The sequence below is a fragment of the Streptomyces sp. CC224B genome (assembly GCF_030010595.1).
Taxonomy (GTDB): domain Bacteria; phylum Actinomycetota; class Actinomycetes; order Streptomycetales; family Streptomycetaceae; genus Streptomyces; species Streptomyces longispororuber.
In genome coordinates this window covers 1-44,629 of sequence record NZ_JASCXL010000076.1, presented here as the reverse complement: position 1 = coordinate 44,629, position 44,629 = coordinate 1, and the positions used below count along the sequence as shown (strand labels likewise).

General features: G+C 73.6%; 39 protein-coding genes and 1 pseudogene. 22 read left to right on the top strand and 18 right to left on the bottom strand.

What is annotated here, in order from left to right:
• Positions 1–1,534: APC family permease (locus QK440_RS27365; RefSeq protein ID WP_282795896.1), on the bottom strand; the 1,534-nt coding region annotated here is incomplete at its 3' end.
• Between the two features lie 97 nt (positions 1,535–1,631).
• On the opposite strand from QK440_RS27365, the gene QK440_RS27360 reads away from it, so the two are divergent.
• On the top strand, positions 1,632–2,666 hold the full coding sequence (locus QK440_RS27360; RefSeq protein WP_282795895.1) for a 4-hydroxy-3-methylbut-2-enyl diphosphate reductase: 1,035 nt from the start codon (positions 1,632–1,634) through the stop codon (positions 2,664–2,666).
• A gap of 56 nt (positions 2,667–2,722) precedes the next feature.
• Positions 2,723–3,466 carry a polyphosphate--glucose phosphotransferase gene (gene ppgK, locus QK440_RS27355; RefSeq protein WP_190138465.1) on the top strand — a complete coding sequence of 248 codons (744 nt, stop codon included), beginning with the start codon at positions 2,723–2,725 and terminating at the stop codon, positions 3,464–3,466.
• Between the two features lie 124 nt (positions 3,467–3,590).
• Here the strand turns inward: ppgK and QK440_RS27350 are convergent, their stop codons facing one another.
• The gene (locus tag QK440_RS27350) at positions 3,591–4,130 is read right to left on the bottom strand and encodes a DUF6542 domain-containing protein (protein WP_282795900.1); all 540 of its coding nucleotides are present in this window, start codon (positions 4,128–4,130) and stop codon (positions 3,591–3,593) included.
• A 516-nt stretch (positions 4,131–4,646) separates the two neighbouring features.
• Here QK440_RS27350 and ychF point away from each other — a divergent pair.
• On the top strand, positions 4,647–5,735 hold the full coding sequence (gene ychF, locus QK440_RS27345) for a redox-regulated ATPase YchF (RefSeq protein WP_282795894.1): 1,089 nt from the start codon (positions 4,647–4,649) through the stop codon (positions 5,733–5,735).
• A gap of 349 nt (positions 5,736–6,084) precedes the next feature.
• Here the strand turns inward: ychF and QK440_RS27340 are convergent, their stop codons facing one another.
• The 4 genes and pseudogenes from QK440_RS27340 to QK440_RS27325 form a co-directional block, all read right to left on the bottom strand.
• The gene (locus tag QK440_RS27340) at positions 6,085–7,296 is read right to left on the bottom strand and encodes a hypothetical protein (RefSeq protein WP_282795893.1); all 1,212 of its coding nucleotides are present in this window, start codon (positions 7,294–7,296) and stop codon (positions 6,085–6,087) included.
• A gap of 137 nt (positions 7,297–7,433) precedes the next feature.
• On the bottom strand, positions 7,434–9,320 hold the full coding sequence (locus QK440_RS27335; protein ID WP_282795892.1) for a hypothetical protein: 1,887 nt from the start codon (positions 9,318–9,320) through the stop codon (positions 7,434–7,436).
• Positions 9,321–9,420: 100 nt separating this feature from the next.
• Positions 9,421–9,810 (bottom strand): annotated as a pseudogene (locus QK440_RS27330) (toll/interleukin-1 receptor domain-containing protein); the annotation flags it as partial.
• Between the two features lie 338 nt (positions 9,811–10,148).
• Complete coding sequence (locus tag QK440_RS27325) at positions 10,149–11,384, bottom strand: helix-turn-helix transcriptional regulator (RefSeq protein WP_282795891.1); 1,236 nt, start codon at positions 11,382–11,384, stop codon at positions 10,149–10,151.
• A 397-nt stretch (positions 11,385–11,781) separates the two neighbouring features.
• Here QK440_RS27325 and QK440_RS27320 point away from each other — a divergent pair, with 397 nt between their 5' ends.
• Positions 11,782–13,200 (top strand): amidase, encoded by a 1,419-nt coding sequence (locus QK440_RS27320; RefSeq protein WP_282795890.1) that lies wholly within the window; start codon positions 11,782–11,784, stop codon positions 13,198–13,200.
• Positions 13,201–13,353: 153 nt separating this feature from the next.
• On the opposite strand, the gene QK440_RS27315 is transcribed toward QK440_RS27320, so the two are convergent.
• Both QK440_RS27315 and QK440_RS27310 read right to left on the bottom strand, forming a co-directional pair.
• Entirely contained in the window at positions 13,354–14,658 is a 1,305-nt protein-coding gene (locus QK440_RS27315) for an MFS transporter (protein ID WP_282795889.1), read from the bottom strand.
• A 74-nt stretch (positions 14,659–14,732) separates the two neighbouring features.
• Complete coding sequence (locus QK440_RS27310; protein WP_282795899.1) at positions 14,733–15,137, bottom strand: nitroreductase family protein; 405 nt, start codon at positions 15,135–15,137, stop codon at positions 14,733–14,735.
• Between the two features lie 460 nt (positions 15,138–15,597).
• Between QK440_RS27310 and QK440_RS27305 the strand changes: the two genes are divergently transcribed.
• The gene (locus QK440_RS27305; RefSeq protein WP_282795888.1) at positions 15,598–16,104 is read left to right on the top strand and encodes a MarR family transcriptional regulator; all 507 of its coding nucleotides are present in this window, start codon (positions 15,598–15,600) and stop codon (positions 16,102–16,104) included.
• Between the two features lie 145 nt (positions 16,105–16,249).
• Here the strand turns inward: QK440_RS27305 and QK440_RS27300 are convergent, their stop codons facing one another.
• Positions 16,250–17,290 carry an SMP-30/gluconolactonase/LRE family protein gene (locus QK440_RS27300; RefSeq protein ID WP_282795887.1) on the bottom strand — a complete coding sequence of 347 codons (1,041 nt, stop codon included), beginning with the start codon at positions 17,288–17,290 and terminating at the stop codon, positions 16,250–16,252.
• 212 nt (positions 17,291–17,502) lie between these two features.
• On the opposite strand from QK440_RS27300, the gene QK440_RS27295 reads away from it, so the two are divergent.
• From QK440_RS27295 to QK440_RS27255, 9 genes are all read left to right on the top strand, one after another.
• Positions 17,503–17,955, top strand: coding sequence for a MarR family transcriptional regulator (locus QK440_RS27295; RefSeq protein WP_282795886.1), 453 nt, complete (start codon positions 17,503–17,505; stop codon positions 17,953–17,955).
• Between the two features lie 248 nt (positions 17,956–18,203).
• Entirely contained in the window at positions 18,204–19,787 is a 1,584-nt protein-coding gene (locus tag QK440_RS27290; RefSeq protein WP_282795885.1) for a S8 family peptidase, read from the top strand.
• Between the two features lie 279 nt (positions 19,788–20,066).
• Positions 20,067–20,819 carry a GntR family transcriptional regulator gene (locus QK440_RS27285; RefSeq protein ID WP_282795884.1) on the top strand — a complete coding sequence of 251 codons (753 nt, stop codon included), beginning with the start codon at positions 20,067–20,069 and terminating at the stop codon, positions 20,817–20,819.
• Between the two features lie 368 nt (positions 20,820–21,187).
• Positions 21,188–21,370 (top strand): SPOR domain-containing protein, encoded by a 183-nt coding sequence (locus QK440_RS27280; RefSeq protein ID WP_282795883.1) that lies wholly within the window; start codon positions 21,188–21,190, stop codon positions 21,368–21,370.
• 23 nt (positions 21,371–21,393) lie between these two features.
• Entirely contained in the window at positions 21,394–21,789 is a 396-nt protein-coding gene (locus QK440_RS27275; RefSeq protein ID WP_282795882.1) for a (deoxy)nucleoside triphosphate pyrophosphohydrolase, read from the top strand.
• A gap of 282 nt (positions 21,790–22,071) precedes the next feature.
• Positions 22,072–22,524, top strand: a complete 453-nt coding sequence (locus QK440_RS27270; protein ID WP_282795881.1) for an ATP-binding protein — start codon at positions 22,072–22,074, stop codon at positions 22,522–22,524.
• A gap of 340 nt (positions 22,525–22,864) precedes the next feature.
• Complete coding sequence (locus tag QK440_RS27265) at positions 22,865–24,031, top strand: hypothetical protein (protein WP_282795898.1); 1,167 nt, start codon at positions 22,865–22,867, stop codon at positions 24,029–24,031.
• A gap of 44 nt (positions 24,032–24,075) precedes the next feature.
• Positions 24,076–24,303: a hypothetical protein gene (locus QK440_RS27260; protein ID WP_282795880.1), complete on the top strand. Its 228-nt coding sequence runs from the start codon at positions 24,076–24,078 to the stop codon at positions 24,301–24,303.
• Between the two features lie 192 nt (positions 24,304–24,495).
• A complete protein-coding gene (locus QK440_RS27255) occupies positions 24,496–25,509 on the top strand; it encodes an alpha/beta hydrolase (RefSeq protein WP_282795897.1) in 1,014 nt (337 codons plus the stop codon).
• 33 nt (positions 25,510–25,542) lie between these two features.
• Here QK440_RS27255 and QK440_RS27250 read toward each other — a convergent pair whose 3' ends face one another.
• From QK440_RS27250 to QK440_RS27240, 3 genes are read right to left on the bottom strand one after another with little or no spacing between them, the layout of a single operon-like run.
• On the bottom strand, positions 25,543–26,490 hold the full coding sequence (locus QK440_RS27250) for a 3-oxoacyl-ACP reductase (protein ID WP_282795879.1): 948 nt from the start codon (positions 26,488–26,490) through the stop codon (positions 25,543–25,545).
• Between the two features lie 25 nt (positions 26,491–26,515).
• Positions 26,516–27,592, bottom strand: a complete 1,077-nt coding sequence (locus QK440_RS27245) for a Zn-dependent alcohol dehydrogenase (protein ID WP_282795878.1) — start codon at positions 27,590–27,592, stop codon at positions 26,516–26,518.
• Between the two features lie 53 nt (positions 27,593–27,645).
• Positions 27,646–28,524 (bottom strand): MaoC/PaaZ C-terminal domain-containing protein, encoded by an 879-nt coding sequence (locus tag QK440_RS27240; RefSeq protein ID WP_282795877.1) that lies wholly within the window; start codon positions 28,522–28,524, stop codon positions 27,646–27,648.
• A 360-nt stretch (positions 28,525–28,884) separates the two neighbouring features.
• On the opposite strand from QK440_RS27240, the gene QK440_RS27235 reads away from it, so the two are divergent.
• Together QK440_RS27235 and QK440_RS27230 are read left to right on the top strand one after the other, a co-directional pair.
• The gene (locus QK440_RS27235) at positions 28,885–30,144 is read left to right on the top strand and encodes a sensor histidine kinase (RefSeq protein ID WP_282795876.1); all 1,260 of its coding nucleotides are present in this window, start codon (positions 28,885–28,887) and stop codon (positions 30,142–30,144) included.
• Between the two features lie 132 nt (positions 30,145–30,276).
• Positions 30,277–30,882, top strand: coding sequence for a response regulator transcription factor (locus QK440_RS27230; RefSeq protein WP_282795875.1), 606 nt, complete (start codon positions 30,277–30,279; stop codon positions 30,880–30,882).
• Between the two features lie 28 nt (positions 30,883–30,910).
• Here the strand turns inward: QK440_RS27230 and QK440_RS27225 are convergent, their stop codons facing one another.
• Positions 30,911–32,329, bottom strand: coding sequence for an MFS transporter (locus QK440_RS27225; protein ID WP_282795874.1), 1,419 nt, complete (start codon positions 32,327–32,329; stop codon positions 30,911–30,913).
• 474 nt (positions 32,330–32,803) lie between these two features.
• Between QK440_RS27225 and QK440_RS27220 the strand changes: the two genes are divergently transcribed.
• The 5 genes from QK440_RS27220 to QK440_RS27200 all read left to right on the top strand — a co-directional run bounded on the left by QK440_RS27220 (position 32,804) and on the right by QK440_RS27200 (position 38,579).
• On the top strand, positions 32,804–34,549 hold the full coding sequence (locus QK440_RS27220; RefSeq protein ID WP_282795873.1) for an MFS transporter: 1,746 nt from the start codon (positions 32,804–32,806) through the stop codon (positions 34,547–34,549).
• Between the two features lie 124 nt (positions 34,550–34,673).
• Entirely contained in the window at positions 34,674–35,354 is a 681-nt protein-coding gene (locus tag QK440_RS27215; RefSeq protein WP_282795872.1) for a class I SAM-dependent methyltransferase, read from the top strand.
• A gap of 9 nt (positions 35,355–35,363) precedes the next feature.
• On the top strand, positions 35,364–36,380 hold the full coding sequence (locus tag QK440_RS27210) for an N-acetylmuramoyl-L-alanine amidase (RefSeq protein ID WP_282795871.1): 1,017 nt from the start codon (positions 35,364–35,366) through the stop codon (positions 36,378–36,380).
• Between the two features lie 224 nt (positions 36,381–36,604).
• Positions 36,605–37,453 carry a hypothetical protein gene (locus tag QK440_RS27205; protein ID WP_282795870.1) on the top strand — a complete coding sequence of 283 codons (849 nt, stop codon included), beginning with the start codon at positions 36,605–36,607 and terminating at the stop codon, positions 37,451–37,453.
• Positions 37,454–37,568: 115 nt separating this feature from the next.
• A complete protein-coding gene (locus QK440_RS27200) occupies positions 37,569–38,579 on the top strand; it encodes an LLM class F420-dependent oxidoreductase (protein ID WP_282795869.1) in 1,011 nt (336 codons plus the stop codon).
• Between the two features lie 14 nt (positions 38,580–38,593).
• Here QK440_RS27200 and QK440_RS27195 read toward each other — a convergent pair whose 3' ends face one another.
• Genes QK440_RS27195 through QK440_RS27185 form a run of 3 tightly spaced genes read right to left on the bottom strand, consistent with a single transcriptional unit; the run spans position 38,594 to position 42,163 of the window.
• Positions 38,594–39,373: a hypothetical protein gene (locus tag QK440_RS27195; protein ID WP_282795868.1), complete on the bottom strand. Its 780-nt coding sequence runs from the start codon at positions 39,371–39,373 to the stop codon at positions 38,594–38,596.
• Positions 39,360–40,904 (bottom strand): VWA domain-containing protein, encoded by a 1,545-nt coding sequence (locus tag QK440_RS27190; protein ID WP_282795867.1) that lies wholly within the window; start codon positions 40,902–40,904, stop codon positions 39,360–39,362. The genes QK440_RS27195 and QK440_RS27190 overlap by 14 nt, the downstream gene beginning before the upstream one ends.
• Positions 40,901–42,163: a hypothetical protein gene (locus QK440_RS27185; protein ID WP_282795866.1), complete on the bottom strand. Its 1,263-nt coding sequence runs from the start codon at positions 42,161–42,163 to the stop codon at positions 40,901–40,903. The genes QK440_RS27190 and QK440_RS27185 overlap by 4 nt, the downstream gene beginning before the upstream one ends.
• 210 nt (positions 42,164–42,373) lie before the next feature.
• Here QK440_RS27185 and QK440_RS27180 point away from each other — a divergent pair, with 210 nt between their 5' ends.
• Positions 42,374–42,667: a hypothetical protein gene (locus tag QK440_RS27180; protein WP_282795865.1), complete on the top strand. Its 294-nt coding sequence runs from the start codon at positions 42,374–42,376 to the stop codon at positions 42,665–42,667.
• Positions 42,668–42,680: 13 nt separating this feature from the next.
• On the opposite strand, the gene QK440_RS27175 is transcribed toward QK440_RS27180, so the two are convergent.
• On the bottom strand, positions 42,681–43,754 hold the full coding sequence (locus tag QK440_RS27175) for a prenyltransferase (protein WP_282795864.1): 1,074 nt from the start codon (positions 43,752–43,754) through the stop codon (positions 42,681–42,683).
• Positions 43,751–44,512 (bottom strand): class I SAM-dependent methyltransferase, encoded by a 762-nt coding sequence (locus QK440_RS27170; RefSeq protein WP_282795863.1) that lies wholly within the window; start codon positions 44,510–44,512, stop codon positions 43,751–43,753. The genes QK440_RS27175 and QK440_RS27170 overlap by 4 nt, the downstream gene beginning before the upstream one ends.
• Positions 44,513–44,629 lie beyond the last annotated feature (117 nt).

The window sequence follows — 44,629 nt, the reverse complement described above, 5'->3', positions numbered from 1 at the left end:
GGCTGAGGCCGGGACGAGAGCTGTTGGGGGGGGGGGGGGGGGGGGGGGGGGCGCGGCGGCGCGCCGCCCGCCCCCCCCCCCCCGCCGCGCACCACCACCACACCCCCCACCCCCCCCCCCCCCGAACACACACCCCCACCGCCCCCCGCCGAGCCCCCTGAACCCCCAGCACAAGCAACCCCACCGCCAGCCACACCGCCCCCACCACCTGCGCCGTCCCCGACGCCTCCACGATGACCGCGATCACGATGGCCGCGCCCAGGGCGGGGACCAGCAGGTGGCGCCACCAGCTCACCGGGCCGCCCCGGCGGCGGACCGCGAACCAGCCGACCACGCTCGCGTGCAGCAGCGCGAACGCCGTCAGCGCGCCGATGTCGACGACCGAGACGAGGTGGTCCATGCCGTCGTCGCGCCGCGCCGCCCACACCGCCGCCACCAGCGTCACCGTCGCCGCGCACAGCAGCGCGACCCGCGGCGTGCCCGACTCCGTACGGGCCAGCACCCGGGGCAGCCGCCGCCCGCGGGCCATCGCGAACAGCAGCCGGCCCGCCGCCGCCTGCCCGGCCAGCGCCGCGAACGCCGCGCCGATCGCCTTGCTCACCGCCACCAGGTCGTGCAGCCAGGCCCCGACGGACGCGTCCACGGCGGCGTAGAACGCGGACCCCTGGTTCCCGGGGTTCGCCGCCAGATCGGCGGAGGACACCGGGGTCAGCAGCGCCACCAGGTACGTCTGCGCCACGAACAGCACACCCGTCAGCGCCAGGCAGAACAGCACCGCCCGCGCCACCTTCGCCGAGCCCCCGGTGACCTCCTCCGCGAACGAGGCGATCGCGTCGAAGCCCAGGTAGGACAGGACGGCCACCGACACCGCGCCCAGCACGGCCGAGAGCGCGAACGCGCCCTGCGTACCGTCGCCCGACAGCGGCGACAGCCAGCCCCGCTCCGCGCCGTCACGGACCAGGACCACCACCGCTGACACCACGAACACCAGCAGCACCACGATCTCCAGGGCGAGCACCGCGAAGCCGACCCGCGCGGCGGGCCGTACGCCCCACAGGTTCAGGGCGGTCGTCACCACCACCGCGATCGCCGTCCACACCCACCGGGACACCTCCGGCACCAGCTCGTGCATGGCGATGCCGGAGAAGAGGTACGCGACGGCCGGGATCAGCAGGTAGTCGAGCATCGCCATCCAGCCCGCGACGAAACCCGCGCCGTTGCCCAGGCCCACGCGCGCGTACGCGAAGACCGAGCCCGCCTGCGGGACGACCCGCACCATCTGGGCGTAGCTGAAGGCGGTGAACGCCATGGCGACGGTCGCGACGACGTACACCAGCGCCACCGCCCCGTGCGACTTGGCGTCCAGCGTCCCGAAGACGCCGACCGGGGCCATGGGGGCGATGAAGAGGAGTCCGTAGACGACGAGGTCGCGGAAGCCGAGGCTGCGCCGCAGCCCCCGGCCCTCCGTCGCGGCCGCGGCGGGTCCCCCGCCCCCGTCGGACGGCGGGTGCGCGTTCGTGCTGTGGGCGGACATCGTGCCTCCGGGTGCCTGACGCTGGTCGCACACTGGGCTCCCAGTCTCCCCAAACGGGCGATCTTCGGCCTCTCGTACGCGGCCTTACGATGGGCCTATGACTGCAACGCCTGGCTCCCGCCGTGTCCTGCTCGCCGCTCCCCGTGGCTACTGCGCGGGCGTGGACCGTGCCGTGATCGCCGTCGAGAAGGCCCTGGAGCAGTACGGGGCCCCGATCTACGTCCGCCACGAGATCGTCCACAACAAGTACGTCGTACAGACCCTGGAGAAGAAGGGCGCGATCTTCGTCGAGGAGACGGCGGAGGTGCCCGAGGGGTCGATCGTCATGTTCTCCGCGCACGGCGTCGCGCCGACCGTGCACGAGGAGGCCGCCGAGCGGAAGCTCGCCACGATCGACGCGACGTGCCCGCTGGTCACGAAGGTCCACAAGGAAGCGGTCCGGTTCGCCAAGGAGGACTTCGACATCCTCCTGATCGGCCACGAGGGGCACGAGGAAGTCATCGGCACGTCGGGAGAGGCGCCGGACCACATCACGCTGGTCGACGGCCCGGACGACGTCGCGAACGTCGAGGTCCGCGACCCGGACCGGGTCGTCTGGCTCTCCCAGACCACGCTCTCCGTCGACGAGACGATGGAGACGGTCGACGCCCTGAAGAACAAGTTCCCGAACCTGCTCTCGCCGCCCAGCGACGACATCTGCTACGCCACGCAGAACCGTCAGCTCGCCGTGAAGCAGATGGGCGCCGAGGCCGACCTGGTGATCGTCGTCGGCTCCCGGAACTCCTCCAACTCGAAGCGCCTCGTCGAGGTTGCCAAGCTGGCCGGCGCCCGCGCGGCGTACCTGGTCGACTTCGCCTCCGAGATCGAGGAGGCCTGGCTGGAGGGCGTGACCACGGTCGGCGTGACCTCCGGCGCCTCGGTGCCCGAGGTGCTCGTCGAGGAGGTCCTGGAGTGGCTCACCCAGCGGGGCTACGAGGACGTGGAGATCGTCAAGGCCGCCGAGGAGTCGATCACGTTCTCGCTGCCCAAGGAGCTCCGCCGCGACCTGCGCGCGGAGGCCGCGGAGCTGGCGGCGAAGGCCGAGCAGGCGGCGAAGGCGGAGCGGGCCGCCGCCGCGGTCGCCGGGGAGTGACGGTCCGCCGCTGTCGCTGACGTTGTGCCCGGGCCGTTGCGGGCATGCTGGAGAGCATGCAGATCTTCGGTGTGGACATCGGCGGATCAGGGATCAAGGGCGCTCCCGTGGACCTGGACCGTGGAGACCTGGCACAAGAGCGGCACAAGGTGCTCACGCCGCACCCGGCGACGCCCGAGGGCGTGGTCGAGTGCGTGCGCGAGGTCGTTGAGCACTTCGGCTGGACGGGCCCCGTCGGCGCCACCTTCCCCGGCGTCATCACGGACGGTACGGCGCGGTCGGCGGCGAACGTCGACAAGAGCTGGATCGGCACGGACATCCGCCGGCTGGTCTCCGACCGGCTGGGCGGCGCCCCGGTGACCGTCCTGAACGACGCGGACGCGGCCGGCGTCGCCGAGATGCACTTCGGCGCGGGCCGGGGCCGCACCGGCACGGTCATCGTGCTCACCCTCGGCACCGGCATCGGCAGCGCCGTCTTCACCGACGGCCGCCTGGTGCCGAACACGGAGCTCGGCCACCTGGAGCTGGACGGCCACGAGGCGGAGAAGCGGGCCTCGTCCAAGATCCGCGAGGACGAGGACCTGAGCTGGGAGCAGTGGGCGCACCGCCTCCAGAAGTACCTCGCGCACCTGGAGATGCTCTTCACGCCCGAGCTCTTCGTCATCGGCGGCGGCGTCAGCCGCAAGGCCCACAAGTTCCTGCCCCTGATCGAAGGGGTCCGGGCCGAGCTGGTGCCGGCGGCGCTGCAGAACAACGCGGGGATCGTGGGGGCGGCCATGGCGGCGCGGGCCACTGCGTAGGGCGTGAGCGGGAGGAGCGCGCGGGGCACCGGCCCCGCGCGCCCCTGCCGACTCGCCCTCCGCGCTCGTGCCCACCGGCCGGACGGACTGAGACCTGAGACTGAGACGTCCGTCTCTTCGATCGCTACGAAGCGGGTACGCGATATCCCGGCGGCGGAGTGGGATCGTCGGGATGGGTACGGGGCCGCGGACGGGCAGGGGTCTGGGCCTGGGACTGGGCCTTGGCCTGGGACGGGGACCGGGGCCCGGCCGGGGACGGGCGCTGCAGGCGGCGGCGGGTCACCAGGCGCAGCTTGCGTACGGTCACGATCACCCCGGCGACCAGCGTGCCGGCGTACAGCCAGCCCGCGTGCAGGGCCAGGGACGTGAGCAGGCCCATGACGTACCCGCCGAAGCCGTCGGTGCCCTCGGCGATGGGCAGTACTCCGGCCGCGAAGGCGATCGGTACGGCGACGGGCGCCGTCACCAGGTCGGCGGGCCGCACCCACAGCGCGGCGAGCGCGCTCACCGGCAGGAACAGCACTCCGTACGCGACGAGTGAGCCGTCGAAGAGCAGCCGCAGCAGGCACGCGAGCAGGAACATGACGGCGGCCGCGAAGACGCCGCTGCCGAGCCCGGTCAGACGCGGGCCCGACATCCGGCGCAGCGCGCGGTACAGCGGCATCCGGTGCAGGGCGCGGTACGCCGCGGTGGTGCGCAGGGCGCGGGTCAGCGGGGTCGACGGGCCGGACGGCCGGGGCGCGGCACGGTAGACCGACTCCGTGGGGCTGCCCTGGCCGGGCAGGGGTGCGCCGGGGCGCACCCGGGCGCGCGGGGGACGGGTCCTGTGTTGCTCCACCGGTCCAACGTAGGACCGCGCGGGGGCGGAACGGGGGCTGGGACACGCCCTTTGGCCGAGTTGGTCAGATGATCGGCGCGGAGGCGGCACGCGCGCGGGGCCCGGGGCGCGGCACACCGTAGACTGGTGGATCGTGCCCCAGGCAGTGAGGGGCCGACGAGGGTCCCGGACGCCCCGGACGACGGGACGGCGAGCGCGTACAGCCGCACGGCGAACGAGTACCACCGCACGGTGAGCGCGTACGGCCGCCGACCTCCCGGGCCGCCCAGGCGGTCCTCGCGCAGCCCCATCCGCCCCACCCATCCCCGCCCCACTCAGCTCTCACGTACGGGAAGTCGCAACGTGTCGCTCACGATCGGAATCGTCGGTCTGCCCAATGTCGGCAAGTCGACCCTGTTCAACGCCCTGACCAAGAACGACGTCCTTGCGGCCAACTATCCGTTCGCGACGATCGAGCCGAACGTGGGCGTCGTCGGCGTGCCGGACACCCGTCTGGCCAAGCTCGCCGAGATCTTCGGCTCGCAGAAGGTCCTCCCGGCGACCGTGGACTTCGTCGACATCGCCGGCATCGTGCGCGGCGCAAGCGAGGGCGAGGGCCTGGGCAACAAGTTCCTGGCGAACATCCGCGAGTCCGACGCGATCTGCCAGGTCATCCGCGCCTTCAAGGACGAGAACGTCGTCCACGTCGACGGCAAGGTCTCGCCCAAGGACGACATCGAGACGATCAACACCGAGCTGATCCTCGCCGACCTCCAGACCATCGAGAAGGTCCTGCCCCGGCTCCAGAAGGAGTCGCGGATCAAGAAGGACATCGCCCCGAAGGTCGCGGCCGTCGAGGCGGCGAAGGAGATCCTGGAGGGCGGCACGACGCTCTTCGCGGCCGGGTACGCCCAGGGCACGGAGAAGACGGAGCTCCTGCACGACCTGCACCTGCTCACCACCAAGCCCTTCCTCTACGTCTTCAACGTCGACGAGGACGAGCTGACCGACGAGACCTTCAAGGACGAGCAGCGCGCCCTGGTCGCCCCCGCCGAGGCGATCTTCCTCAACGCCAAGCTGGAGGCCGAGCTCGCCGAGCTGGACGAGGACGACGCCCTGGAGCTCCTCCAGTCCGTCGGCGCCGAGGAGCCCGGCCTCGCCACCCTGGCCCGCGTCGGCTTCGACACCCTCGGCCTCCAGACCTACCTCACGGCAGGCCCCAAGGAGTCCCGCGCCTGGACCATCAAGAAGGGCGCCACGGCCCCCGAGGCGGCCGGTGTCATCCACACCGACTTCCAGAAGGGCTTCATCAAGGCCGAGATCATCTCCTTCGACGACCTGGTCGAAACGGGCTCGGTCGCCGAGGCCCGCGCGAAGGGCAAGGCCCGCATGGAGGGCAAGGACTATGTGATGCAGGACGGGGACGTGGTGGAGTTCCGGTTCAACGTGTGAGCGGATGACATGACACCACGTCACTGACTTGGCGAGCATTCAGGTCGGATGGGGCCGGCTTCTCCGGGAGCCGGCCCCTTTGCCGGTCCCGTGCTGGATCAGTGCGGGATCCCCTGACGCCAGTCAGCCGTGCTCGACTCTGTCGACGGAATCGCTGTGACGGAACCGGACGCTCAAGGCGCCTCGGAAGACGCCGGCGGGTGTCACTTGCGGAGCTTGACTGTGGGGTCGCCGTCATAGTCGGCCGTTGTCACCAGTAAGTCCGGCTCGGTCGGCTTCGCTGAGGAAGGGGCTCCCCGTCGCAACGCGTGTGGTGCAGGGAGCCCTGGAGCGGTGACCGCCTATTCGGTCAGCTTTCGTCCTCGTCGTCCCCGTTCCGGGCATGAGGCGTGGCGGGCCGGTGCGGGCTGTGCGAGGCATCCCAGTAGTACGGAGGCGTCGTATCGCTCTCACTCGTCTCCCACCAGCCCCGAGGCCGTTGGCCCGCGCCGCTCTCCGTATCCCCCGGTGTGAAGGTGCCCGCGTCGGCATCCGGGTCCGAGGCCCCGTCGGTGAACGGTGGGTCCTCGGTGGTTGGGGAACCCTGGGCACGGAGCCCCGCAGTGTCCCCCACATCCGCGGCCCCGCCCTCCGGCCCTTCTGCGCCGCCCTCGTCAGGCGCCGGGAGAAGGGTCCGCCGGATCTCCTCGGCGGCCTCAACCAGTCCGGCTGCTTCCAGACTCCGCACCACACGGTGCACGAACACCGTGTACTCGTCCATGTCCGGCTTCAGCCCCAGCGCCGCCAGCAACAGGAGGAGGCGATCCGAGACCCCTACTTCCTCCTCGCGGTCGGACATCCCTCCTTCCTGGCCGTCTCCGTCCCACAGCGGGTGCCCGACGGCCGCCTCGCTCTGCGCGCCCATAGGCGGGACGAGCAGGTGGCGGAAGAGCTCAGGCACCTCCTCGTCGTTGGCCGCCGCCGTGATCTGGGCGAGTGGACCGATCATGTCGACCGCCTTCTCGATCTCGTTCTCGTGACGGGCCAGCCACCACACCACAGCGCTGCCCGCACTTTTCAGCACGTCGTCACCGAGGTAGCGACGCTTGTTGCGCTCGTGCTGACGCTCGTACTCCCAGATCTCCTCGTCCTTGCGAAGGTCGTTCAGCTTCCGCAGACGCTCGCGGTCGGCAGGGGCGAGGGTCAGCGTCATGTCGGCTGCCAGGGCCTGTACCCGTCCCCTGCGGTCCGGGAGCGGTACGCCCAACTCCCCGTCCAGGAGATAACGCGCGAAGCCCGCCCGTCCGGGCTCCTCGAGACGGACGACTTCCGACGCCCGGCTGACGATCGAGGACACGGCGATGGCAGGGGAGGTGCCCTCGGAACGGTCGGTGTGGTCGGGGACCGGCCTCCACCACACGGCGGCGGAGAAGAGGAAGTCGTAACCATCCACCGCACTCGGCAGCGCCGCGTTGACCACCCGCGTCTCCTGGTACGGCTGCTCCACCGGCGCCGCAGGCGGCTGAGGCTCGCCCGGTTCGTACGGGCCAACTGACGCGCGGGCACCGCTGAGGACCGTCATCACGAGCAGCAGGGAGCCCGAGGCCGTGACCATGGACATGAAGCCCCACAGCCACGCCGACCAGTGCAGTAGGTTTCCGAGCACAGTTGGTGCGAGCACGCAGAGAGCGACGAACAACAGGCTGGGAAAACGATGCTTCATGGCGCCTCTTCCGTGGTCGGTGATCCGGAGCCCGCCTGTTCGGAACTCCCCGTGCGGGCGTACTGCGCGTGGTCTATGTGGTGCCAGAAGAGGGCGGCGACGGTTGTCCGGGAGGAGTGGCGCGCCGATACCGCCCAGTCGTAGGCGATGGCGTAGAGGCGGTGGAGAGCGGCCGTGCGGCCGTGTGTGGCCCTGACCATCACGTCCAGCGCCAGCTCCCGTGTCCTGTCGCTCGCCGCGGTGTTCAGCCAACTCCTCACCAGTGGGCTCCAGAGCTCCCTCGGTGGTTGGGAGAAAACTGCCTCACAACCCAGAAACAGATCCGGCCAGGGTGGCGGTTCCGGTGCCCGATCGCTCCGCAAAAGCTCCGTGAGCATGTCAAGGTGGCGCTCCGTCCCGCGCGGCTCCCGACGCGTCCGGCTCCGCAGACGGTCGATCAGCAGCCGGTAGAGCCGACGGTCGCGGCCGGCGAGGTCGAGAAGCGCCTCGCGGGCCTCGCGGGCCGCCTCCCCCTTCCGTACGGCGAGGTAGTGGAGCCGCACCAGTGCCTGATCCGGGTGCGTCGCGCCGAGGTTCTGGAGGCAGGCGGCGGTCAGGACACGGACGAGGCCGTCCGGCATGGGGCCGGACCGCACGCACTCGTACATCCGTCTGCGGAACCAGCCCCCGAACCTCTCATGGCGGAGTCCGAGCTCCAGAGCCGTCACGGACGGCGGGTCGCAGGACGTCCCAGTGGCACTACCCGCCCAGCGGACCACAAGGTCGAAGAGGTGGTCGGGTCGTCCGGCCTCCAGGGACCGCTCGCCGAACCGAACGACGACGTTCACCCGGTCGTCGGTGGTCAGGCCGCGAAGCCCCGCGGTGTGGCTGATCCAGTCCCGGAGGTGGTCGCGCATGCCGGGGAAGTTCGTCCAGAAGTACGTCCGTACCGCGTCGGCGTAGGCCAGCCGCTCGAAGCGGAGCCGTCCGTCCGGATCCCGCTCGATCCCGAGTGCTGCCAAACGCTCCCCGAAGTCCGCCCGCGCGAGCTCGGACGTTGTCTCTTGCTCATGCCTCACCGTCTTCATCAAGCCGTGCCAGGCCTCGTAGACGGTGTCGGCGCGAGCCTCCTCGAACACCGCCGTCGCAAGCAGCAGGGCGCGCTCCGGTGCGGTACGGACCGTGACCACCTGTCGGCCCACCTCACCAGCACGGTCGGTCACCGCGTGCATCGCCTGGTCGAGCCAGCCTGTGAAGTCGGTGCCGAATCGACCGCTGTCGCGAGCGGCCCTCACCAACCCCGCGAGCCGTGCCAGTTCGCGCATGGGAGAGCGGTTGCACAGACGACGGAGGTCGGCACTCCCCAGGTCCGCAGGCCGGAAGGTCATACGGTCCATGCGGAGGTACCGAGTGACGACGGCGATGCCCCGAGGGCGTCCCAGTCTCACCGTGTGGGGTTCGAGGTCCGGCGTGTGAGCGTGCTCCATGCCTGACGGCAGGACGACGACCATGTGGGCCCCCGTCTCCTTGACCTGCGAGCGGCGCACGGCCAGACGGCGTTGGGCCTTGTCGTACGCTTCCTCGTCGGCGATCCCGGAGAGGTCGAGAAGGAAGCGATCTCCCTCGCCGGGGGCGAGAGGGCCCTCGTCCTTGTCCGTAGTGGGAAGCTCCTCGAACCGGACCCCCTCCTCGTCGGCGCTTCCGCCCCCGCCGAGCCCGTGCAGCAGCATGACCGCTGCGGCACGGCGGCCGCTGCCGGGCGGAGCCTCCAGAAGCACCACCGACCCGGGCTTCTCCAAGCGATCGGCGGCGACGCGGTAACCCAAGGGCGGAACGAACCGGTCGGCCAGACGCATCCGGTCCTCGCGGACGATCCGGAGGGACTCGACTCCTTTGCGGGTCATCCAGTCCGCGCCGACCCCCCGCACCCAGCTCGGGCAGCAGCCGGGCGAGGGCGTCGCCGAGCGCCGTCAGGTCCGACTCGGCGTTGCGGTGGTCGAACCGCCTGTACTGGCAGTCCGCCAGCTCCTGCAGGCCCTCCGGGAGGACGGTGCGGTCGATCCGCGTGGTCTTTCCGACCAGTACGGGGATCACCAGGATTCCGCGGTCGAGCGCGGTCTGGATCTCACGCCGGGTCCAGTCCTGCTCGCTCTCAAGTGCGGGGCGGCCGCCGGCCCCCCGCACTTCCGTCCAGCGCGGGCCGATCACGGCGAGGAGCGCCTGACACTCCTCCACTGCCCTGACCAGTTCCGCCGGGAAGCGGTGTCCGGGCTCGATCGAGTTGCTGGCGAAGAAGATCCGCTCGTCGCCGAAGCGCCGCGCGAGCTCCCGAGCGACCATGGTCGCTGCGGATTCCTCGTCGCCTGTGCGGTAGTTGACGAAGACGTCGGGCATGGAGGTTCCCTTCGTGAGAGTAAGCGGAGGACTCAGGTGCATGGGGAGGAGCGAGGGTGCCGCGAACCGGGGGACGGAGGGCTCGGTCATCCCGGGCCATGACGTCTCGCTCAGGCGGCGGTAGGACGTGTCCAGAGGCGGTAGGGCGTGCCCAAGGAACAGCGCGCACAGACGGAGGTGCACAGCTCCGCGCGCGTCACTGACCGGAAGTACCCATGAAGACCGAAGGTGCGGTGCCACGCGTCGAGCCGAGGCCGGAGGAGTCCGTGCGTGCGGTTTATGGAAGCCGGAGCGTGGAGGGGACCGACGACCTGGCGAGCAGGTGGCTCGGACCGGTGTCAGCCGTGCCTGGGGGCGAGTGCCCGTGCCAGCGCCGGCTGCAGATCGCGGACGGCCTGGTTGCTCCGGAATCGGGAGAGTTCCTGCGCGAGACGCCGGATGTCACTGTTCACTGTCGCGGAGGGCACGGCGGGCAGCACACCCAGGAGCCCTCCGGCGATCGTGCACGCGTACTCGGCCCCTCCTGAGGCGGCGTGGGCCAAGGACCTGCGGAAGCCGTACCGGACACGGGTGCGCAGCGCGTGCGGCGGGAGGCGGTGGCACTCCCGGTCCAGGATCTCGGCGGCGGCCTTGGGACGGCCGAGGTCGTACAGGCACCAGCCGGTCGTCATTGCTGCCGGATCGCTCACGTGAGTGGTGCCGATCACAGGCTCGTCGCCGCTGGCGTCGTCGCTGGCCAGTAGTTCCCGCGCTTTGTCGAGGCTGTGGAGGCAGGCGCGCTCGTCGCCGGCCAGCGCGTGTCCCTGTGCTTCTCGCTGGGCCGCGAGGCCTCGGATGCGCGGCGGAAGTTCGCCGCTCTGGGCTCGCTGCGCCAACGCGACGGTGACCGTGGCATCCCCGCTGTAGAGCGTGACGAGAGCACGTCGTACAAGCGCGTAGGAACCGAGGTGTGGATCGCCACCGGCGCGCGCCAGTTCGGCGGCCTCGTCGGTCCAACCAAGCGCCGCGTCGCTGTTACCGCCCTCCTGAGCCATCCAGCCGGTGAATTCCGCGAACCGCGACGCGAGCAGGAGCGCGGAGGCCCGGGTGGCGGACGGGGCGTCGGCGGCCAGTTCGGTGACCATGCGCGTCTGCGTTTCCAGCAAAGGGAGCAAGACTTCAGGCGCGGTGGACTGACCGAGTTCCCGCAACTGGTCGAACTGCGTACGCAAAGAAGGAAGGAGAGGGCCGACGGCAGAGCAAGTCTGACCACCCGACTTCACACCGAGGTCGATCAGCGCCCCCGTGCCCGCCGCGAGGACCGTCCGGCGCCCCACGAGCCAACCGCTCAGGGCGGTGGAAGTCTTGGTGCGGTCCGCGTCGCTCTCGGGGTGGGACAGGCACTGCAGGTCGCCGTTCGCGCCGAGGAAGGCGTCACATCGCCGGGCCAGTTCGGGGGACGCGGAACGCTCCCCGCGCTCGACCTTGCTGAGGTGCCCCTTGTCGTAGTTGAGCGCCACGGAGAACTCGGTCAGAGTGAGCCCCGCTCTCTGTCGTAAACGGCGAAGTTCCGGGCCGAAACGGGAAGTGCCCATCATTACCCCCTTGAACAGCGACTGTGAGAGCCGAGCACCCACATGGGGCGCCGTGATTCGACATCACTGGCCGACACGAAGACCGGCGACGCATACGCGTTGTCACGGACTCGTCGCGTTTCGCATCCGAGAGTGAGTTTGGCATGCGGGGTGCTGCAACAAGCGAGGTTCGACTTGGTTGCCCGTTGCCTCTTCTGTTCTCCCCTTCGCGGAGGCGGGGAGCGTGCCCGACGGGCAGTGTGGTCATGCCTGCACGGCAGCGCCCCGAGCCTGGGTGCAGGAGTACAGCCACGGGAGCCGGTCAGCCAGTTGATGCCGTCGGGATCGGCTTCTCGCTCAGGGTGGTCGAGGCGGCGGTCGTGGACGGCTCAGCTCGTCACCTCCACCATGGCTGTCCATGGGCGACGACGATCTCTGTTTTCTCGGGGCCGGGGAGCTTGCGTGGATGGTGCGGGAGCGGGTGGTGTCCGTGCGGGAGGTGGTGGGGGCGTTTCTGGGGCGGGTTGAGCGGGTGAATCCGGTGGTCAATGCTCTTGTCACGGTGGATGGGGAGGGGGTGATGGGGGCGGCTGCTCGGGCCGATGAGCAGGTGGTGAGGGGGGAGGGGGTCGGGGTGTTGCGTGGGGTGCCTGTGGGGTTCAAGGACACGCATCTGACGCGGGGGATGCGGACCACCCGGGGGTCGCGGGTGTTCGCGGAGTGGGTGCCCGACGAGGACGAGCTGGTGGTGGCGCGGGTGCAGGGGGCGGGGGCGCTGCGGCTGGGGAAGACCAACGTGCCGGAGTTCGGGGCCGGGTCGCACACCTTCAACGCGGTGTTCGGCGCGACGCGGAACCCGTACGACACCGGGCGCTCCGCGGGTGGCAGCAGCGGGGGAGCGGCGGCTGCGCTGGCGGCGGGGCTGCTGCCCCTCGCGGACGGCAGCGACATGGGCGGCTCGCTGCGCAACCCGGCCTCCTTCTGCAACGTGGTGGGGCTGCGGCCGACCCCCGGGCGCGTGCCCTCGTACCCGGCGGTGAACGCCTGGGACACGTTGACCGTGCCGGGGCCCATGGCGCGCAGCGTCGGCGACGTGGCGCTGCTGCTGTCCGCGATGGCGGGGCCCGACCCGCGCTGCCCGCTGTCCCTGGAGACGCCGCCCGCCGCCTCCTTCCGGGCGCCCCTGGAGCGCGACACCCGCGGGCTGCGGGTCGCGTGGGCGCCGGACCTGGGCGGGCGGGTCCCGGTCGACCCGGACGTACGGGAGGTGCTGGCGCGGCAGGCGGCGGTGTTCGAGGCGCTGGGGTGGCGGGTCGAGGAGGCGTGCCCGGACCTGGACGGGGCGGACGCGGTGTTCCGCGTGGAGCGCGCGCACTCCTTCGCGCTGGCGCTCGGGGCCGTGCTCGACGACCACCGTGAGCTGCTCAAGCCGACCGTGGTGTGGAACATCGAGGAGGGGCGGAAGCTCACCGCGGCCGACCTCGCCGCCGCCACCGCCGAGCACACCCGGATGCTGCACGCCGCCGTGGCGTTCTTCGAGCGGTACGACGTGCTCGTCGCGCCGGTGAGCCAGGTCGCGCCCTTCGCCGTGGAGCGGGAGTACCCGGACGTCGTGGACGGCCGGGCGCAGGAGACGTACATCGACTGGATGCGGTCCGCGTTCTTCGTGTCGCTGCTCGGCGGGCCCGCCCTGGCCGTGCCCGCCGGGTTCACGGAGGCCGGGCTTCCGGTGGGCGTCCAGATCGTGGGGCCGCCGCGGGCCGAGCGGGCCGTCCTGGAGGCGGGGGCCGCCTTCGAGGCCGCCACCGGGTGGGGGCGCAGGCGGCCCGCGCTGTGAATGCTGATCGCGCCGGGCCGCCGGTGAGTGGCTCTGGGGTGGGCCTCCGGTGCGGACGCGGCGCGGCCCCCGCCCGGCCGAGGCGGGGGCTCGGGACCGGACGGCCGGGGCGGGGCCGCGCACCCGGGCGGCCAAGGCGAGCGTGTCCGTACGTCAGCCGAGGACGAGCAGGGTGGCGAGGCCGGGGCCGAAGGCGCCGCCGAGCTGGTAGCTGAGGGCGAACAGGCCGATCGCGGTGGGCCGTTGCGCGTCCGTACCGGCCGACGCGGCGTGCACGGAGAGCGTCGCGTTGGCACCCGTCGCCGTGAACGCCGCCGCGCCCGCCGCGAGCAGCAGCAGCGTCCCCGACGAGGCGAACGCCGCGGTGAGGGCCGCCGCCACTCCCACCGTGACCAGCACCGCGCGCACCGCCGTGCGCCCGAGACGCGCCGCGCCCGCCGCGAGCAGCCAGGACGCGGCCGACGCGGTCAGCAGCGTCACCAACTGCCCGGTGCCGATCACGCCGGTGGTCCAGCCAGCCCGGTCCGCGAGCAGCCGCGGCACCGTGAACAGCAGCGTGAAGTACGAGGTCGACAGCGTCGCGCCGAGCACCGCCGAGGTCACGAAGAGCGGGGAGCGCAGCAGCCGGGCCGGGACGAAGCCGTCGGGGCGGCGGCGGATGTGCGCGGCGAGCAGGACGGCGGCGACCAGGGCGCCGGCGAGCGCGGGCAGCGGGGCCGTCGGCAGCAGGATCAGTGCGGTGGCGAGCGCGATGAGGGCGGCGGCGCCCCGGGCGTCGAACCGGCTCGGGGCGGGCGGCGTCCGCGTCACGTGCCGCGCGACCCCGGGTACGGCGATGAGGGCGACGGCCGACACCGCGAGGGCCAGCCGCCACGACAGCGCCTCGGTGAGCGTCGCGCCGAGCAGCGGGCCCGCCGCGCCGAGCACGCCGAAGCCGGAGCTGATGACGCCCATGCGGCGGGTGCTCCCCGCGAGGTTCATCGCGAGGGCGACCAGGCCCGCGCCGCCCAGGGACTGCGCCGCGCGCCCGGCCAGGGCCACGGGCAGCCAAGGCGCGGCCGCCACGAGCGCGGTGCCGCCGACGACCAGGCCGGTGCTCAACCGCAGCACCGGGACCGGGCCGCGCCGCCGCAGCAGCCCGGCAAGGAGCGGGGTGCCCGCCACCATGGCCCAGGCGAAGGCCGTGACCAGCCAGGTGGCGGTGGCCGTGGACACGCCGAGGGAGCGCGCCATGTCCGGCAGGATCAGGACCGGAGCGTTGGCTCCGGCCGCGACGGGCGCGGCGAGCAGCGCAAGCCAGGCGATGGGGACGGGGCCGCGGTCGGGCCCGGGGCGGGTGGCTGGGGCGTCCCGCGTGAGGGCGCCGGCGCGTGAGCCCGCGGCGTCGGCGGTGGCCCGTACGCCTTGGGCGGCGGCGGGCCCGGCCCCGGTCGCGGTGGACGCGGACGTGGCAGACATGAAAACCCCCTGAAGCGAAGCAAGTGGTGTGTGGCGGTGACGGCCCGCCAGCGGACGGTGGTGGCGGCCCGCCGTCAGACGGTGGTGACGACGTCCCCGTACGGCAGCCGCGGCGAGCGCGGGAACCAGGCGTCGGGCCCGGGCCCGCAGACGTTCACGACCGTCAGCGGCTCGTGGTCGCCGTCCAGGAACTTCACCCGCAGCCCCGCCGCGTCGTACCCGGTCATGGGCCCCGCGGCGAGCCCGGCCGCGCGCACCCCGACGAGCGTGGCGGCCGCGGGCTTGGCGCGGTTGCCCTCGGCCACGCGCCGTACGAGGCCTTCGCGGGCCTCGGGGGTGCGGGCCAGGGTGACGCGCAGGGGTGACTGGTTGAAGGCGGTGGGGCTGCACTTGACGAGGTCGTGGATGGCCTGGACCTGCTCGTCGGTGACGGGGCCGCCGCTGAAGGAGTGGGCGGTACGGGCCTCGCGGAAGAGCAGGTCCTGGGCGTCGGGGGCGAGAACGAGCCCGTCGCCCGCCGCAGGGTCGCCCCCGGACGCGGCGGCGGCAGCGGCTGCGGAAGCGGAGACGGGGGCGGCAGCGAGAGCGGCAGCGGGAGCGGAGACGGAAGCGGCTGCGGAAGCGGTGACGGAAGCGGGAGCGGTGACGGAAGCGAAAGCGGAGGGGGCGGAGGCGAGAGCGGTGACGGAAGCGGCAGCGGCTGCGGAAGCGGTGGCGGCTGCGGTGACGGGGACGGTGACGGGGACGGTGACGGGGGCGGTGACCTGGGCGGACATGCCTGCTCCTTCTCCTTCTCTTCGCGTTCACTCTCTTCGCCCTCGTCTTCTGACAGCTGAGAGTCTTAACGTTGAGATAAAACCACCCGGACTCCTTCAGCGTCAAGTGTCTTAACATTGAGAAGATGTCCGTTGAGAAGCCGACTCAGGGAGAGTGGCGCGCATGAGCGACGCCGTGGACGCCATCGTCGAGCAGTGGGAGAAGGAGCGGCCCGAACTCACCGAGTCCCTGTGGCCGGTGCAGCTCCTGGCCCGCGTGCAGCGCATGCACCGGGTCATGGAGCGCGAGGCGAAGGCGTTCGGCGCGCGCCACGGCGTGGAGAACGGCGAGTTCGACGTCCTCACCACGCTGCGCCGCTCCGGCCCGCCGTACGCCCTGACCGCGGGTGCCTTCCTGAAGGCCGCCATGGTCACCTCGGGCGCGATCACCAACCGGATCGACCGCATGGAGGCCAAGGGCCTGGTCGAGCGCGTCCGGGACACCGCCGACCGGCGCACCGTCAAGATCCGCCTCACCGACCACGGCAAGGAGCTCACGGACAAGCTGATGGTCGAGCACCTGCGCAACTACGACCGGCTCCTCGACGGCCTCGACCGCGAGGAGGTCGAACGCGCCGCCGAGCTGCTCCGCAAGTTCCTGGAGCTGCACGGCGACACATCGATCAAGTAGTCGCGGGGGCACACCGCGACGCGCCCTCCGGCCACCGGGGCGCCCCGGCCCTGCCCCTGCCCCTGGCTCCCGACCCCGGCCCCGGCCGCGACGCCCGGCCGAGGGGAGCAGTCGGTGCCAGGCCGGGCCCGGCGCCGGCCGCGCCTCAGATCCCGTCCACCGCCGCCACCGTGAACGGCCCCGCCGGCGTCCCCGGCCCCATCGGCCCACCCTTGTCGAACTGCGAGCGCACCACGAGCAGTCGGCCCCGCTCGCGCACGAGCGTGGTCGGGAGCTGGAGCGCGGGGTCGCCCACGCGGCGCTCCAGCCGCGCCGCCGTGCCCGTGCCGTTCAGGCGCCACCGGCTGATCTGGTACGAGGCGTTGTGCGCGACCCACAGCCGCCCGCCGCGCAGCTCCAGGCCGTCGCCGTGCGCCATGTCGCCGCCGCGCAGGGCGACTTCGCGTACGCCGCCGGTGGCGGTGGAGACGCGGTAGAGGCGGCCGTCGGCCATGTCGACGGTGAGCAGGTAGCGGCCCGCGTCGTCGGCGGCGATGCCGTTGAGGGCGAAGCCGTCGGGCCCGGCCGGTTCGACGTGGTCGTGCAGGTCGGTGTACGGCGTGAGCGGGCCGCGCCCGCCGTGGGCCGCCGCGTACGCGAGCTGCCGCGGCGTGACGCGGTAGACGACGGCCCGCACGCTGTCCGTGAGGTAGGCGGTGCCGTCCGGGGTGAGGGCCACGTCGTTGACGAAGCGCCCGGTGTCGCCCGGGACGTCGAAGCGGGCGACGAGGCGGCGGGAGCGGATGTCGTACACCGCGACACCGGTCCGGGAGTCGGTCACCCACAGCCGTCCGGCGCGGTCCACCTTCAGCCCGTTGGCGGTGGTACGGCCGTCCGTGCCCGAGGGCAGGAAGACCTCGGCCCGGAGGCGGCCGGGCCGGGCGCGGTGGACCGCGCCGGTGGTGAACGAGGTGACGAACACCTCGCCCGTGCGCGCGTCCCGGGCGATGCCCTCCGGGTAGACGCGGTCGCCCGGCAGTTCGTACGCGGTCTTGATGCGCACGCTCGGCGCGTGCTCCCGCTGGGACGCGGGGCGGACGTCCGCCGGGGCGGCGGCCTCGGCGGAGGGGGCGGCGAGCCCGGCGAGCACGAGGCCGACGGCGGCGGCGAGGGTGCGACGGCGACGCGAGGAAGGCAGCGGAGACAAGGTCGGACCTTTCCGTGGGAGGAGGAGCGGCGGGGACGCGAAGGTGAGGAGGGGGACGCGACAAGAGGGGGTGAGGAGCGGGCGGGCGGCGAAGGAAGGGGACGCGTGACAGCAAAGCGCAGAGTGCACATCGCCAAGTGGGGCCGAAGGTAGATTAGAACTCTAATGCTCGTCAAGGTTCGCATACATGAGCGGGCGGATACGATGCGCTCATGAAGTCGTCCCTGCCCGCCGCGGAGCGCATTGGCTCCTTCGTCAAGCGCGCCGAGCAGGCCCTCGGCGCGGCCAAGCACGCCGCGCTGAAGCCGGCGGGCGTGACCGTCCCGCAGTACGCCGCGCTGCTCGTCCTCGGCGAGCACCCCGGCATCTCCGCCGCGGCGCTCGCCCGGCTGTGCGGCGTGACCCCGCCGACCATGAACACGGTTCTGAAGAATCTCCAGGAGCGCGGCCTCGTCGAGCGCACCCCGCACGCGTGGCACAAGAACGTCCTGGAGACCCGTCTGACGGAGCGGGGGGAGGCGGTCGCCGCGGACGCCGACGCGCGCGCGGTCCGTGTGGAGCGTGCCCTGGCCGCCGAGTTCACGCCCGCGGAGCGCGAGGCGCTGACCGGGCTCCTGGAGCGGTGCGCCACCCTTTTGGAGGGGATCCGGCCGGGGGAGGGCTAGGCGAAGCCGCGGCTTCGCCGAGGCCCGTACACCCGCCACCCCGGCGGTCCTTTTCAGCCATGAACGGGACACGTCAATCGTGTTACGTCCGAACCCGGCCCTTGTGGGTTCCCTGGGGATCCGTCAATCTTTCGACGGCGACAGAGAGTTGAACGTTGATCAACTCGGCGTCGACATGTCACCTCTGCATTGTCATGCCCCTGTCGCATCCCCCACCGGCGCACCACCGATCGAGGAGGACCCCTCAGATGGCAGTGACGCGTCACCCCCGCCGAAGACTGGCCGGCGTCGGCACCCTCGCCCTGACCGCAGCCACGGCCGTCGCCCTCGGCGTCGTGTCCGCGCTCCCCGCGAGCGCGCAGCCGCAGGCGGCCGAAGGCCGGATCCAGTACGCGGGCGCCCCCGGCGCCGTCGCGAACAGCTACATCGTCACGCTCGACGAGGACGCCGCGAAGGCCGACTCGGCCAAGGGCCGCGCCCTCGCGAAGAAGCACGGAGCGGAGATCGAACGGACGTACAAGAAGGTGCTCAACGGCTACGAGGTGCACGCCTCCGAGGCCGAGGCGAAGCGGTTCGCCGCGGACCCGGCCGTCACCTCCGTCGTGCAGAACCGCACCTACACGGTCGCCGCCACCCAGCCCAACCCGCCGTCATGGGGTCTGGACCGCATCGACCAGCGCAACCTCCCGCTGGACCAGAAGTACACCTACCCGGACAGGGCCGGTGAGGGCGCCACCGTCTACGTCATCGACACCGGCGTCCGCAGAACCCACCAGGACTTCGGCGGCCGCGCCGTCGACGGCTACGACGCCATCGACAACGACAACACCGCCCAGGACGGCCACGGCCACGGCACGCATGTCGCCGGCACCGTCGGTGGCACCGCGCACGGCGTGGCCAAGAAGGCCCGGATCGTCGGCGTCCGCGTGCTCAACAACCAGGGCTCCGGCACCACCGCCCAGGTGGTCGCGGGCATCGACTGGGTGACGCGCAACGCCACCAAGCCCGCCGTCGCCAACATGAGCCTCGGCGGCCCCGCCGACAGCGCGATCGACACGGCCGTGCGCAACTCGATCGCGGCGGGCATCACCTACGCGGTCGCGGCGGGCAACGAGTCCACCAACGCCTCCACCCGCTCCCCGGCCCGCGTCACCGAGGCCATCACCGTCGGCGCCACCACCAGCACCGACGCCAAGGCCAGCTACTCCAACTTCGGCACCGTCCTCGACCTGTTCGCGCCGGGCTCGAACATCACCTCGGCGTGGAACACCAGCGACACCGCGACCAGCAGCATCTCCGGTACGTCGATGGCCTCGCCGCACGTGGCGGGCGCCGCCGCGCTGTACGTCGCCGAGAACCCGTCGGCCACCCCGGCGCAGGTCTCCCAGGCGCTGACCTCCGCCGCCACGCCGAACGTGGTCGGCAGCCCGGGCACCGGCTCGCCCAACCGCCTGCTGTACGTCGGCGGGGGCGGCACCAACCCGCCGGGGCCGAAGTTCGAGAACGGCGCGGACTTCTCCATCACCGACAACTCCTCCGTCGAGTCCCCGATCACGGTCTCCGGCGTCCCGGGCAACGCCCCGGCGTCGCTGAGCGTGCCGGTCGCCATCAAGCACACGTACGTCGGTGACCTGAAGATCGAGCTGGTCGCCCCCGACGCCTCCTCGTACGTCCTGAAGGACTTCGGCGCGGGCGGCAGCGCGGACGACATCAACACCTCCTACACCGTCAACGCGTCCTCCGAGACGGCCAACGGCACCTGGAAGCTCCGGGTGACCGACAACGCCGACCGCGACGAGGGCACGCTGGACAGCTGGGGCCTGCAGTTCTGAGCGCCCCGACCGGCCGCGCGCCGGGCTGAGTTGAGCGACCTCGTCCCCGCGGTACGGCCCCGAGCCGGACCGCGGGGACGAGGCGTGCCCATGTCCCGCCCGGGCTCCACAAGGCCGCGGAGATCCCGGGTAGTTGAGCCGCATAGTGCCGGAAACCCGCTGCGTAAAGCCCTGCGGACCGGGAAATCATCACTTCGAGTGATTCCTTGGCCTAGGGTTGCGGCCAACAACCGTCGGTTGCCAGGCTGTTGCTGTCTGTCAACCTGATGGGAGTGGCCAGTGACTTTCGGTGAGCAGCCGGCGTATCTGCGCGTCGCGGGTGATCTCCGCAAGAAGATCGTCGACGGTTCGCTGCCTCCGCACACCAGGCTGCCCTCGCAGGCCAGGATCCGCGAGGAGTACGGCGTCTCCGACACGGTCGCGCTGGAGGCCCGCAAGGTCCTGATGGCCGAGGGGCTGGTCGAGGGCCGCTCCGGCTCCGGCACCTACGTGCGCGAGCGCCCCGTCCCGCGCCGCATCGCGCGCACGGGGTTCCGCGGCCCCGGCGCCTCCTCGCCCTTCCGCCAGGAGCAGGCCGCCGACGGCGCCCGCGGCACCTGGGAGTCCCGCAGCGAGCAGGCCGAGGCGAGCGGCGCGGTCGCCGAGCGGCTCGGCATCCGCGTCGGCGACCGCGTGATGTGCACCAAGTACGTCTTCCGCGACGCGGGCGAGGCCATGATGCTCTCCACCTCCTGGGAGCCCCTCGCCGTCACCGGCCGCACGCCCGTCATGCTCCCCGAGGAGGGCCCCCTCGGCGGCTGCGGCGTCGTCGACCGCATGGCCGCCATCGACGTGGTCGTGGACAACGTGGCCGAGGAGGTCGGCGCCCGCCCCGGCCTCGCCGAGGAGCTCCTCGCCCTCGGCGGCGTGCCCGGCCACGTCGTCCTCGTCGTGCAGCGCACGTACTACGCCTCCGGCCGCCCCGTCGAGACCGCCGACATCGTCGTGCCCGCCGACCGGTACCGGGTCGCGTACCACCTGCCCGTCCGCTGAGCCCCGGCGTGCGGCCCGGGCCGGGCGCCGCCGGATTCTGGCCGTTCTCGCGACCGGATCCGGCGGTCCGCGCGAGGGCGGTGCCGACCGCCCCGACCGCGCGGGGCGGCGGGGCGCACAACGGCGGGGCGGTTGTGTCAACAGCGGGTAAAGGGAGGGGAGTTACCGTCCGTCGCGGCCGGTCATGGTCGTGAAAGGGGGCGCATCCGAACGGGTGCGCCCCCTTCGTGCTGGCCGATTGCGTATCTCTTTGTGCAAAGTCGTATCCGCTGCGTAAAGGTCGGGCGTAAGCTCGGGCATATGCGGATTGCGGTTTCCTTACTGATCGAGGCGTGGGGCGCGCCCGGGGCGGGGAGCGGAGGGACGGCATGAACGACGGGACGGTCGTACTGCCCTGGCTCGTGATACGGCAGGACGACAACGGCAACCGCTACCGCGTCGGCAGGTACGCGACCAAGGCCGAGGCGCAGAAGATCGCCGACCGTCTCGACGACCGCGGACCCAAGCGGCTGTACTGGGTGGAGCGGCTGAACCAGAACGGCGGGCGCTGACGGCCCGGGCGTAGGCTCCGGCCATGGCTGAGCGGATCATGGTGGTGGGCGCCGCCCTGTACGACGACGCGGGGCGCCTGCTCGCCGCGCGTCGCAGCGCGCCCGTGGACCTCGCCGGGGGCTGGGAGCTGCCCGGCGGCAAGGTGGAGCCCGGTGAACGGGACGAGGACGCGCTGGCGCGCGAGCTGAAGGAGGAGCTGGGCGTCGACGCGGAGGCCGTGGCGCGCGTCCCCGGTGAGTTCCCCCTCGGCCGCGGCTACGTCATGCGCGTCTGGCGGGCCCGGCTGCTCGCCGGTGAGCCCCGGCCGCTCCAGGACCACGACGCGCTGCGCTGGCTGGAGCCGGACGCGGTGTGGTCGGTGCCGTGGCTGGCCGCGGACGTGCCCGCGGTCCGCGCCCTGGGCGCACCGCCGGCCTGACCGCCGCGGAGCCCTGGCCCGCCGCCTCGCGGACGGCGCCTGCGCGGCTCGGTACACCGCCTTACCCCCGCCACCCGGCGCGCCGCTCCGCTGAGCCGTGCCCCCGGGTCGGCCGGGCCCGCCGTCTCGCGGGTTACGCGGAGCCGCGCGGGGGCCGGAACGGGCGGGGGCGCGCGAGGTTCGTCAAGGGGGAGTACCCGCGCTGCGTACGCCGTTCGTGCCACAGTGCCCCCCTGAGCACGGTAATCCCACCGGGATATCGGGTATGTGCCCATTAACCCCATGAAACCGGACATGAATCCGTCGCTCGGCTGGGAAGTGATCGGCGTGCTCGACACCGAAGGCGACTGCGCCGAGTGGGACTTTCCCGCGGACCCCGGCGCGGTGCGCACCGCCCGCGCCGTGGTCCGGCGCCAGCTCGGCGAGTGGGGTCTCGCCCCCCTGGGCGACGTGGCCGTCCTGCTGGTCAGCGAGCTGGTGACCAACTCCCTGCGGTACACGTCGGGCCCCATCGTCGTCCGGCTCGTCCGCCCCGCGGGCCCGTTCGGCGTCCTGCTCGTGGAGGTCTCCGACCCGGTGCCCGACCCGCCGCGCGAGCGCGTCGCGGCGCCCGACGACGAGGGCGGCCGCGGCATCCAGCTCGTCGCGCGGTCGTCCAGCCGCTGGGGCACGCGCCCGGGGCGTACGGGGGCCGCGGGGAAGACGGTGTGGTTCGAGCTGGCGCTGCCTGGTTAGGAGACAGGGAGCGTCGGTACGTAGTACAAGTGCGCGGGCCGAGCACAAGGTGGTCACGGGCCAAAAAGCGGTGAGACCGTGCTGTGATCGTGAACGGCGTGTGGGGCGGCACCGTAGTGCTGGATACTGCGGGCAGCCACATCCGGTGACCGGTGCCGGACGCGGTGAGCTGGAGGGGACGGTTCGCGTGAGCGAGATACCAGCGAAGGCGACGGGTTCGACGCGGCCGACGGCGTGGACGGGGCAGACATCCCCGTCGGCGACCGGAAGGCCGGGCGGGACCGCGGCGCCGGGGGCCGCCTCCCCGCACACGGCGTACGCGCCCGCCGCCCCGCCCGCCGTGGACGCGGCCGTCCTGGACGCGGCCGCCGCCCCGCCGCCCGTCCTCACCGCCGACGGCGCCTACGCCGCGCGCCTCACGCACGCCGACGGCTCCTGGTACCCCGAGCGCTGGACGCTCGACTCCCCGGAGCCGTACGCCGTGCCGCTGCCCGGGCACCAGCCCGAGGAGCCCGGCACGGAGGTGCTGCCGATGGCCGACGGGCGCGTCCTGGTGCACCGGCGCGCGGCGGGCCGGCACCTCTTCGCGCTGCTCTACCCCACCGGGCCCGGCACCGGCGAGGTGGCGCTCGGCGGCGTGGAGTGCGCGGGCGCGGAGCTGACGCTGCTGCCGCCCGCGCCCCGCGGCGGCCACGCGTACGCCCTCGCGGCGGGCGACCGCTCGACGGCGGTGTGGCTCGTCGCGGGCGGCTCGTTCGGCCCGGAGCACCTCGCGGAGGTCCCCGGCCGCTGCTCGGGCGGCGTCTGGCTCGACCGGACGAACCGCATGCTGGCGCTGGACCGGGAGCTCGACGGCGTGACCAAGACGGTGGCGGTGGACCTGGAGCGCGGCGGCGAGGTGACGCCGCTGCTGCAGATCGCCGCCGCCAGCGACGACCGGCTGCTGCTCGCCGACGCCGACAGCGGGCTGCTCCTGATCCGCTCGGACGCGCCGGGCGAACCGCGGCTCGGCTGGGGCGTGTTGGGCAGTACGCACCCGGTGCGGTTCCCCGAGTGCCTGCGCCTGCCGGGCCACCGGGCGACGCCGTTCGCCATCCAGCCCGGTCAGGTCCTCACCCCGGAGGCCTGCGCGGTCGCCTTGCGCCTCGACGCCGCCGCCCCCGGGTCTCGTCCCGCGCTGTGCGCCTGGCGCCCGGCCGACCGGCGGGTGCACCCGCTCACCGCGCCGGAGGGCTGGCCGGCCGGCGTCGGCCACTGGACGCCGGAGGGCGTCCTGCGCCTGCCCTACACCACCCGGGCGGTGCCCTGCGGGGTCGCGCGGGTCGAGGTGCCGGGCACGGGTGCCGCGGGCCCCGCCGGAACCGGTCGCGCCGAGCCCCAACCCCCCGCCGGGGAAGGGGATCCAGGCCCTCCGGACGGGCTCGGAGGACGGGGCGGCACCCCCCGGGCCGCTCGTCCCGTGCCCTTGCAGCAGGCACCCCTGGGAGGCCGTGCGACGGGCCGTTAGACTCGCCCGCCGATACGAACGATCTTTCACACGGGGTGAGTTTCATGACGACCGACACGACCACCGGCACAGCACCCGAGTCCCTGCGCACGGCGATACACACCGACGGGCACACCGAGGCGCACGCCCAGGGGTACACCCAGGGATACGCCCACGGGTACGCCGAGGCCGGACCGGCCACCGGGCACGGCCGTCACCGGGGTCCCGTCGCGGCGCACGACGAAGAGGGCGCGCCGCGCGGCAGGCACCGCAAGGCGCCCTCCGAGAGCTGAGCCGACGTACGGCGAGGGCCGGGTCGGCACCCCCGACCCGGCCCAAACACCTCGCGGACCTGGGGAGTTGCCGAACCGGCAACAAGGTTCGCCCGCGGCCCGGGGGGCGCCGCATGATCGTGGTGACCACCCCGGGCAGCCCTTGGAGGTTCCATGCGTCAGGTGTCACAGGACCAGGTACCGCAGCACCAGGTGCCGCAGCAGGACGGCACGCATCCCAAGGAGCCGCGCGACGGCCGTGACGGCCGCGTCCACCGCCTGGTGTCCTCACCGGCCGGGCGCACCCACGTGGTCGAGCAGGGCAGCGGACCGCTGGTCCTGCTCGTGCACGGCTTCCCGGAGTCCTGGTACTCCTGGCGCCACCAGCTCCCCGCCCTGGCCGCCGCCGGCTACCGCGCCGTGGCCCTCGACGTGCGGGGCTACGGCCGCTCCGCCAAGCCCGCGGCCCCGGACGCGTACCGGCTGCTCGACCTGGTGGCGGACAACGCCGCCGTCGTGGAGGAGCTGGGCGAGACCTCCGCGGTGGTCGTCGGCCACGACTGGGGCGCGACGATCGCCGCGACCTCCGCGCTGCTGCGGCCCGACGTGTTCCGCGCGGTCGGGCTGCTCAGCGTGCCGTACACGCCGCCCGGCGGGCCGCGGCCCAGCGAGGTGTTCGCGGGGATGGGCGGCGACGAGGAGTTCTACGTCTCCTACTTCCAGGAGCCGGGCCGCGCCGAGGCCGAGATCGAGCCGGACGTGCGCGGCTGGCTCGCCGGTTTCTACGCCGCGTTCTCCGCCGACACCATGCCCGGGCCCGACGCGCCGGACCCGCACTTCGTCAGCCCCGGCAAGACCCTGCGCGAGCGCTTCCCGGCCGGTCCGCCGCCCGCCTGGCTCGGCGCGGACGACCTCGACGTGTACGCGGGGGAGTTCGAGCGCACCGGCCTGACCGGGGCGCTGAACCGCTACCGGAACATGGACCGGGACTGGGAGGACCTCGCCGGGTACGCGGGCGCGCCGGTCACCCAGCCGTCACTGTTCGTCGGCGGCGGCCGGGACGCCTCCACCACCTGGCTGGCCGACGCCATCGCGGCGTACCCGACGACGCTGCCGGGCCTGCGCGGCTCGCACATCCTGGACGGCTGCGGGCACTGGCTCCAGCAGGAGCGGCCCGAGGACACCAACCGGCTGCTCGTGGAGTGGCTGCGCGAGCTGGACGGGTAGGCCCGCGCCGCCCCCGCCGTCGGCCCGCTCCCGCTACTCCCGCTTCAGCGCCAGGACGTCCGCCGCCGCGAAGGTCTCCCCCTCCGGACGCCCCGCGAAGTACGGCGTCAGCGCCCCGTCCAGCTCCGCCGCGGTGAACGCCCCGTCGGCCGCGCGGAACACGGCGGCCACCCGGGGCCGCTCCATGACGGCCACGATCCCGCCGTGCACCACGAGGAGCTGCCCGGTGACGCGTCCCGCCGCGGGCGAGGCCAGGTAGCCGACGAGCGGCGCCACGTGCTCGGGCGCCAGCGGGTCGAGCCCGCCCTCGCCCGGCTCGGCGTACCCGGCGAACACGTCGGCCGTCATCCGGGTGCGCGCCCGGGGGCAGATGGCGTTGGCGGTCACGCCGTACCTGGCCAGGGCGAGGGCCGTGGACGTGGTGAGGCCGACGACACCGCCCTTGGCGGCGGCGTAGTTGGGCTGCCCGGCGGACCCGGCGAGGAACGCCTCCGACGAGGTGTTCACGATCCGGCCGTACACGGGCCCGCCCGCCGCCTTGGAGCGCTCGCGCCAGTGGGCGGAGGCGAACCGGATGGTGTTGAAGTGGCCCTTGAGGTGCACGCGGACCACCGCGTCCCACTCCTCCTCGGACATCGAGAAGACCATCCGGTCCCGGAGGATGCCCGCGTTGTTGACCAGGACGTCGAGCTTGCCGTACGTGTCGACGGCCAGCTCCACCAGCTCGCGCGCCTGTTGGTGGTCGGCCACGTCCCCGGTGTGCGCGACGGCCTTGCCGCCCGCGGCGCGGATCGCGGCGGCGGCCTCCTCGGCGGGCTCGGCGGACGCCGCACCGGTGCCGTCCCGGCCCGGCTGCCCGTAGTCGTTGACGACGACGGCCGCCCCGAGCCGCGCGAGCTCCACGGCCTCGGCCCGGCCGAGCCCGCGGCCCGCGCCGGTGACGACGGCGGACAGCCCTTCCAGTGGCCTCTGCACGAGCAACCCCCACAGGTCGTGTCGGTCCCGGTCAGATCTCCACGCAGGTCCGCAGCGCCGCGCCCGTGCGCATCTGCTCCAGGGCCTCGTTGATCTCGGCGAGCCGCACCCGGTGCGTGATCATGCCGGCGAGGTCGACGCGGCCCGCGCGCCACAGCGCGACGGCCCGCTCGTAGGAGCGCAGCACGTCGCCGCCGCCGTACAGCGAGGGCAGGATGCGCTTCTCGTCGAAGAACAGCTCGAACATGTTGAACCGCACGTGGTCGTCCACGGCGCCCGCGCCCACCACGCACAGGGTGCCGCCGCGCCGGGTGGCCTCGTACGCCGCGCGGGTCGTCGCCGACGTGCCGACGACCTCGAAGACGTAGTCGAAGCCCTCCCCCGCCGTGGCGCGCTGCACCGCGTCCGTCAGCGCGTCGGGGGCGACCGCCTCGCTCGCGCCGAACCGCAGGGCCGCATCGCGCCGCGACTCCACCGGGTCCACGGCCACGATGTGCGCGGCGCCCTTGAGCCGCGCGCCCTGCAGGACCGCGATGCCGACGCCGCCGCAGCCGATGACCGCGACGGACGAACCGGCGGCCACGTCCGCGGTGTTGAGGGCCGCGCCGAGCCCGGTGGTGACGCCGCAGCCGATGAGGGCGGCGATGTCGAAGGGCACGTCGTCGGGGATCGGCACCGCGCAGGCCGCGTCGACGACGACCTCCTCGGTGAAGGTGCCGGTGCCCGCGAAGCCGAAGACGTCGCCTCCCGGGCGCTTGAAGTTGGGCGTGCCGGCGTTCATGAACCCGGCCAGGCACAGCTCGGTCTGCCCGCGCCGGCACGCCGCGCACGTCCCGCACGCCGGGAGCCAGCACACCAGGACCCGGTCGCCCTGCCGGACGTTCGTGACGCCGTCGCCGACGTCGACGACCTCGCCCGCGCCCTCGTGCCCGGGGACGAACGGCGCGGGCTGCGGCAGCACCCCGTTCATCGCGGACACGTCGGAGTGGCACAGGCCGGAGGCCCGCACGCGGATCCTCACCCTGCCCGGGCCGAAGCCCACCGCCTCGACGTCGTCGAGCACGTCGAGCTTGTCCTGGCCCGTCTCGTGCAGTACGGCTGCGCGCATGCGTGCGGCTCCTTCCACCACGGGGGTGCCTGGCGTCCGTTGTGCACCCTGCCTCAGGTGCGGGTGTGCTCCACGACGGTGTCGGTGAGGACCTGCGCGCCGTCCCGCTCCACCGCCGTGACCCGCGCCAGGACCCGGCCCGGCTCCTCCCACATGCCGATGCGCAGGGTCTCGCCGGGGTAGGCGACCCCCGCGAAGCGCGTACGGCAGGCGCGCACCCGTGCCACCTCGCCGCCGAGCACGGTGTCCACGACGGCCTTGAGGGTCATCCCGTACGAGCACAGGCCGTGCAGGATGGGCCGGTCGAAGCCCGCGAGCTTGGCGAAGTCGGGGTCGGCGTGCAGCGGGTTCCAGTCGCCGGACAGGCGGTAGAGCAGCGCCTGGTCGCCGCGGACGGGCCGGTCGACGCTCCGGTCGGCGGGGCGCCCGGGGTCGGCGGAGCGCGCCGAGGGGCCGCGCTCGCCGCCGAACCCGCCCTCGCCGCGGACGTAGAGCTGGGCCTCGCTCGTCCACAGCGGCCCGTCGTCGTCGGCCGCGTCGGCGCGCAGCACGATGACGGCCGCCTTGCCCTTGTCGTGGATCGCGGCGACCTTCGACGTCAGGGTCGCCGTGCCCGCCATGGGGATCGGGCGGTGCGGCTCGACGGACTGGCCGCCGTGCAGGACGGCGGCCAGGTCCACGTCGATGCCGGGTGCGGACAGGCCGCCCATGGCGCCCATGCCGCCGCCCGCGACGGTCGCGAAGCTGGGCAGCACGTGCAGCCGGGACTCCAGCGTGTAGCGCAGCTCGTCCGGATCGGTGGCGGGGTCGGGTTTGTCGGGGTTCGCGCCGGCGCCGAGGCCGAGGTGGTAGAGCTGGACGTCCTTGTGGCCCCAGGTGATCGTGGCGCTGTGGGGTTCGGCGGCCAGGGCCCTGGCGGCGTCGATGGGCATGGAGGGCGGCTCCTTGGCGTCGGGAGGGGACCCCGGTGCGACCGTCCGCACCGTCGGCCGCACCGAGGTCGCGACGGGGCCGGACGGAGCCGTTCTAGAACGCGTTCCACTCCGGCGCTCCATGTATAGCCCAGCGCCCCGGAGTTGGGAAGGGGCCCTGACGCTTCGTCAGCACGGGTTCGGCGAGGCCACCGCTGCCCGCACCCATGACATTTGTCCTGGCCAGGACGGTACGGACGTGACTTACGCGCCCCGCCCGCGGTTCCGTACTGTCGACGGGCACAGTGAGGAACCGGATGAACCGGGGGGACCGGGTGAACCGGGGGGAACCGGGTGAACCGGGGGAACGGAGAGCACGACATGTCCTGGACACGCGGCGTCAGCCGCCGGTTGCGCGAGTGGCGCGCCGCCCGCGCCGCGTGGCGCGCCGAGTGGCCGGAGCGGAAGGCCGCCTGGCGGGAGTGCCGGCGGGCCGACCGCGAGGACCCGCTGCTCACGCCGGGCCCGCCCAACGGCTTCGCGCTGCTGCCGTGGCTGCTCATGGGCCTGGGCGCGTTCTCCCACCTGCTCCAGGGCAGGACCGCCAACCCGTGGATCGCCTCGGCGGCCCTGCTCGCCTTCAACTCGCTGTACGTCGCGATCGCGTTCCGCGCGTTCGACAGGGCCAAGCGGGAGGCGCGCTCCACGCTCGCCGCGCTGGGGGCGCTGGGCCTGCTGGCCGTGGGGCTCGCGGCGGGGTACGGCGGGAGCTGGCTGATGTTCCTGCCGCTGTTCGGCCTCGCCGTCGGGGCCGTGGTGCGGGGCCGCCGCCTCGGCCCGGTGAGCCTGGCCCTGAGCACGCTCGCGGGCGCGGTCGCCGGGATCAGGGACGGCTGGGACGGGCTCAACATCGCGTACGGCACGTTCCTGTCGACGATGGTGACGGCGGCGATCCTGTCGCTCTCGGAGGCGGTGCGGGACCTGCGGGCCGCCCGCGAGGAGCTGGCGCGGCGGGCGGTGGCGGAGGAGCGGCTGCGCTTCTCCCGGGACCTGCACGACCTGCTCGGCCACACGCTGTCGGTGGTCGTGGTGAAGTCGGAGGCCGCGCGCCGCCTCGCCCCGCGCGACCTGGACGCGGCCCTGGGGCAGATCGCGGACATCGAGACCGTGGGCCGGCAGGCGCTCACGGAGATCCGCGAGGCCGTGACCGGCTACCGCGAGGCGTCGCTCGCCGCGGAGCTCGACCGCGCGCGGGACCTGCTCGACGCCGCCGGCGTCGAGACCGCCGTGCGCCAGTCGGGGCCGCCGCTCGACCCGCGCCCGGCGGCGCTGCTCGGCTGGGTGGTGCGCGAGGCCGTCACCAACGTCGTACGGCACGCGCGGGCGGCCCGGTGCACGATCGAGGTCACCGGCACCGCCGAACAGACCCGCCTGGTGATCACCGACGACGGCCGCGGCGTAGGCTCGACCCCGCCCGGCAGCGGGCTGAAGGGCCTGGCCGAGCGGATCGCGGCGGCGGGCGGCTCCCTGGAGTCGGGCCCGGGGCCGCGCGGCGGCTTCCGGGTGACGGCGGTGGTGCCGTCCGAGGGGAGCGAGGCCACGGGGACCGGCCCGGGCCGCGCCGCGGAGCACAGCGGATGAGCGTCGGAGGACACAGCGGATGACCGTCGAGGAGGACACCGGATGTCCGTCGGGAAGCGCACCGGATGACCGTCGAGGCACGCCGGACGGCCGGCGAGGAGCACGCCGGATGACCGTCGGGGAGCGCACCGCATGATCAGGGTCCTGCTCGCCGAGGACCAGGGCATGATGCGTGGCGCGCTGGCGCTGCTGCTCGGCATGGAGGAGGACATCGAGGTCGTCGCGCAGGTGGGGGCCGGTGACGAGATCGTGGCCGCCGCCCTGACCGCGCGGCCGGACGTGGCGCTGCTCGACATCGAGCTGCCGGGCCGCAGCGGCCTGGAGGCGGCGGCGGAGCTGCGCGCGGAGTGCCCGGACTGCCGGGTCCTGATCCTCACCACGTTCGGGCGCCCCGGCTATCTGCGCCGGGCCATGGAGGCGGGCGCGGCGGGCTTCCTGGTCAAGGACGGCCCGGTGGAGGAGCTGGCCGAGGCGGTGCGGCGGGTGCTGCGCGGCGAGACGGTCGTCGACCCCGCGCTCGCGGCGGCCGCCCTCGGCGCGGGCCCCAACCCGCTCACACCGCGCGAGGCGGAGGCGCTGCGGGCGGCGACGGACGGGGCGACGGTCGCCGACATCGCGGCGGCGCTGCACCTGTCGGAGTCGACCGTACGGAACTACCTGTCGGCGGCCATCGGGAAGACGGGCACGCGGAACCGGATGGAGGCGGCCCGCGAGGCGCGGCGGCAGGGCTGGCTGTAGCGCGCCGCGCCCCGGCCGGAGCCCGGGCTCAGTCCCGTGCCGCGCGCGGCATCCACAGCAGGACCACCGCCACCGCCGCCCCCAGGAAACCCGCTCCCCACAGGAACGCCTCCGCGTACCCCTCGGCGAGCGCCGCCGAGCCGGGGCGGTCCCCCGTGCGGGCCGCGGCGACCGTCGACAGGACCGCGAGGCCCAGCGAACCGCCCATGGTGCGGGAGGTGTTGATCAGCCCGGCGACCAGGCCCGCGTCGCCGGGGGCGGCGCCGCTGGTGGCGAGGGAGGCGAGCGGGGTGGCCGCGAGCCCGGCGCCCAGCATCATCAGGATGCCCGGCAGCATGATGGACGTGACGTACGCGCCGTCCGCGTCGAGGACCCGCCACTGCCAGGCGTACCCGGTGGCGGCCACCAGGACGCCGAGGACCGTGACCGTGCGCGCCTCCACGACCCGCATCAGCCGGGGCGCCGCCTTGGAGCCGACGACGACGCTGACGGAGCTGGGGATGAGCGCGAGCCCGGCCTCCAGGGGCGTGTAGCCGAGGACGTTCTGCGCGTACAGAGTCATGAAGAACCACATGGCGAACATGCCCATGCCGCACACGAACATGGTGGCGTTGGCGGCCGACACGGACCGTACGCGGAACAGCCCGAGGGGCATGAGCGGCGCCTTGGCGCGCGCCTCGACGCCGAGGAAGACACCGATCAGGGCGAGCCCGGCCGCGAGGGGCACGAGGGTCGCCGCGGCCGTCCAGCCCTCGACCTCGGTCTGCACGATGCCGTACGCGAGGGTGGCGATGCCCGCGGTGACGAGCACGGCCCCGGGCACGTCGAGCCGCCGGTCGCCGCCCGCCCGGCTCTCGCTGATCCAGCGCAGCGCGGCGGCGAGGACCAGGACGCCGACGGGCACGTTGACCAGCAGCACCCAGCGCCAGGACAGGCCGTCGGTCAGGACGCCGCCGACGAGCCCGCCCGCGGCGCCGCCCCCGGCCCCGACGGCCGACCACGTGGCGATGGCCCGCACCCGCGCGGGGCCCTCCGGCACGGCGGCCGTGAGGATGGTCAGCGTGGAGGGGGCGAGCACGGCGGCGCCCAGGCCCTGCACCGCCCGCGCGGCCAGGAGCTGCCAGCCCTCCTGCGCGAGGCCGCCCGCGAGCGAGGCCAGCGTGAACAGGCCGAGCCCCACCAGGAACATCCGCTTGCGCCCGAAGAGGTCCCCCGCCCGCCCGCCGAGCAGCATGAACCCGGCGAACGCGATGGAGTACGCGTTGACGACCCACTGGAGCCCCGTGGCGCTGAGGCCCAGGTCCGCCCGCATGGACGGCAGGGCCACGTTCACGACGGACACGTCGAGGACGACGAGGAACTGTCCGGCGCAGGCGGCGGCCACGACGAGCCAGGTGGGCGCGGTGCCGCGCCGGGATATCGGGGTGTCGACGGGGGTCTGCAGCATGGGCTCCATGCTGGCAGGCGATCCATGCCCCGTACATCGGTAAAAAGCGGGCAGGTTGCGGGGCCGAGGTCCTAGGCCGAAGGTCACATCCGCGCCGCGCCGACGCGAGCCGCACACCCTGGCCGCCGCCGACGGCCCGCCCTTCAGCAAGCCCGCCCCGAGACCCCGCGGGGCGTGCCGCGCGCACCCCACCGCGGCCCCGCCGCAGGCGATGCCCACCGCAGCCCTGCCGCGGGCGACCCTCACCGCGAACCCCGCCCCCAGCCCTGCCGCAGGCGACCCCACAGCAAACCCCGCCGCAGGCAACCCGCTCCCCCGCCCCCGGTCAACAAGAAGTCAAGACTTCGCCTGGTTCGACAGGCGTCGGAATAGTCGCCCCGGGAGACAGGTTCATCCTGCACGTACCGGCGGGCGCCCCGGTGTCCGCCGGCCCGGTCACGTCCGTCACCTCTTCGTCCCGGAGGCCCTTCTTCCATGTCCCACGCGACGGCCCACCCCCGCGCAGCCCGCGGTGTCGTCCCCGTCCTCGCCTTCGCCGGCATCGTCGTCGCCGTCATGCAGACGCTGCTCGTCCCCGTCATCAAGGACCTGCCCGCGCTGCTGCGCACGACGCCGTCCAACGCCACCTGGGTGATGACCTCGACGCTCCTCGCGGGGGCCGTCGCCACACCGATCATGGGCCGGCTCGGCGACCTCCACGGCAAGCGCCGGATGCTGCTCACCAGCCTCGCCGTCATGGTCGTCGGATCGCTGGTCTGCGCGCTCACCGACGACCTCGTCGTCATGATCGCCGGCCGGGCGCTGCAGGGGTTCGCGATGGGCGCCATCCCGCTGGGCATCGGCCTGATGCGTGACGAGCTGCCGCGCGAGCGGCTCGGCTCGGCGATGGCGCTGATGAGCTCCTCCATCGGCGTCGGGGGCGGCCTCGCGATGCCCGCCGCCGCGCTCGTCGCCCAGCACGCCGACTGGCACGCCCTGTTCTTCGGCGCCGCGGGCCTCGGCGTCCTGGCGATGCTGCTGATCGTCCTGGCCGTGCCGGAGAGCCCGCTGCGGGCCCGGGGCACCTTCGACGTGCTCGGCGCGCTCGGCCTCTCCGCGGGCCTCGTCCTCTTCCTGCTGCCCATCACCAAGGGCAGTGACTGGGGCTGGGGTTCGGGCCTGACGCTCGGCCTCTTCGCCGCCTCGGCCGCGGTGTTCGCGCTGTGGGGCGTCTACGAACTGCGCGCCGCGGCCCCGCTGGTGGACCTGCGCACCACCGCCCGGCGCGAGGTGCTGCTCACCAACCTCGCCTCGATCATGGTCGGTGTCGCCTTCTACGCCATCTCGCTGGTCCTGCCGCAGCTCCTCCAACTGCCCACCGCCACCGGCTACGGCCTCGGCCAGTCCATGGTGGTGGCGGGCCTGTGCGTGGCGCCGCTCGGCCTGACCATGATGGTCACGGCGCCCCTCTACGCGCGGCTCTCGGCGGCGTACGGGCCGAAGGTCACGCTCATCCTGGGGCTGCTCGTCATCGCCGTCGGCTACGGCGCGGGCATCGGCCTGATGAGCGCCGCCTGGCAGACCGTCGTCATCGCGGTCGTGGTCGGCGCGGGCATCGGCCTCGCCTACTCCTCGCTGCCCGCGCTCATCATCGGCGCCGTCGACCCGTCCGAGACGGGCGCGGCCAACGGCCTCAACACCCTGATGCGGTCCATCGGCACGTCGGTGTCCAGCGCCGTCATCGGCATGGTGCTCGCCAACACCGCCGACCACGTCGGCCCCGTCGCCGTGCCCACCATGGAGGGCTTCCGCGCCTCCTTCCTCATCGCCACCGGCGCGGTCGCGATCGGCCTGGTGCTCGCGCTGTTCCTGCCCGGCGCCCGGCGGACCGCGGCCGGGCAGCACACGCGACTGCGCGCCAGCAGCGAGGAGGACGCCGCGCTCGCCCGGGCCACCGAGGCGCTCACCGGCGGCTTCCGGGGCCGGGTCCTGTCCCGCGCCGGGGAGCCGGTCGCCCGCGCCAAGGTCACCCTCATCGACCCGCACGGCCGCCAGGCGGGCGCCGCGCTCACCGACGCAGAGGGGCGCTACGCCCTCGCGGCCCCGGCCGACGGCGCGTACGTGCTCGCGGCGACCGCCGCCGGGCACGCGCCGGGCGCCACGTCGGCGGCGTACCGGGGCGAGGGCGGGCCGGTGGAGGTCGACCTGGCGCTGCCCGGCGACCGCGAGATCCTGGCCTGAGGCGGGGCGCGGGGCCCGTGTACGTTCCGTACGTACGTCACCGCGTACGGACGGACCGTCCACCGGTACGTACGGACACCACCGGCGCGAGGACCCGTACGCGCCCCGCACAGCAGGAGGAACCATGGCCGCCGCCGCGCGCACCCCGCAGGGACCTGAGCCGGAGGTCCTCGCCGCGTTCGAGGCGGCCAAGGGGTTCATGCCCCGGCACGAGGGGCTCGCGCTGTACGCGGCCGCCCGCGAGGCGGCCGGCCTCGGCCTGCCCCTGCTGGAGATCGGCACCTACTGCGGGCGCTCCACGCTGCTGCTCGCCGACGCCGCCCGCGCGGGCGGTGTGAGTGTGATCACGGTCGACCACCACCGGGGCAGCGAGGAGCAGCAGCCGGGCTGGGACTACCACGACCCGGAGACGGTGGACCCCGAAGTCGGCCGCATGGACACGCTGCCGGCCTTCCGGCGGACGCTGCACCGGGCGGGCCTGGAGGAGTACGTGATCGCGGTGGTCGGCCGCTCCCCGCAGGTGGCGCGGGTCTGGAACAGCCCGCTCGGCCTGGTCTTCGTCGACGGCGGGCACACGGACGAGCACGCCACCGCCGACTACGAGGGGTGGGCGCCGCACGTGGCCGAGGGCGGCCTGCTCGTCATCCACGACGTGTTCCCCGACCCGGTGGACGAGTGGACGGGCCAGGCGCCGTACCGCGTCTACCTCCGGGCCCTGGAATCCGGGGAGTTCACCGAGGTCTCGGTCACGGACTCCCTTCGCGTCCTGCGCCGAACCGGTGTGGCCGGGTCCGGCCGCGGATAGGCTCGCCCCGTGTCGTACGTAGGTCCGGACAGCCAGCCGCCCCGCCCGCCCCGCCGCTTCCGCGGCGGCCGGGCGCTCGCGGTCTCCCTCGCCGTACTCGCGCCCGCGACGCTCGCGGGCTATCTCGTCCACGACGCAACGGACGGGACGGACGACGGGAAAGCCGCGAGAACGCTGCCGCCGTCCCCCAGCCGCTCGGACCGGAACGCGCCGTCGAAGCCGACCGCGAAGGACCCGTCGGAATCCCCCGCGCCGCCCGGCCGGACGCCGGAGAAACCGGACACGGAATCCGGCGAACCGGGCGGAAAACCCGACGGCAAGGGTTCGTCGGCGGGCCGCCCCGCGCCCTCCGGTCCGCTCAGGGGCAAGGTCGTGGTGATCGACCCGGGCCACAACTCGGGAAACTTCCGGCACACCGCGGAAATCAACCGGCAGGTGGACATCGGCACGCATTCCAAGGAGTGCGACACCACCGGCACATCCACCGACAACGGATATACCGAGGCCCAGTTCACCCTGGACCTCGCCCACCGGCTGCGGGACGCCCTGCACCGCGAGGGCGCCACGGTCCGCCTCACCCACGACGGGGACCGGCCCTTCGGCCCCTGCGTCGACGAACGCGCCCGCATCGGCAACGCGGCCCGTGCCGACGCGGTCGTCTCCCTGCACGCCGACGGCTCGGGCGTGGGCAACCGCGGCTTCCACGTCATCCTGCCCGCGAAGGTCCGCGGCGGCGCCGCCGACACGTCGGGCATCGTCGGCCCCTCCCGCGACCTCGGCGAACGCGTGGCGGGCTCGTTCCTCGCGGCGACCGGGAGCGCCCCCTCCAACTACGTAGGCGGCGGCACCGGCCTGGACGTCCGCGGCGACCTCGGCGGCCTCAACCTCTCCAAGGTGCCCAAGGTCTTCATCGAGTGCGGCAACATGCGCGACCCCAAGGACGAGGCGTTGCTCACGAGCGGAACCTGGCGCCAGAAGGCGGCCCGCGGCATTTCCGACGGAATCACGAGTTTTCTGCGCCGGTGAAAGCGCGCGGTCTTTATGGGTCCGTTGCCGTCCCGTCACGGGACGGCAACCGGGAGATCTTCACTGGGTGACGATCTTTATCTCAAGCAGACACCCCGGCCGGACGGACGATAGTGTCCTCCGTACGATGAGGGGCCACCCCCGCGCTTCGCGCACCGCGACACAACCGCGACTACGGCGACAGCGACGCCTCTAACGACGAGACGACTGACGAAGGACCTGAAGTGAATTTCCGCTCCCTCACTCGAGGCGACGGCGTGGTGATCGGAGCAGCGGTGTTGCTCTTCATCGCCTCGTTCCTCGACACCTTTGACGGCGATGGCGACAAGAACCCCACCGCCTGGGACAACGGCAACCTTCTGATGAGCGTGTACCTGGCCGGCATCATCGGTGCCGCGCTCATCGTGCTGGGCCGCGCCATGGGTCCGGGTCGCAAGGTGGCGGGCCTGGACCTCCCGACGTTCGGCACCGGCTTCGCCGTCGCCGCCGCGTGGAGCTCGATCGGTGCGATGTTCGACACCGACCAGTCCTACAACGTCCTCTTCGAAGGTTCCGGCCCCTTCGGTGGCCGCGCCGAGGCCCCCGACGCCGGTGCCGGTCTCATCCTGGGCCTGATCGCCGCCCTGCTCCTCGCAGCCGCCGCCATCGCCGCGCAGGCCGTGCCCGCCCTGAAGGCTCCGCTCGCCGGCGGCCCGAAGTCGCCGACGCCGCCGCCCTACGGCGGCCAGCCCTCCGGTGGTTACGGCTACCCGGGCGCCCCGGCGCAGCCGTACGGCGCGCAGCCGGGGCAGCCGCAGCAGCCGTCGTTCGGCGGGCAGCCGCAGGGTGGCGGGGCCACGCCGCCGCCGGCCGCCGCGCAGGCGCAGCCCGCGGCGGACTTCTCGCCGTTCTGGTTCGCCGTGCCGGTGCCGCGCCCGCTGTACCCGGAGGACGGCTCGCCCACCCCGATCGCCGAGCTGGCGCCGGGCACCTGGTACCTGGCCGTCGAGCAGCGCGGCCAGAGCCTGGTGGCGCAGACGCAGGACGGCCGCCGCGGCGTCCTGCAGGACACGACCGGGATCCAGCGCGGCTGACCCGGAGTTCCGCCTCACCACCTCAGCGGCCCCTCGCCCTTCCGGGCGGGGGGCCGCCGGCGTACAGTCCCGGGGAGACCGGCACCTGACGGGTCGTCAGTCATCGGGAGGCGTCATGCGGCTCGGGCTCGCGCTCGGGTACTGGGGCCGCGGCCCCGGCTCCGGGCACCTCGCGCTCGCCCAGGAGGCGGAGCGGCTCGGCTACGCCTCGGTGTGGACGGCCGAGGCCTGGGGCTCGGACGCGTTCACGCCGCTGACCTGGATCGCCGCGCACACCTCGCGCATCCGGCTGGGCACCGCCGTGGCGCAGATGGCCGCCCGCTCCCCCACCACCACCGCCATGCACGCCCTGACCCTGGACCACCTCTGTGGCGGCCGGTTCCTCCTCGGGCTCGGCCTCTCGGGGCCGCAGGTGGTGGAGGGCTGGTACGGCAGGCCGTTCCCGAGGTCGCCGCTGACCGCGACGCGCGAGTACGTGGACGTCGTACGGCAGGTGCTGCGGCGGGAGGCGCCGGTCACGCTCGACGGGCGGTTCCACCCGCTGCCGTACGCGGGGGACGACGGGACCGGGCTCGGCAGGCCGCTCAAGCCCATCACGCACCCCCTGCGCGCCGACCTGCCGGTGCTGCTCGGCGCCGAGGGGCCGAAGAACGTCGCGCAGACGACGCGGATCGCGGACGGCTGGCTGCCGCTGTACTGGTCGCCGACGCGCCCGGACGCCTACGGGACCGCGCTCACCGCCCTGCCCGACGGCTTCCTCGTCGCCCCGCTGGTCCGCGCCCAGGTCTGCGACGACGTCACCGAGGGCCTGGCGCCCGTGAAGGCCATGCTCGGCTTCTACATCGGCGGCATGGGGCACGCGTCCCGCAACTTCCACGCCGACCTGATGGCACGCATGGGGTACGCGGACGAGGCCCGCCGCATCCAGGAGCTGTTCCGCGCGGGGCGGCGCGAGGAGGCTGTGGCTGCCGTGCCGGACGCCTTCGCCGACGAGATCTCCCTGGTCGGGCCGCGGGAGCGGATCGCCGAGCGGCTGGAGCCGTGGCGCGCGGGGCCGGTCACGGACCTGCTCGTCCTGACGTCGGACCCGCGCACGCTGCGCGTCCTCGCGGACCTCGTCGCGTAGCCGCCCGCCGCGGTTCAGCGGAAGATCGCCACCGGGTCCACCGTCAGCTCGCCCGCCTCGCGGTTCCAGGTGCGCACCTTGCCCAGGCAGCGCGCCTGGAACTCGCCGCTGAAGTAGTCCTCCTCGTGGAACTCCCCGCGGATGCCGTCCCCGACGCAGGTGATCTTGACGTGGGCCGGCGGGGAGCCGTCGCCGTACCGGGCGCGCAGCACCACGTCGCCGCCGTTCAGGCCGCGCGCCGTGAAGCGCCCGGTGACCGACACGAACTCCGCCATCACCGCGCTGAGCGGCACCCGGTCGTCGCCGCTGTCGCGCAGGGCGTCCGCGAGGGCGCGGTTGGGGGTGAGCACGCCGGTGGTGAGGTCGGCGTGCACGACGGCGTCCTCGCGCCGCATGGTGTCCATCAGCAGCCCTATCACCGTGATGGGCGTGTTCTGCTGCACGTACGTCGTGAACCGCTCCTTGGTGACGTCCCGGCCCGCCTTGCCGCCCACGCCGCCGGTGACCTTCGCCCACAGGCCGACGCCGGAGGTCACGTTCGTGCGGTCGGCGACCTCCTGCTCCAGGGCCGCCGAGAACCCGCCGGTCTGGTAGAGGTCCATGACCCGCTGCTCGTGCAGGTAGAAGCACATGCCGTGGAAGGTGCGCCGGCGCCGTCCCGGGCGCCGCCGCCGGGGCAGCCCGAGCCGCAGGAGCACGTACCGCAGGAGCACCCCGCAACAGGCCGCCGTCGCCAGCCACACGACCATCCACGGCCACCACAGGTCCCACCACTGACTGTCAACGACACCCACGGATCTCCTTGAAGGCCTGGGAGAGGGAGGAGGAGCCCGCGTCCACGACGCGGCCGCCGGTCGCGTCGGCGGCGCGCCGCAGCTCCCGCCCGTCGGCCTCTCCGAAGGGGACGGGGAAGGTCGGCACGTCCCGCGCGCCGGCCGCGAGCCCCGCGTACCGCCGGACGAACTCCCCGTAGGACATGCCGGTGTTGCTCTCGCCGTCCGTCATCAGCACGATCGACAGGGGCCCTTGGTCCCCGTCGCGCACGGTGTCCGCGGCGAGGCGGTACCCGTGGTCGAGGGCCGACCAGACGGCGGTGTCCGGGGCGAAGCCGCCGCCCGCCACGACGTCGTTCAGCCGCCGCAGGTCGCCGGCGCCGCGCACGGTCACGGTCCGCTGCTCCAGGACCCGGCCCGCGAACCGTACGACGGTGATCCGCTCGCCCCGGTAGAACCGCGCGAACTTGCCCGCCGCCGACGGGTCCGCCCCGCTCAGGCCCCGGAACGCCGCCCGCAGGTCCGCCATCCGCGCGCCCCGCATGGACGGCGAGAAGTCGAGCAGGAAGACCACGTGGTCCCCGGCGCGGCGCCGCCCGGGGTCGCCGTAGTTGTCCATCAGCCGCCGCACGACGGCCAGTTGGTCGGGGTAGGAGAGCGCGTTGCCGATGGGGGCGCGCAGCGCCGGGGGGCGCGGGACGTCCGCGCCGACCGGCCGCCGCCACGTCGCCCGCGCCAGCCGCTCCTGTACGTCGTCGCGCCGCAGCCAGTCCACCACCTCGCGGTACGGCTTGTGCCGCGCGGGGTCGAGAAGCAGCAGCGGGAAGTCCGACAGGACCATGCCGTCCGCCGGGTGCACGATCGTCAGGGGCGCCTTCAGCTTCCCCCGGGCGTTGAGCGCGAGCAGCTCCGCCTCGTGCGCGATGAGCGCGTCGGCGGCGCCCTGACGGCGTACGTAGGTGTCGATCAGCTCCCGGGAACTGGCGCCGGTGAGCGTCTGCCCCGACCGGAACCCGCGCAGCCGGTCGCAGGAGACGTCCTTGCGGCGCAGCGCGCCGCCCGTGCCCGCGGCGGCCGTGGCCACGCCGACCAGCGCCGCCCGGCCGGTGTCGCTGCGCCGCGGGTCGGGCATGCCGAACCGCACGGTGCCCTCGGCGGCGGCATCGGCGATGTCCGCCCAGGTCAGCGGCTTGCCCGTGGTGATCCGGCGGGCCGCGTCGGGGGTGAGGCCGACGACGACGGGCGAGCGCATGATGGCGGTGGACTCGGGCACCCGGCGCCGCTCCTCGCGCAGCCGCAGCAGGTACGAGCGGTCGGATGCGGGCCAGGCGAGGTCGTAGGAGCCCGGCGGGGCGTCCAGGTCAGCGGTGGCCGTGAAGTCCACGTCGAGGGTGACGCCGGTGTCCTCCTCCAGGTCCCGCAACAGGGGCTTGATGTCGGCGAGTTCGGGGCTGGCGAGCACGCGCAGGGTGCGCTGCTCCTTGCCCTCCGAGCAGGCGGCGAGGGTGGCGGCGAGGATCACCAGGCACGCGGCGAGCGCGCGGCGCCTCACGAGGTGCCGCCCTTCCCGGCGGGCGGGCAGCTGCCGACGTGGTTGATGATCCGCTCCAGGGCGTCGAGGTCGGGCGCGTCGGCCTTGGTCTGGTCGGGGTTGGGGACGGGCACCTGCACGCGGTGGTCGCGCAGATAGGCGTTGAGCTGCTCGCTGGTGCCGTTCTCGCCGGAGAACCGCACCCGGAAGCCGAGTTCGATGGCGCGCTGCCGCAGCTCCTCGTCGGTCTCCATGAGGTCGATGAGCCGGTCCCCGTGCTCGCCGAGGGAGATGAGCTGCGGCTCGGTGAGGGCCTGCGGCGAGGGGTAGAGGAGCACGCGCCGGGTGTCCTGCCGCTGGTGCCGCTCGCGGTGCGCGACCTGGTGGGCGAGGAACTGGTGCTCGTAGATGAGGGAGACGGGCGCGATGGACTCGCCCTCGTCGGAGAAGTAGCTGTCGGCCTGCTCGTCGGCGGCCATGCCCTGGAGGTTGATGAGGGGCTTGACCTCGGCGGCGACGTCGAGCACGGGGTCGCCCGAGCCGGCGGCGGCCCCCTTGCGCCGCGGCTCCGTGCCCGGGGGCTGGTTCCCGTTCTTCACGAAGGCGAGGATGCTGAGGTAGGTCCCGGCGGCGTTGGACTCGCACACGCTGGACGTCCGTACGAGGACCCGGCCGCTGTTGCTGCGCTCGGACCGCTTCTCGTAGCCGATGCCGTTCCAGGTCTTGCGCCCCTCGATGAGGCGGAGGAACTTCCGCATGTCGAGGTCGTAGTAGAGGGTGTCCTCACCGCCCGTGACCTGCTGTGGACGCGCCACGCCCGCGGCCGCCAGGGTCTGCGCGTACTCCCGGAAGGTGCCGAGCACCAGCGGCGTCACGAACGGCCGGGCGGACCTCACGGTGCGTTCCTGCCGCTGCATGATCAGCCGTGCGGCGGGCTGGCCGGACGGGAAGGCGACGTCCATCCCGGCCAGCGACTGGGTGGCGATGCCCCGGGACCCAAGCCGGTGGATCTCCACCCGGATGCCGTGCTTGAGCAGCAGCCGCCGCACCTCGGGGTCCTTGAAGAAGTCGGACTTCGACGCCATCTTCCCGTCGATCGTGGTGATCCTCTCGAACGGCCGCAGCGCGTTGCCGGACACCAGCAGGGCGAGCAGTCCGGCGAGGGCGAGGGGCAGGGCGGCGAGGACGTGGCGGGGCGGCCGGCGGCGGCGCGGCGCGGCGGGCCGCCGGGTGGCCAGGCGGGGCTCTTCGACGGACGGCGGTCTGGCGTGTTCGGGCACCGGGCGCTCCTGCGGTGGGCGGGCCCAGGATCCTCGGGCAGCGAGCGGAACTCCGGCCCATGGAGGCGCTAACTCCGCGTGAACCGCGGGCTAATGACGTGCCGTCAGGCGCTGGGGCGCGCGCCGGGTGGAGCGGGCGCGGCGCCCGCCGGGCGGCCCCGGCCGCCGGCTCGCAGGTTTCGGCCACCGTTCACCCGGTACTCGTACCCCATGTCCCCCGTACGCGCCCGACGCAGCAGCGAAGCAGCCAAGGTCGTCGTCGTCATCGCGGACGTCATGGCCTTCATCCTCGTCCTGTGGATCCTCATGGACCTGCTGGACGCCAACCGCGCCAACGACCTCGTCCAGCTCGTGCGCGACGTCGCCCGCTGGCTGGCGGGCTGGTCGCACGACCTGTTCACGTTCGACGCGCGGTGGGCCCGCGTGGTCGCCGGCTACGGTCTCGCGGCCGTCGTCTACCTGGCCGCGGGCCACTTCCTCGCCGGACGGCTGCGCAGGTACTGACGCCCGGCGCGGGCTACCCGCAGCAGTCGGGGTCCAGGCCCACCGGCAGGTCCGTGCCCGAGAACACCCGGCACGTCGCCTCGTCGCCGCCGAGCGCGGCCACCGCGAGCAGCAGCGCGCCCGCCGTCCACGTGGTCTGCTCCACGGGCCACACGGCCGCGTCGTCGTAGACGTACCCGGTCCAGTACAGGCCGGTCGCCTCGTCGCGCAGGTGCTGGATGGAGCGGAGGATGTCCACGGCGCGGTCGGACTCGCCGAGCGCCCACAGGGCGAGGGCGAGTTCGGCGCTCTCGCCGCCGGTGACCCAGGGGTTGGGGTCCACGCAGCGCACGCCGAGGCCGGGCACGACGAAGCGGTCCCAGGACTCCTTGATGCGGGCGGTGGCCTCGGGACCGGTCAGGGCTCCGCCGAGGACCGGGTAGTACCAGTCCATCGAGTAGCGGCCCTTGTCGAGGAACCGCTCGGGGTGGCTGCGGATCGCGTGCGCCAGGGCGCCGGTCGCCAGCTCCCAGTCCGGCTGCGGGTCCTCGCGCACCTCGGCGACGGCGAGGGCGCAGCGCAGGGCCTGGTGGATGGAGGAGGAGCCGGTCAGGAGCGCGTCCGTGACCGGGGTGCCGTCCGGCTCCCGCTTCCAGCCGATCTGGCCGCCGGGCCGCTGGAGCGCGAGCACGAACTCGACGGCCGCCACGACCACCGGCCACATGCGGTCGAGGAACACCTCGTCGCCGGTGGTCAGGTAGTGGTGCCAGACGCCGACGGCCACGTACGCGCAGAAGTTGGTCTCGCGGCCGCGGTCCGTGACGGCGTCCGGGTCGCCGTCGGCGTAGGCCGCGTACCAGGAGCCGTCCGCGTTCTGGTGCCGGGCGAGCCACTCGTAGGCGCGGGCGGCCGCCGCGTGCTCCCCGGCGGCGTCCAGGGCCATCGCGGCCTCAGTGTGGTCCCAGGGGTCCAGGTGGTGGCCGCGGAACCAGGGGATGGCGCCGTCCGGGCGCTGCGCGGCGAGGATGCCGCGGACCGTGGCCGCCGCCTGATCGGCCGTCAGGACACCGGGCAGGACGAGGTGTTCGGTGCGCTCGGGACTCGTCACGCCCCGGCCTTCGCGTCGGCGGGGGCACCGGCGGCGGCGCTCGGCAGGTGCGGCTTGGTCGCGTACGCCACGAAGCTCTTGCCGATGAGCGGGTTCAGGGCCCGCTCGGCGAGCTTGGTCGCGGCCGGCTTCTTCATGATGTCCCAGACGAGGAGCTTGTGGTACGCGCGCACCGGCAGCGCCTTGTCGTTGTCCACGCCGAACGCGCACTTCAGCCACCAGTACGGCGCGTGCAGCGCGTGCGCGTGGTGGGTGCCGTAGGGCTCGAGGCCCGCCTCACGCATCCGGCCGAGGAGCTCGTCGGCCTTGTAGATGCGGATGTGGCCGCCCTCGACCTCGTGGTACGCGTCGCTGAGCGTCCAGCACACCTTCTCGGGGCCGTAGCGCGGCACGGTCACCGCGATGCGGCCGCCCGGCTTGAGGACGCGCACCATCTCGGCGAGGACGCCCTTGTCGTCGGGGATGTGCTCCATCACCTCGGAGATGATCACGACGTCGAACGAGGCGTCGGGAAAGGGCAGGTTGAGCGCATCGCCCTCCATCGCGGTGGCCGTGGCGCCCGCCGGGGCCTCGCCCGCCTCCTTCATCGCCGCGAACCACTTGGCGACCTCGCGGATCTCCTCGCCGTTCCGGTCGAGCGCCACCACCTGGGCCCCGCGCCGGTAGCACTCGAAGGCGTGCCGGCCCGCGCCGCAGCCCAGGTCGAGGACGCGGTCCCCCGGGGCGAGCGGGAAGCGGGTGAAGTCGACGGTCAGCACGGGGTCCTGCTTTCGTGGTCGCGGGCCGGGGTGGGGGCGGCGGCGCTCGGGCCGGACGTCTCGGGGGCCGCGGCGCGGACGGGGCCGGGGGCGGCGGGGCCCGGCGCGGCGCGGCCC

What these genes read in the sequence shown, in the direction of transcription:
- QK440_RS27360 (WP_282795895.1), top strand. Translation starts at nt 1,632, where the DNA reads ATGACTGCAACGCCTGGCTCCCGCCGTGTCCTGCTCGCCGCTCCCCGT.
- ppgK (WP_190138465.1), top strand. Translation starts at nt 2,723, where the DNA reads ATGCAGATCTTCGGTGTGGACATCGGCGGATCAGGGATCAAGGGCGCT.
- QK440_RS27350 (WP_282795900.1), bottom strand. Translation starts at nt 4,130, where the DNA reads ATGCCGCTGTACCGCGCGCTGCGCCGGATGTCGGGCCCGCGTCTGACC.
- QK440_RS27340 (WP_282795893.1), bottom strand. Translation starts at nt 7,296, where the DNA reads ATGACGGTCCTCAGCGGTGCCCGCGCGTCAGTTGGCCCGTACGAACCG.
- QK440_RS27335 (WP_282795892.1), bottom strand. Translation starts at nt 9,320, where the DNA reads ATGACCCGCAAAGGAGTCGAGTCCCTCCGGATCGTCCGCGAGGACCGG.
- QK440_RS27325 (WP_282795891.1), bottom strand. Translation starts at nt 11,384, where the DNA reads ATGGGCACTTCCCGTTTCGGCCCGGAACTTCGCCGTTTACGACAGAGA.
- QK440_RS27320 (WP_282795890.1), top strand. Translation starts at nt 11,782, where the DNA reads ATGGGCGACGACGATCTCTGTTTTCTCGGGGCCGGGGAGCTTGCGTGG.
- QK440_RS27315 (WP_282795889.1), bottom strand. Translation starts at nt 14,658, where the DNA reads ATGTCTGCCACGTCCGCGTCCACCGCGACCGGGGCCGGGCCCGCCGCC.
- QK440_RS27305 (WP_282795888.1), top strand. Translation starts at nt 15,598, where the DNA reads ATGAGCGACGCCGTGGACGCCATCGTCGAGCAGTGGGAGAAGGAGCGG.
- QK440_RS27295 (WP_282795886.1), top strand. Translation starts at nt 17,503, where the DNA reads ATGAAGTCGTCCCTGCCCGCCGCGGAGCGCATTGGCTCCTTCGTCAAG.
- QK440_RS27290 (WP_282795885.1), top strand. Translation starts at nt 18,204, where the DNA reads ATGGCAGTGACGCGTCACCCCCGCCGAAGACTGGCCGGCGTCGGCACC.
- QK440_RS27280 (WP_282795883.1), top strand. Translation starts at nt 21,188, where the DNA reads ATGAACGACGGGACGGTCGTACTGCCCTGGCTCGTGATACGGCAGGAC.
- QK440_RS27275 (WP_282795882.1), top strand. Translation starts at nt 21,394, where the DNA reads ATGGCTGAGCGGATCATGGTGGTGGGCGCCGCCCTGTACGACGACGCG.
- QK440_RS27270 (WP_282795881.1), top strand. Translation starts at nt 22,072, where the DNA reads ATGAAACCGGACATGAATCCGTCGCTCGGCTGGGAAGTGATCGGCGTG.
- QK440_RS27260 (WP_282795880.1), top strand. Translation starts at nt 24,076, where the DNA reads ATGACGACCGACACGACCACCGGCACAGCACCCGAGTCCCTGCGCACG.
- QK440_RS27245 (WP_282795878.1), bottom strand. Translation starts at nt 27,592, where the DNA reads ATGCGCGCAGCCGTACTGCACGAGACGGGCCAGGACAAGCTCGACGTG.
- QK440_RS27240 (WP_282795877.1), bottom strand. Translation starts at nt 28,524, where the DNA reads ATGCCCATCGACGCCGCCAGGGCCCTGGCCGCCGAACCCCACAGCGCC.
- QK440_RS27235 (WP_282795876.1), top strand. Translation starts at nt 28,885, where the DNA reads ATGTCCTGGACACGCGGCGTCAGCCGCCGGTTGCGCGAGTGGCGCGCC.
- QK440_RS27230 (WP_282795875.1), top strand. Translation starts at nt 30,277, where the DNA reads ATGATCAGGGTCCTGCTCGCCGAGGACCAGGGCATGATGCGTGGCGCG.
- QK440_RS27225 (WP_282795874.1), bottom strand. Translation starts at nt 32,329, where the DNA reads ATGCTGCAGACCCCCGTCGACACCCCGATATCCCGGCGCGGCACCGCG.
- QK440_RS27220 (WP_282795873.1), top strand. Translation starts at nt 32,804, where the DNA reads ATGTCCCACGCGACGGCCCACCCCCGCGCAGCCCGCGGTGTCGTCCCC.
- QK440_RS27215 (WP_282795872.1), top strand. Translation starts at nt 34,674, where the DNA reads ATGGCCGCCGCCGCGCGCACCCCGCAGGGACCTGAGCCGGAGGTCCTC.
- QK440_RS27200 (WP_282795869.1), top strand. Translation starts at nt 37,569, where the DNA reads ATGCGGCTCGGGCTCGCGCTCGGGTACTGGGGCCGCGGCCCCGGCTCC.
- QK440_RS27180 (WP_282795865.1), top strand. Translation starts at nt 42,374, where the DNA reads ATGTCCCCCGTACGCGCCCGACGCAGCAGCGAAGCAGCCAAGGTCGTC.